The sequence below is a fragment of the Labrys sp. 22185 genome (genome assembly GCF_052045555.1).
In the GTDB taxonomy this organism is placed as follows: domain Bacteria; phylum Pseudomonadota; class Alphaproteobacteria; order Rhizobiales; family Labraceae; genus Labrys; species Labrys neptuniae.
The window spans coordinates 1-57671 of record NZ_JBQEPH010000017.1 but is presented as its reverse complement, the minus strand read 5'-3'; the positions used below and the strand labels follow the sequence as shown (position 1 = coordinate 57671).

Below are 57671 nucleotides of genomic sequence, written 5' to 3'. Positions count from 1 at the left end.
TGCGCTGATAGGGCCGGAGCCGGGTGACGTCCTCGCCGGCGATGCGCACCACGCCGGAATCGGGTCGTTCGAAACCGGCGATGATGCGCAGGATGGTGGTCTTGCCGCAGCCGCTCGGGCCGAGCAGGGCGACGGTCTCGCCACCGGCGATCGAGAAGGAAACGCCGTCGACCGCTGTCACGTCGCCAAAATGCTTGACGGCATTGATGAATTCCACGGAGTTCGCCATGTCTGGCTCCTGTTACCTGAACATTCCCTGCCCGATCAGCCGGTCGAAACCGACGAGGCGTTCGAGGATGATGATGAGGATGGCGGTGATGCCGACCAGCAGCACGGCGGCGGCCGCGATGGTGAGGTCGAAGGAAGCCCGCATATTGCTCACCAGCGCCACCGGCAGCGTGTAGGTGGTGGGGTCGGTAAGGAAGAGGCTGACGGCGACGTCGTCCATCGAGATCGCGAAGGTGAAGACGGCGCCGGTGACGATGCCGGTGCGGATCAAGGGCAGGGTGACGCTCCAGAAGGCCTGCTTCTCCGTGGCTCCCAGGATCAGGGCAGCCTCGGTCAGGCGCTTGTCGCGGCCGACCAGGCTCGCCAAAGTGGCGCGCAGGGCGTAGGGCAGCGTGATGATGACGTGCCCGGCCAGCAGTCGCGGAAAACCGCTGATCACGCCGATCTTGGAGAGGAACAGCAGGAGGGCGAAACCCGTCACCACGGCCGGCACGATCAGCGGCGACAGGAAGGCCCCCATGATCACGCCCTTGCCGCGGAACTCGCCACGGTCGAGCCCGACCGCCGCCGCGGTGCCGATCACCACGTTGATGACGGTCGCCAGCACAGCGATCTCGAGGCTGGTGGTCAGGCCCGCCACGACATAATCCTGCGAGAACAGCTTTTCGAACCAGTGCAGCGACAGGCCTGGCGGCGGCAGCGGCCCGAGATAGTCGCGGGCGTCGAAGGCGAGCAGCCCCGCCACCAGCAGCGGCACGACCAGGAAGACCAGGCCGAGCCCGATCACGATGTTGGTGCCGGTGATGGCGAGGCGATCGCCCCACACTTTGGCATTGCCGTCGGCGGTCATACGCTTTTCCTCCGGCCATGCTGCACGAGCGAGACCAGATAGACGACGATCAGGGTCAGGATCAGCATGGTGATCGAGACGGCGGCGCCGCTGGGATAGTTGGAGACGTCGCTGAAGCGGTTGTAGATCACGTTGGAGATGAAGAGCACCCGCCCCTTGCCGAGCACCATCGGAATGACGAAAGCGCTGATCGAGAAGGTCAGCGAGACCAGGAAGGACGACACCAGCGCCGGCAGGCTGCGCCGCAGGGTGATGTCGAGATGGGCGCGCCAGGCCGGCGCCCCCAGGGACTGGGCGGCATCGATCAGGCGCGGGTCGAGATTCTGCACCGTGCCCATCAACGTCAGCACGCTGATCGGGATCACCGCATGCAACAGCCCTGCCCCGACCAGGGTCTCGATATACCAGCGGCTGGTGGGCGCGATGCCGAGCAGGGTCAGCAGAGGCCTGATAATGCCGACCGAGCCGAAGGTCAGCTCCAGCGCATAGGTGCGCACCAGCATGGAGAGCAGCACCAGCGTGATCATCAGGCCGATGCAGGCAACCCGCCCGCGCGGCGAGAAGCGGCGCACGATGCCATAGGCGATCGGGAAGGCGATGATGAGGCCGACGAGCGAGGCAGCGACGCTGATGCGGAAGGTCTCCACCAGCACACCCGCGAAGGACGGGCTGGCCAGCTCGCGATAATTGTCGAGTACGAAGGGCGAATCCGCCGCCGAACCGATGCGTCCCGGCACGAATTGACGGAAGCTTTCCAAAGCGAGGTCGATCAGCGGTGCGACGAAGATCAGGGCAAAGACTGCGAGCGCCGGCACGAGCAGCAGTATCGCGCCACGATTGGGCGATGACGTCGTGGGGCTGGCCGTCGAAAGGGCTGGGGCCGACAAGGCGAAATCCTCCTGCAGACGGAGCGGGCAATCCGGAGGTAAGGGCTGGCTTCATGGTCGCGACGCCAGCCACCCCTTCGCCCCGTCCTTACGGGGAGAAGGTAGGGATGAGGGGCAGCGTGACCTTAGTGATTAAGCGCTTTGCGAAGCCCCTCACCTCTATCCTCTCCCCGTAAGGACGGGGCGAGGGGGGGCACACGCGTCGCACTCTTTCGTTAAGTCCGTCATCTCGCGCGACCCGCAAGGCTGTTGCCTACTAGGCCGGAGATCGATTCCGATGCGCCCACTCGAAGTTACTTCACAGCAGCGGGGCGATGTCGGCTTCCCAGCGCTTGGCCCAGGCGTCCTGGTTGGAGAGCACGACATTGTAGTCGGGCACATGGACGAACTCGTCCATTTCGGCCGGGGTGAAGATCAGGTGCTTGAGATTGTCGGGCTTTTCGGCCTTGGCGTTGAGCGGCGCTTCGCCGGCGACCTTGGCGTAGAGCGTGTTCATCGCCGGGCTGATGGCGAAATTGATGAAGTCCAGCGTCGCCTTGAGGTTGGGCCGGTTCTTCAGCACGGCAAAGCCGCTCTGATAGAGGAAGGTCGCCATGCCCTTCTGCTTGGTCAGGCGGGTCACCGGGAAGTTCTTGGCGACGGCCGCCCAGCTCGGCTCGGCGAAGAAGCCGACCGAGGTCTCGCCTGCGGTGAAGGAATTGGTGAAATCGACGTCGGTCACGGCGATGCGGCCGATATTGCCGGATTTGGCCAGGTCGGCCATCAGCTTCCAGCCCGGTTCCATGTTCTTCTCGTCGCCGCCGCCATGCAGGGCCAGCGCCACGATCTGCAGCATCATGCTCTGGGTCGGGCCCGGCCAGCAGATGGCGCCCTTCAGCTTGGGATCGAACAGGTCGTCGATCTTGGTGACCGGCATCGGCACGGTGTCGGTGCGATAGCCGAAATACATGCCGCCGACGGCGCGCGGCACCGCCATGATGCCACCCTTGTCATTCTTGATGATCATCTTGGCGGGGATGTCGGCGAGATTGGGAATGTCGGCCGGGTTGACGGTCTCCAGCCAGTCTTCCTTGATCATCGAGTTGAAGGAGCCTTCCCAGCCGGCGACATAGTCGAAATCGGTGCGCGGCCAGATCGCCTTGATCTTGGGCAGGATGGCGGCGGCGCCGCCCTGGTGCAGCACCCAGTCGATCTCGGCAGCGCTTTGCTGGGCGGCGATTTCCTTCATCGCCTTGACGACGTCGCCGCCCCATTCGACGGCGGTCAGCTTGGTGCCGGCGGCCCGGGCCGGTGCGGCCTGCCCCAGCAAGACGGGCAGGCTCAGCGAGCCCATGAGAGCGAGCAGGTTCCTGCGCGACAGTTCAATCATGATGTTCCCCTCGGTAGCGATCACCATGCCCTCGTCGTGGATCGACTGTTATGGACAGGTTCAGGCGAGGCCAAGGGGGCCCGAAAAAGGCAGCCTGCGGTAGCCGGATAATTCGCGTGAGGGTATAAGCGTTGCTGAATGCCCCCGGACATGCGGATTGTCTCATATAGACGATACGGAGTGTCTGTTTGTCATCCCCGGCGAGGCCACAGGCCACGGGAAGGGGATCCAGCGGCCAACGGTTTCAATACCTTAGAGCGTTTTCCAGAAAAGTTGACAGACTTTTCGATTAAGAAAACGCGTAAAAACAAAAAGATAGAGCTTTTTTGCGATTCAACGAAAAGCAAAAACGCTCTAGCCCCTGGATCCCCTTCTCCTCGCTTCGCTCGGCCGGGGATGACAAAACATTCGCCCAGATCGATATCAGGCTTGTGCGAACTCGACTTCTCGTGGCGATCTTATCGAGCTCGGGTCGCCTATTGAAAACAGCTCAGGCGTGGCCGAGCTCGACCTGGCGCAGCACGAAATCGGCCAGGAAACGCGATTCCTCGCGCGCACCGCTGCGGACATAGAGACCGATGTCGACCCGGGCCGAGCCCGGCATGTCGATGGTCTTGTCGAGGGCACGGCAGCCCTCGGGAATGGTGGCCGCAATCATCGGGCCGATGCCGATGCCCACGCGCACCGCCGTCGCCATCGCCACCAAAGTCGAGGCCTCGCAGACGATGCGCCAGTTGCGGTTGCGCATGGCCAGCGTCGCCATGGCCGGCCCCCGCCAGGGACAGCTTTCCACGAACATGATCACGGGCAGCGGCGTGTCCGGCGTGAACTCGATGTCGGACCGTCCGACCCAGTGCAGATATTCGTTCCAGACATGCATCGGCTTACGGCTGCAGCGGCTGGTATCGCAGACAGCGATGTCGAGTTCGTCATTCTCCAGCATGGCGGCCAGCCGCGCATTGGATTCGACCAGGATGTCGATGTCGACCCGGGCATTCTTGTCACGGAAATCGCGGAGAATCTCGATCAGCCGGGTGGCGGCGAAATCCTCGACCACGCCGAGGCGGATGCGTCCCTCGATCTGCCGTCCGTTCAGGCGCTTGCCGACCTCGTCGGTCAAGGTGAGGATCTCGCGGGCATAGGGCACCAGGAGCAGCCCGTCCGCGGTCAGCGTCAGCCCCTTGGGGCTGCGCTCGAACAGATCCGATCCGACCAAGGCCTCGAGCTTGCGGATCTGCATGCTGACCGCGGCCTGCGTGCGATGCAGCGACAGTGCCGCGCCGTTCACCGTCCCCACTTCGGCGACGGAGAGAAAGGCGCGAAGCAGGTAGGGATCGAGGTTCAGCATGCGGAGTGCGGCGAAGAGCCGGCAAGCCGGATGGGCGGGACGCATGACGGCGGCACGTACGCCGCGGGGCGCCGGATAAGGTGGTCCATGCTTTCGATCCCCTGGTCTGGCGTCCCCGCCTGTGCCGGCCGGCCCTTTCAAGGCCCAGGACGCTTGTGGGCATTGTTCCATACCGATCGAAAATCACAAGGGCCTATGGCGACCGGTTGCCTCCCTCGGCTCTCACGCCTTTGCCGCCACCACCTCCACCTCGACCTTGAACTCTTCCCGCGTGAAGCCCGAGACGATCATCAGGGTGGAGGCGGGCGGCGGATCGGCCACCACCGCATCACGGGCCTTCATATAACCTGCCATGTGCTCGCGACCGGTGACATAGGCATTGATCCTGACGATATCGGCGAGCGCCATGCCGGTCTCGACCAGGATCGTCTCGATCGCCTTGAAGATCAGCCTGGCCTGTGCTTCGGCCCCCTCCGGAATCGACTCGTCCGGGCCGATGCCGAGCTGACCGGAACAAAATAGCATGCGGGCGCCGGCCGGCACCTCCATGGCGTGGCTGTAGCGGGCGAAGGGAGCCCGCAGCGAGGACGGTGTGACGGCGCGAAGCATGGCGGGTCCTTCGAAAATCTGGCCGGCGCAAAATTAATCGTGATCACGACTTGTGCAAGCGTGAATTGGCGCTAACAATCGTGCACCGGCGTTGCGGCAATCCGATACCAGTAACTCCCAGGACGAAACCGAACAGAGGCGACAGGAATGAAGAGCATGCTCAGGACCGCCGTGCTTGCAGCGACAGCCGTGGTTTTTGCCGGCCTGAACGGCGCCTGTGCCGAGGAACTGGTGAAGGTACGCTTCGGCACCAACTGGCTGGCCCAGGGCGAGCATGGCGGCTACTATCAGGCAGTAGCCGACGGCACCTACAAGAAGTTCGGCCTTGACGTCGAGATCGTGCAGGGCGGCCCGACCGCCAACAACGCCACCGCCCTGGTCGCAGGCAAGAACGATTTCTACATGGGCGGCAACCTGGTCGAGGTCTTTTCAGCCGCCAAGGAGGGTGTTCCCCTCGTCGCGGTGGCCGCGACCTTCCAGAAGGACCCGCAGATCCTGATGACGCATCCCGGCGTCGGCCTCGACAGCTGGGAAGACCTGAAGAAGGCCAAGACCATCTTCATAGGCCCCGATTTCCAGGCCACCGGCTATGCTTGGATGAAGGCGGCCTTCGGCTTCACCGACGAGGCCGTCAAGCCCTACGACTTCAATCCCGGCCCCTTCATCGCCGACAAGGGTTCGGTCCAGCAGGGCTATGTGGCGTCCGAGCCCCTCCAGGTGGAAAAGGGCGGCGGCTTCAAGCCCAATGTCTTCCTGATCGCGGACCAGGGCTGGAACACCTATTCGACCCTGATCGTCACCCGCCAGGACATCATCGATGCCAAGCCTGACGTGGTGCAGAAATTCGTCGATGCCTCGGCGATCGGCTGGGCCACCTATCTCTACGGCGACAACAAGCTCGGCAATGCGGCGATCCAGAAGGACAATCCCGACATGACCGACGAGAACCTCGCCTTCGCCGTCAAGCAGATCAAGGCCTATGGCATCGTCATGTCGGGTGACGCCGAGAAAAGCGGCATCGGCGCCATGACCGACGAGCATATGAAGTCCTTCTTCGACAAGATGGTCGCCGTCGGCCTCTACAAGCCCGATTTCGACTACAAGAAGGCCTACACGCTGAAATTCGTGAACAAGAATGTCGGCTCCGACCTGATCAAGAAGTGACGATGTTGGGTCGAGTGTTAGCGGCAGAGTTCCGCCACGCCTCCCGGTCGGGGTGGCGCTGCCCCGGCAATAAAGGGCCATCTCGCCGAGGCGACAGGCCAAGCCAATGTACCGGAGGTCCATCTTGAACCCTCCGGCCCGCCCGACCGTCGTCTCGCTGCGCGACGTGGGCAAGACCTTCTCCTCGGGCACGACCGCGCTCCAGCATCTCGACCTCGACATTCGCCAGGGTGAGATCCTCTCTCTGCTGGGACCTTCGGGCTGCGGCAAGTCGACGGCGCTGCGCATCATCGCCGGGCTGGGCGAGGCCTCGAGCGGCAGCGTGGTCTGGGCGGATGGCGGAGCGGACCATTCCCGCGACGTCGGTTTCGTCTTCCAGGAACCGACGCTGATGCCCTGGGCCAGCGTCTTCGACAATGTCTGGCTGCCCGCGCGCCTCAAGGGCGTATCGCGAAAGGCCGTCCGGGATCCGGTCATGCAGGCCCTCGAAAGCGTCGGCTTGGCCGCCTTCGCCGATGCCTATCCGCGCGAACTCTCCGGCGGCATGCGCATGCGCGTCTCGATCGCCCGCGCCATGGTGACCCGCCCCAGGCTCCTCCTCATGGACGAACCCTTCGCTGCGCTGGACGAGATCACACGCCAGAAACTCAACGACGACCTGATGCGCCTGCAAGGCGAACTCGGCTGGACGGTGGTGTTCGTCACCCATTCGGTGTTCGAAAGCGTCTATATTTCCGATCGCATCGTGGTGATGGCGGCCCGGCCGGGACGGGCCTTCGCCGAACTCACCATCGATGCGGAACGCCCGCGCGGCGCGGCCTTCCGCACCACGCCCATCTATGTCGACTATTGCCGCCAGGCCTCCGCCGCGCTGACCTCGGCCATCGGCAAGGCCGCCGAGACCGTCGACGGGCATTGATCGCGAGAGATTTGGATCAGGAGGGCAGGAACAGGATGAGCGCGATCAGTTCAGCGGGCGATGCCGCCGCCCCTTCCGCAGCATCCCGCCGGGGCCCGCCAGCCCTGCTGAAATGGCTGCTGCCGCTCGCCTTTCTGGTGGTGGTGCTGGGGGCCTGGGAATATTGCGTGGCGGCCGGCCTCACGCCGATGAAGGTGGTGCCCGCTCCCAGCGAGATCTGGGCGGCCTTTTTCCGCGAATGGGAAACACTGGGGCCGGCCTGGCTCTTCACCCTGGAAGTAACGCTGAAAGGCTTCGTACTCGCGGTGGTGGGCGGGGTGTGCCTGGCCATCCTGTTCTCGCTGTCGCGGCTGGTCGAATATACGCTCTATCCCTATGCGATCATTCTGCAGGTCACGCCGGTCCTGGCCCTGGCGCCACTCTTGCTGGTGATCTTCTCGCAGGCCACCGTGCTCTTGATCTGCGTGTGGCTCGTCGCCTTCTTCCCGGTGCTCGCCAACACGCTGATCGGCCTGCGCTCGACCGACCATAATCTGCTCAATCTGTTCGAGCTCTACCGCGCTTCGTCCTGGCAGAAGCTATGGCTGCTGCGGCTGCGCGGCGCCCTGCCCTATTTCCTCGGCGGCGTACGCATTGCCGGCGGCCTGTCGCTGATCGGCGCCGTGGTGTCGGAGCTTGCCACCGGCGCGGGCGGCGCCCGCGGCGGGCTTGGCTATATCATCTATCTCGCGCCGCGCTATTTTGCCTATCCGCGTGCCTATGCCGCGCTGGTGCTGCTGTCGCTGAGCGGCATCGTCATCTTCCTCGCCCTGTCCTATCTGTCGCATCTCCTGCTGCACAAATGGCATGAGAGCGCGCTGAAGCGGGAAAACTGATCGTGCCCAAATCCGTTCAATCAGCCGCCAAGATCCCACCCGCCGTCCGCTGGGCGGTCGAGGCCAGCGTGCCGGCCTGCCTGGTACCACAGCGGCTTGCCGGCATCGACCAAGACGGTCTGGCGCGCGTCTGCCTGACCGTCGCCGACGGCCGCATCGAGGCGATCGAGGCCGTGACGGGCCCCACCGACGCGCTCTCGACCGGCATGGTGTTCCCGAGCTTCGTGGAACTGCACACCCATCTCGACAAGGGCCATATCTGGCCGCGTCGCCGCAATCCCGACGGCACCTTCTTCGGGGCGCTCGACAACGTCACCCTGGATCGCGAAGCCAATTGGTCGGCCGCCGACGTCGCCGCCCGCATGGATTTCTCGCTGCGCTGCGCCTATGCGCATGGCACGTCGGCCATCCGCACCCATCTCGATTCGATCGGCAAGCAGATCGGCATTTCCTGGCCGGTCCTTACCGACATGCGAGAAAAATGGGCCGGCCGTATCGAGCTGCAGGCGGTGGCGCTGTTCTCCATCGAGCACGTGGCCGATCGTGCGCATATGTCGGACATCATCGCAGCCCTGCGCGCACATGACGGCATCCTGGGCGGCGTCACCTATATGCTGCCGGAGCTTGACCAGGGCCTGGACACGCTGTTCCGTCTCGCCGCCGATAATGGCTTCGACCTCGATTTCCACGTCGACGAGACCCAGGACCCCACCGCCCGTTCCCTGCGCCACGTCGCCGAGGCAGCCCTGCGCCATCGCTTCGCCGGCCAGGTCACGGTCGGCCATTGCTGTTCCCTCGCCCGGCAGGAGGAGGACGAGATCAAGGCCACCATCGACAAGGTGGCCGAAGCCGGCATCGCCGTGGTGTCGCTGCCGATGTGCAATCTCTATCTTCAGGATCGTGTTCCCGGCCGCACCCCGCGCTCGCGCGGCGTGACGCTGCTGCACGAATTGAAGGCTGCGGGCGTTGATGTCGCAGTCTCCTCCGACAACACCCGCGACCCCTTCTATGCCTATGGCGATCTCGATGCCCTCGAGGTGTTCCGCGAGGCGACCCGTGTGGCCCATCTCGACCATCCCTTCGGCGACTGGCCCAAGGCCATCACGGCGACGCCGGCCTCGGTGATGGGCATCGATGCCGGCCGGCTGCGCGTCGGGGGCCCGGCCGATTTCGTGCTGTTCAAGGCAAGGACCTGGACGGAACTGCTGTCCCGCCCGCAGGCCGATCGCATCGTGGTGCGCGATGGCCGCGCCATCGACACCACTTTGCCGGACTATGAAGAGCTGGACGCGGTGCTGGGGGGCGGGTCTTCAGACCCGCCTGCTTCCCACCACCCCTGATCGCTCGAATCGGCGGGTCTGAAGACCCGCCCCCGAAAATCTCCGCCAGGTTCGATCGCATGACCGACATCGCCGCCCTCAAGGCCCGCCTGCCCGACATCCGCATCGAGGATCACCCGACTTTGGTGCGGCAGAAGAGCCGCGACTTCTTCTGGTATTCGCCGGTGCTCAAGCGCGAGCTCGACCACATCACCGGCGATTGCATCATCTTCGCCAAATCGGCGGCCGACGTCGCTGCCGCACTCGCCGCCTGCTACGAACTCGACATTCCCGTCACGCCCCGCGGCACCGGCACCGGCAATTATGGCCAGGCCATGCCGCTTTCACGCGGGGCCGTGCTCGATCTGTCCTTCATGGACAAGATCATCTCGATCGAGCCCGGCGTGCTGGTCGCCGAGGCCGGCGCCGTGATGGCCGAGATCGACAAGAAGACGCAGGCCCATTCCGGCCAGGAACTGCGCCTGCACCCCTCTACCGCCAAGACGGCCACCATCGGCGGCTTCGTCGCCGGCGGCTCGGGCGGCGTCGGCTCGATCACCTGGGGCGGGCTGCGTGACTGGGGCAACGTCACCCGCCTCAAGGTGGTGACGATGGAAGCCAGCCCGCGCATCCTCGACCTCACCGGCGAGGACCTGCACAAGGTCAGCCATGCCTACGGCACCAACGGCATCATCACCGAAGTCGAGATGCCGCTGACCACCGCCTTCAAATGGATCGACGTCATCGTCGGCTTCGATACGCTTGCCGAGGCAGCCGCCTTCGCCAATGAGACGGGCGAGGCCGACGGCATCCTCAAGAAACAGCTCGCCGTGGTCGCTGCGCCGGCAGCCCACGACTATTTCAACCGGCACCGGCGCTGGATCCCGCGCGACAAGCACATCGTCTGCGCCATGATCGCCCCGCAGAACTACGATGCCTTCCTCACCATCACCCGTCGGCGCAAGGGCGCCGAACTCTTGTTCTCGACATCTGACATGAGCGAGGCCGACCGCAAGGGCCTGCCCGACATCTACGAGCTCGGCTGGAACCACACCACGCTGCGCGCCCTCAAGATCGACCCTACCATCACCTATCTGCAGACGCTCTATCCCTTCCCCAATCAGCTCGATCTCGTCTCCAGGATCCATGCCCTCTTCGGCGACGAAGTGGTGGCCCATCTCGAATTCGTGCGCTTCGACGGCAAGATCACCTGTTTCGGGCTGCCGCTCGTCAAGTTCACCACCGAGGAGCGCCTCGACGAGATCATCCGCATCCATGAGGACATGGGCGCTCCGGTGTTCAATCCGCACCGCTATACGCTGGAGGAAGGCGGCATGAAGCAAACTGACGAGGTGCAGCTCGCCTTCAAGCGCGAAGCCGATCCCAAGGGCTTGCTCAATCCCGGCAAGATGATCGCCTGGGACGATCCCGAGTATGATTACACCAAGAACCGGACCTATCTGTTCCGGGGCATGCAAATGGAGGCCTGACGATGTGTGGAGCACACAACAGCGACAACACCAATCTGGCGACAGGAACGCTGCAGGTCGACGACGATCGGGTGCGCATCACTCGCTACGATTTCCAACCCGGCCAGGAAACCGGCTGGCATCGGCATGAATATCCCTATGCCGTGGTGCCGCTGGTCGACGGCACGCTACGCATCGTCGACGCGCAGGGCGAGAAGCTGGTGCCGCTCGCAGCCGGCATCTCCTATTCGCGCCCGGCCGGCGTCGAGCACAATGTCTTCAATGGCGGCCAGTCCCACATGGCCTTCGTCGAGGTCGAGATGAAGGGCTGATGCGGGTCCTCGTCCTCTTCTCCCACCCTTGCGAGGAATCCTTCGGCGCGGCACTGCATGCCTGCGTCGTGGAGACCTTGCGCAAGGCCGGCCACGAGGTCGACGATTGCGACCTCTATGCCGAGGGCTTCCAGCCCGTGCTGACGGCCGCCGAACGGCGCGCCTATCACGACCTGGGGCGAAACCGTGACGGCGTGGCGGCTTACGTCGAACGCCTGCAGCGGGCGCAGGCGCTGGTGATCGTCACGCCGATCTGGAACTATGGCTTTCCGGCGATCCTCAAAGGTTTCTTCGACCGGGTCTTCCTGCCGGGCGTGTCCTTCACCCTGGTCGACGGCAAGGTCCAGGGCAATTTGCACAACATCACCAAGGTGGTTGCCATCACCACCTATGGCGGATCGCACCTAAAAGCCTTGCTGATGAGCGACCCGCCGCGCCGCGTGGTCACGCGCTTGCTGCGGGCAGTGGTGAAACCCTTCGCGCGCTTTCACTACCTCGCTCATTACTCGATGAATCTGTCGACCGACAGCTCGCGCGCCACCTTCCTGGCCAAGGTGGAGAAGACGCTAAGCAGGTTTTGAATTCTTCGCTAATTTTCTCTGCTTAATGAATACCGCAAATTTACTGAATAAATAATACATTCTTCCACTACGCTCGACCAATGCAATATCGTGTGGGTTGTTGGGATTGTAAAGAATATTTACCCAATCGCCAACTTTATAAGAATTACTACAAGTACCAAATTTAGTGTTTTCTTTAAAAATAACATTGTTTACTTCATATTCAAAAAGATATTTATAAATTGGACCATCAGCATCTCCAATTATATTGGCCTCACGCACGGTTGATGAAGTGACCTTCCAATCAATTGTGCGGAATACAATGTAAAAATTCGCAACCCACATGGCCAGTAAGGCCAGACCAAGCGCCGCAAACAGAATGAGTCCGTCCATGGTTACATCCCGATGCTCCCCCCCTCGATTAGGGGAACGAAGGTCTGAGCATGTTCTGAACTATAGTTGCAGATGTCGGATCGCTCAAGCCGGCCAGATATTGAAAGGTCGCCCCACCACCTGAATCCGCGGCGCCCCGTTGCCCAGCAAATCCGGCCGCACAGCGTCATTTGAACTAAGGCCTACGAAATCCTCGACATTTTCTGTAAGAAACTGTATCTGAAGCCGGCTACAGCAAATCATCAGCCGGCGGATCATTGCCATGCGACATCCGGCCTCCAAGACACTTGGTTATCAGTTGATCCACGTGGCCCGGCTGCATCGGGCCCGCACCGCCAAGCTCCTCGAAGGGCTCGGCCTGTTTCCCGGCCAGGAACAGGTGCTCGAAGCCCTTGCCGGGCGGGAAGCCCTCTCGATGAGCGAATTGGCGGACATCCTGCGCGTCAGGCCGCCTACGGCCTCCAAGACGATCGCACGCCTGTCGGCCGCCGGCCTGATCGAGCGCAAGGCGACGGACGGCGACGGGCGCGTCGTGCGCGTGGGCCTGAGCGCGGACGGCAAGGAAAAGGCCGCCGCCATCGCAGCCCTGGCGCTCGACATCGAGGCGGAAGCCACCAGCCATCTCGACAACAAGGACCGCAAGCGCCTGCGCAAGCTGCTCAAGCGGGTCGAGAAGGGCTTCAAGCACGCTCTCGGTGGCGAGATCGACGCCGATGACGACGACGAGGGCGATGCCGACGAGGCGTGAAGGGAAGTTTGTGGCGCGACAAGCCTTCTCCCCTTGCGGGAGAAGGTGGCGCGAAGCGCCGGATGAGGGGTCTCGTGACCCATCCGGCTCGTCTCCGCAGTGGTGGCCATGACACCGAAATCAGTTAGGTCGAGAAACCCCTCATCCGCCCCTTCGGGGCACCTTCTCCCGCAAGGGGAGAAGGTTTGGAACCTCCCTCACCGCGCCATGATGGCCTCGACTAACTCCTTGCCTCGGAATTGGTAACCGTCATTGTCGACGGCCGTCCAGCCGCCCTTGCCGTCGTCGACGATACGGCTGCGCATGCCGCCGGCCTTGGCGATGATGTCGTAGTCCTGCCCTGAATCGGCGGGATAGGCGAAGGTCATGACGAGATCGGTGGTTCCGACATTGACCGAGCGATGGATCCAGTAGGGCGGCACATAGCATAGGCTGCGCGGCCCGATCTCGATGGTGCGGATCTCTCCGGCCGGCGATTCCAGCAGCATGATGCCATGCCCGCTCTCGCCGTAATACATTTCCGGACGATTGGGATTGGCGTGGATGTGGCCGCGCGTGAGGAAATATTCCCGCCCCACCTTGCCGGGAATCATGCGGGTGACCCCGATGATCATGTCCCCGGCATCCGCCGAGGGTTTGTAATCCGTCACCTCATAGACGACCTTGTCGCCGAGTTCGGCCAGGACCGCCTGGTAGGCCGCTTCGTCTTCATAGAGACCGGCAAGGTCGGCCATCGTCTTGGTGTAGCGGTTGGTCGCCCCCCGCAATTCCCCCTTCTCGACATCGACGACGCACAGGCCCGGCTCGCGCATGGACATATCAACCTACCTTTCTTTCGACTGCGGCAATCTAGGAAGCTCGCCTTTTGTAGCATCACTACATTTTTATCAGTGCCCCGACAACCCCAGATGCATTATTTTAACCTATTTCAAGCTAATTTCCGCAATATTGCGTTGCAATATTTCACGAATGTGATTTTGTTTCAATTTTTTAAAATTTCACTCGCTTGACCCCTATCAAAAAATGTACTTATGCTACAGAACTGGGCCCGAAAAAATGCCCTGACAGACGACGTGGAGGAGAGAGCCAATGAAGAAGACGCTTTTGGGCGGCAGCCTGGCCGCAGCATTGCTGGCCGGCACGATGGGCATGGCGAGCGCCGCCGACTGCAAGATCGGCGTGGCGATGTACACGCTGAGCGCCCCTTATTTCGCCGCCCAGCAGGCCGCCGCCATCGACCAGGGCAAGAAGGCGGGTTGCGAGGTTACCACCTCCGACGGCCAGAACGACATGGGCAAGCAGATTTCCGACGTCGAGGACATGGTCGCCAAGGGCGTCAACCTCCTGATTCTCAACCCGCGCGATCCCGAAGGCCTCGTCGGCGCCGCCAATGCCGCCAGCGCGGCCGGCGTGAAGGTGGTGGTGATGGATTCCTCCATCAACACCAAGGCCAACATCGTCACCCAGGTGCGCTCCTCCAACGACCAGAACGGCTTCCTGGTCGGCCAGTGGCTGGCCAAGAAGATGCAGGGCAAGCCTGTGAAGATCATCCTGCTCTCAGGCTCGCAGGGCAATGAAGTCGGCCGTGACCGCCGCCTTGGCGTCTTCCGCGGCCTCGTCGAAGGCCAGCTCGTCAATGACGGCAAGGCCAGCTTCGAAGTGCTCGGCCAGGGCTGGGGCAACTGGGCGACCGAAGACGGCCTCAAGGCCGCCGAGGACCTGCTGCAGGCCCATCCCGACGTCACCGTGCTGCTGGCCGAGAACGACTCGATGGCGCTGGGCGGCATGAAGGCCCTACAGGCCGCCGGCAAGAACGACGTGCTGGTGCTCGCTGCCGCCGATGGCCAGAAGGAAGCGCTCGCCCTCATCAAGGAAGGCAAATATGGCGCGACCGGCCTCAACGATCCCGATCTGGTGGCCCGTACCGCTGTCGATATCGGCCTGAAGGCCCTCAAGGGCGAGCTCGGCGCCGACACGCCCAAGCTCCAGCTCACCACGCCCGCGGTGATCACCCAAGAGAACGTCGACAAGTTCTACAAGAAGGACGCGGTGTTCTAAGCGGCCGCTTCGAGTCATGCCCCTTCTCCCCTTGCGGGAGAAGGTCCCGGCAGAGGGGTGAAACGCAGACACGGCAAGGTCGTGCGTCTCCCCTCATCCGGCGCTTCGCGCCACCTTCTCCCGCAAGGGGAGAAGGCAATAGTCGCCCTGCGATATCCAAACCAGCGAGGTCTTGATGTCCGAACTCGCCAGGCTCACCGCCATCACCAAATCCTTCGGCGGCGTGCACGCCCTCAAGGGCGTCGACTTCGACGTTCAGAGCGGCGAAGTCCATGCCTTGCTCGGCGAAAACGGGGCCGGCAAGTCGACGCTGATGCGCGTGCTGGGCGGCGAGCTCCAGCCCAGCAGCGGCGAGGTGAAGATCGCCGGCCGCCATGTCGATTTCCGCGATCCGCGCATGGCCAAGGCCCTCGGCATCGCCGTGATCCACCAGGAACTGGCGCTGGCGCCCGATCTGTCGGTGGCGGAGAACATCTTCCTGGGCGAACTGCCCGGCGTCTTCGCCGGGCCTGGGCTGAGGAAACGCGCCGGCGAACTGATCAAGCGGCTGGGTTTCGACATCGATCCGGGCGAGCGCGTCGGCAATCTCGCCGTCGCCCATCAACAGGTGGTCGAGATCGCCAAGGCGCTGTCGCGCGAGGTCAAGATCATCATTTTCGACGAGCCGACCGCCGTGCTGTCGGACCGGGACGCCGCACGCCTGCACAAGGTCATCGCCGACCTGCGCGCCCATGGTGTCGGCGTCGTCTACATCTCCCATCGCCTCGAAGAGGTGATGCGGATTTCCGACCGCATGACGGTGATGAAGGACGGCCAGCTCGTCGGCACCGTCGCTGCCAAGGACGTGAGCATCGACGACATCATCCGCATGATGGTCGGCCGGCCGCTCTCCGCCCTCTTCCCCGAGCGGGGGGAGCGCAAGATCGGCGAGGAAGTGATCAGCGTCTCCGCCCTGCATGCCGGCCGCAAGGTCCGTAATGTCAGCCTGGCGGTGCGTGCCGGTGAAATCGTCGGCCTCGGTGGTCTGGTCGGCTCCGGACGCACCGAGGTCGCCCGCCTGATCTTCGGGGCCGACAAACCCGATAGCGGCGCCATCAAGCTCAAGGGCAAGCCGGTGCATTTCCGCTCGCCCCGCGATGCCGTCGCGGCCGGCGTCGGGCTGGTCCCCGAGGACCGCAAGCATCAGGGCGTCATCCTCGACAAACCCATAAGGGTGAACGCCACCATGGCGCGGATGTCGTCGATCACCACGGCCCTCGGCTTCCTGCGCCGGGGCCTGGAACGGCGCACCGTCGGCGAACTCGGCCAGAGCCTGCGCCTCAAGGCCGCCAGCGTCGACGCGCCCGTATCGAGCCTGTCGGGCGGCAACCAGCAGAAGGTAGTGCTGGCCAAGTGGTTTCATGCCGACGGCGATCTCATCATCCTCGACGAGCCGACCCGCGGCGTCGATGTCGGCGCGAAGACCGAGATCTACACGCTGGTCAATCGCCTGGCGGAGGCCGGCAAGGCCGTGCTGGTGATCTCCTCCGAGCACCAGGAACTCTTCGGCCTGTGCGATCGCGTGCTGGTGATGCGCGAGGGCGAGATCCGCGGCGAACTCAGGCCGGACGGCTACAGCGAGGAAAACCTGCTTTCCCTGGCCATGAGCGAGGGTGGGCAGCCCGGCAAACCAATTCAAGCTGGAACGGTATAGGACAATGACAGCTCTCAGCGAGAACCGCGGCGACGGCAAGCGCGGCTATGATCTCGGCGCCCTGGTGCAGCGTTTCGCGACCCTCGGCATCTTCCTGGTCCTGGTCATCGTCGCCTCCGTGTGGACCGACAGCTTCCTGACCAAGAACAACATCCTGAACGTGCTCCGGCAGGTCGCTTCCGGCGCAGGCATCATGTCGGTGGGTATGCTTTTCGTCATCCTCACCCGCGGCATCGACCTCTCGGTCGGCTCGGTGCTGGCGCTGGGCTGTGTGCTCACAGCCTATTTCATCGCCAAGCTCGGCTATGGCGTCGGTGTCAGCATCGCCTTGGTGATCCTGTGCGGGGCCGCCTGCGGCCTCGCCGTCGGCTTCTTCGTCGCCTATATGCGCCTGCCCTCCTTCGTGATGTCTCTGGCCATGATGGCGATCGCCCGCTCGCTCTCCTTCATGATCTCGGAAGGGCGGCCGATCTCGATCGGTGACGGCGGCCAGGCCCTGGCCGATTTCGGTGCCGGCTACTGGCTCGGCATTCCCCAGCCCGTCATCCTGATGTTCGCGGTCTTCATCGTCGGCGGCATCGTGCTGTCCTTCACGCGCTTCGGCCGCATCATCACCGCCATCGGCTCCAACGAGGAGGCCGTGCGGCTCTCCGGCATCGCGGTGCCGCGCTACGTTCTCTCCGTCTACGTGATCTCCGGGGCGCTGGCCGGGCTCGCCGGCGTGATTTCCGCCAGCCGCACCACCATCGGCTCGGCGCAGGTCGGCGTCGGCATGGAACTCAACGTCATCGCGGCGGTGGTGATCGGCGGCGCCAGCCTGATGGGCGGGCGCGGCGACGTGGTCAACACGCTGCTGGGCACGCTCGTCATGGGCATCATCGCCAACATCATGAACCTCGCGGGCGTGCCCGGCTACAGCCAGCAGCTCTATACCGGCCTGATCATCGTGGTGGCGATGCTGCTGCAATACGCCACCGGCACCTTGAAGCGATAGAACACGACCCGACGCGCTGCCGACTCCGTTGACAGCGCGTCTCTTTTTGTCTAGTTTTTCACATATATGATCATATTTCACAAATGTGAATATCGGTCATTCACCGCCGCCAGGCGGTGCGACACAGGGAATTCCTTCAAATGGCCGCAACTCAGGGATGGCACAGCGCACAGGGCCGGGCCTTCGGTGGTCCGCTTAAATACATTCAGCGCGCCGGCGAGATCGACCGCCTCGCCGATCATCTTCGTCCGCTCGGCAGCAAGGCCTTCCTGCTCGTCGATGGCTTCGTGTTCGAGAAACTCGGCCCCTCGATCCTCGCTTCGCTGGAGGGCAGCGGCCTCGGCCTGACCATGGAGAAGTTCAACGGCGAATGCTGCCGCGAGGAGATCGACCGGGTGACGGCCCAGGTCGCCGAGGCCAAGGCGGATGTCGTCGTCGGCATCGGCGGCGGCAAGACGGCCGACACCGCCAAGCTGGCCGCGATCGCCAACCAGGCCCGCATCGCCATCGTGCCGACCATCGCCTCCACGGATGCGCCGACCAGCGCCATCGCGGTGACCTACACGCCGCAGGGCGTGTTCAAGGAATCCTTCATGCTGCCGCGCAATCCGGACGTGGTGGTGGTCGACAGCGCCCTGATCGCCAAGGCGCCGGTACGCTTCCTGGTCGCCGGCATCGGCGATGCGCTCTCCACCTGGTTCGAGGCTCGCTCCAACCTGGAATCGCGCTCCGACAACTTCATCGCTGGCGGCTATCCCGCCCCGCTTGCCGGCATCGCGATCGCCAAAGCCTGCCATGAGGTGCTGATGCGCGATGCGCTGGCGGCCAAGCTCGCGGTCGAGAAGGGCGCGCTGACGCCGGCCGTCGAGAACATCATCGAGGCCAATACGCTGCTCAGCGGCCTGGGTTTCGAGAATTGCGCGGTTTCCGCCGCCCACGGCATCCATGACGGCCTGACGGTGCTGGAGGAAAGCCACGGCTTTTTCCACGGCGAGAAGGTCGCCTTCGGCGTGCTCTGCCTGCTGATGCTGGAAGGGCGCCCGCTCGCCGAGATCGAGGAAACCGCTCGCTTCTGCCAGTCGCTGGGCCTGCCCACCACCCTTGCCGACCTCAGGCTCGGCAAAGCCACCGCTGAAGACATCGAGCGCGTCGCCAAGGCGGCCCTGAAGGAAGGCTCGATCACCTGGCGGGTTGCCGTGCCCCTGTCGGTGGAGATCGTCCGCGACGCCATCATCGCCCTGGACGCTTTCACCTCCTCGCTCTTCGGCGCGGAGCGGCGCACCGTCTGACGGCCCCTCCTCTCCTTACCCGATACACCTTTTCCTCTATTCAAGGACTTTGACCATGCGCGCAGCCGTCATGTATTCGCCGGGTGACATTCGCCTCGAGGACGTTCCGAAGCCGGTTGCCGCGACGGGGGAGGTATTGCTACGGGTTGCCGCCGTCGGCGTCTGCGGCTCGGACCTGCCCCGCATGCTGACCAAGGGCGCCCATCGCATGCCGATCATCTGCGGGCATGAATTCTCCGGCCACATCGCGGAGATCGGTGCTGGCGTGACCGGTTTCGAGAAGGGCGAGCTCGTCGGCGTCGCCCCGCTGATCCCCTGCCGGGTCTGCGATCAATGCGCGACCGGCAATTTCTCGCGCTGCCGCAACTATGACTATTTCGGCAGCCGGCGCGACGGCGCCTATACCGAATTCGTCTCGGTGCCGGTGGGCAATCTGCTCAAGGCTCCGGCCGATGCCGATCCCCGCGCCATCGCCATGACCGACCCGGCCTCGATCGCCCTCCATGCCGTCTGGAAGGCGCCGCCCACCGTCGGCCAGCGCGGCGGCGTCATCGGCTGCGGCCCGATCGGCTTGTTCGCCATCCAGTGGATGAAGCTGATGGGCTGCACGGAAGTCGTCGCCGTCGACGTCTCCGAGCAGAAGCTCGAACAGGCGCGCGAGGCCGGCGCGACCCACACCCAACTGATCACCGATCCGCTGCCATCGGGGCTGAATTGCGATCTCATCGTCGAGGCCGCCGGCCACCCGTCCTCGATCAACTTCGCCGCCAAGCTGGCCGGCCCCGGCGGCCATGTCGTGTTCATCGGCATTCCCGTCGGCGAGGTCGCGCTGGAGAACCAGACCTTCCAGCACTTCCTGCGCCAGGAAGTGTCGCTGCACGGGGCCTGGAACTCCTTCGGCGCCCCCTTCCCCGGCAAGCAATGGACCGTCTCCCTCGACGCCCTCGCCACCGGCAAGCTCAAATGGGAGTTCATGATCACCCATGAGCTCACGCTCGAGGAACTGCCCGGCATGTTCGAGAGCTTCAAGCGCAAGAACGAGTTCTTCTCCAAGGTGATGTTCAGGCCGTAGACTGGGATCGCGGACAACCTGTCCGCTCTTCCTTGTTTGAAGAGCCTGTCGTTTGCGGCGACTGCCCGCGGCAAAGAACCAAGAGCGGACAAGATGTCCGCGCTCCCAGGAGAGCCTTATGCCACGTCTTCTCGGCCTGGATTTCGGCACCGGCGGCATCAGGGTCGGCGTGTTCGACCTCGACAGCCGCACGATGCTCGGTGAGCGGGAGGTCCAGTACCCCACCCGCCACCCCAATCCAGGTTGGGCGGAACAATCGCCGACCGACTGGTGGGACGCACTCGGCCAGGCCAGCCGCGGGTTGATGCGCGACCTCGGATCCCCCTTCATCGATGGTGTCTGCGCCGCTACCACGGCCTCGACCGTGGTCGCATGCAAGCAGGACGGGACACCGCTCCGGCCCTCCCTCTTGTGGATGGACTGCCGGGCCGCCGAAGAAGCGGCCCGAACCGCCCGCTCGCAGCACCCCGTGCTGGCCTATGCCGGCGGCAGCGATGCGGCGGAATGGCTGGTGCCCAAGGCGATGTGGCTCTCGCGCCACGAGCCAGAGGTCTATGCCGGGGCCGAGATCATTTGCGAGTGCCTCGACTACATCAATTTCAAGCTGACGGGCCTGTGGGTCGGCTCGCGCATGAACGCGACCTGCAAGTGGAATTACGATTCCGTCAAACGCCGCTTCCCTGATGAGCTCTATGCCGAGTTCGGCATTCCCGACCTCGCTGCCAAATTGCCTGGTGACATCAAGGCAGTGGGCGCGCCCATCGCCCCCGTCAGCGCCGCTGCGGCCGAGCATCTCGGCCTCGTCAACCGGCCCGTCCTCGCCCAGGGCGGCATCGATGCCCATACCGGCATCGCGGGCGCCGGCACGCTGCGGCCGGGCGAACATCTTTTGATCGGGGGAACCTCGATCGTCCATCTCTTCCAGCTCGCAACCGAAGCCCCGGTCACCGGCTTCTGGGGCCCCTATCCCCACGCCCTGGTCGACGATTACTGGCTGGTGGAGGCCGGCCAGGTTTCGGCCGGCTCGGTGATGTCCTGGTATGCGCGCGACATGTTCGGGCTCGACCCGCAGCAACGCGCTGCCCTGGTGCAGGAAGCGAGCGCCCTGCCGGTCGGCGGCACCGGCCTGCTGACGCTCGATTATTTCATGGGCAATCGCACGCCCTATCGCGATCCCCTGCTGCGCGGCGCGGTGCTCGGCCTCGCCCTCAGCCATACCCGCGCGGATCTCTATCGCTCCGCCGTCGAAGCGGTGGCGCTGGGTTCGGCCAACGTGTTCCGCCGCATCCAGGACCTCGGCATTCCCTGCAACCGCATCGTCTCTTCGGGTGGCTATGCCAAGAATCCGCTGTGGTTGCGGGCCACGGTCGATGCCATGGGCATGCCCGTCGAACTCCTCGGCCAGACCAATCTCACCCTCGTCGGCACCGCCGCCTCAGCCGCCACCGGCGCCGGCCTGTTCGACGACCTCTTCGCCGCGGCGGACGCAGTGGCCCAGCCGGTCACGCTGGTCGAGCCCGACCTCGCCGCCCATGCCCGCTATGGTGAATTGCTGCAGGATTATCTTGAAGCGACCGAGCTTCTTGCGCCACTCTCGCGCAGGCTGGCATCAAGACAGCTTGAGGGACCGCGTTGATGAGTGTCGGCAATCTCGACCAAGACGTCCAGTTCAGGACGATGTCCGGCGAGCAGCGCGAACTCCTGATGATCCAGGTCGCCAAGCGCTATTACGAGCTCGACATGACCATGGGCGACCTTGCCAAGGAGCTCAACCTCACGCGCTGGCAGGCCAGCCGCCTGCTGACCGAGGCACGCGAGGCCGGCATCGTGCGCATCGAGATCGTGCCGCGGGCGCCGCGCTCGCCCGATATCGAGTCGAGGCTCCAGCGGCGCTGGAACCTGAAGGAGGCCGTCGTCGTCCCCAACAATGGCGAGGAGGACGAGGGGCTCCTGCTCGATGCCGTGGCGCAGGCCGCCGCACGCATGCTCGCCGGCCTCGGCAAGGTGCCGCTGATCGGCGTGTCCTGGGGCCGCACCATGAGCGCGGTGGCCCATCGCCTGCCGCCCTTCTGGAACGAAGGCGTGGAAGTCGTGCTGCTCAACGGCGCCATGAATATCCGCTCGCCCTCGGTGCGTACCAACAACACGGCCGAGCTCTTCGCCCGTTCGGCCAATGGCACGGCGACCTTGCTGCCGGTGCCGGCCATTCTCGGCCATGCCGCCACCCGCATCGCCCTGGAGCAGGACCCCACCATCGCCAGCGTCTTGGAGCTTGCCCGCCAGGCCCCGGTGATCTGCTTCGGCATGGGCACGATCAGCTCCGATTCCGTCCTGGTGCAATCGGGCTTCGTCACCGAGGCGGAGACCGCCGCTCTGAAGGCCAAGGGTGCCGTCGGCGACATTCTCAGCCGCTATATCGACGCTCATGGCAATATCGTCGATGCGGACATCGACGCCCGAACCATCGGTCTGGACCTGCGTTATTGCCGGGAACGCAAATTCTCGATCGGCGTCGCTGCCGGCAAGTCCAAACAGCCTGTAACCCTTGCCTGCCTCCGGGCCGGCTATGTCAATGTGCTCGTCACCGACGAAGAGACGGCACGCTTCCTCCTCGATGAAAGCCACCATGGATAAGACCGAAAAAGGCACGCCGGCTGCCTCCAAAAAGCCCGCCCAGGTCTCCTCGGGTCAAACAGTCCCTGCCCTCAGCGTGGTGCCTGTCAGCTCCGCCCTCACCGTGTCAGGCCAGGGCGCCCATGCCCGCAATCCCGGCACCGCCCTCAAGCCGGAATGGTTCGACGCGATCGAGGTCAACCTCAGCGCCACCGAACGCCGGGCCGCGACCCTCGGCGGGCGCCGCACGGTGAAGAAGGAATATCAGGCTGCCTGGCTGGTGAAGGCGGTACAGTGCATCGACCTCACCACACTGGCTGGCGACGATACGCCCGGACGCGTGCATCGCCTCGCGCTGAAGGCGCGCCGCCCCATCCGCGAGGACATCGTGGCCGCTCTCGGCCTCGCCGACACCCCGCCCACGGTGGGCGCGGTCTGCGTCTATCCCACCATGGTCGGCCCCGCCGTCAAGGCGCTCGCAGGCTCCGGCATCCCCGTCGCCTCGGTGGCGACCGGCTTTCCCGCCGGCCTCACCCCGCTGCCTCAGCGCCTCGCCGAGATCCGCTATGCCGTCGATCAGGGCGCCCAGGAGATCGACATCGTCATCAACCGCGCCCAGGTGCTGACGCAGGACTGGAACGGCCTCTATGACGAGATCCGCGCCATGCGCGAGGCCTGCGGCGAAGCCCATTTGAAAGCCATTCTCGCCACCGGCGACCTCAAGACCCTGCGCAACGTCTACAAGGCCTCGATGGTCGCGATGATGGCTGGTTCCGACTTCATCAAGACCTCCACCGGCAAGGAAGATGTCAACGCCACCCTGCCCGTCAGCCTCACCATGCTCCGCGCCCTGCGCGATTATGGCGAGTTCACCGGCGAGGCGGTCGGCTTCAAGCCGGCGGGCGGCCTGAGGACCGCCAAGGACGCCCTCGCCTGGCTGGCCCTGATGAAGGAAGAGCTCGGCCGCCCCTGGCTGGAACCCAATCTCTTCCGCATCGGAGCCTCTTCGATGCTCGCCGACATCGAGCGCCAGCTCGAACACTTCGTGACCGGGCGCTATTCGGCGCTGACCCACCACGCTTTGGCTTGAGGACAAGACCGTGCCTACCGTAAAGGAAATTCTGCAAACCATGGACTATGGTCCTGCGCCCGAAGCCGACAATCACGTCACGGCCTGGCTTGCGAGCCACGAGAAGGGCTTTAAGCACTTCATCGGCGGCGCCTTCGTCGCCTCCAAGGGCAAGGACACCTTCGAGGTCGTCAATCCCGCCCGCGACACCCTGCTCGCCAAGGTCGCCGCCGGCACGGCCGAGGATGTCGATGCCGCCGTCAAGGCCGCCCGGAAGGCGTTTCCCGCCTGGTCGGCGCTGCCGGGCCACGAGCGCGCCCGCTATCTCTATGCCATCGCCCGCCACATCCAGAAGCGCGAGCGCTTCCTCTCGGTGCTGGAGACGCTGGACAACGGCAAGCCGATCCGCGAGAGCCGCGACATCGACATTCCCCTGGTCGCGCGGCATTTCTACCACCATGCCGGCTGGGCCGAGCTGGTCGAGACCGAATTCGCCGGCTACGGCCCGGTCGGCGTCTGCGGGCAGATCATTCCGTGGAACTTCCCGCTGCTGATGCTGGCCTGGAAGATCGCGCCGGCCCTGGCCGCCGGCAACACGGTGGTGCTCAAGCCCGCCGAGTTCACCCCACTGACGGCGCTGGCCTTCGCCGAGATCTGCCGCGAAGCCGGTCTGCCGGATGGCGTGGTCAACATCGTCACCGGCGACGGCGCCACGGGGGCGGCCCTCGTCGCCCATCCCGACGTCGACAAGATCGCCTTCACCGGCTCCACCGAAGTCGGCCGCCTGATCCGCCAGGGCACGGCGGGCTCAGGCAAGAAGCTCTCGCTCGAGCTCGGCGGCAAGTCGCCCTTCATCGTCTATGAGGATGCCGATCTCGACGGCGCCGTGGAAGGCGTGGTCGATGCCATCTGGTTCAACCAGGGCCAGGTCTGCTGCGCCGGCTCGCGCCTGCTGATCCAGGAAGGCATCGCCGAGCGCTTCCTCGGCAAGCTGCGCCGCCGCATGGAGACGCTGCGCGTCGGCGATCCCCTCGACAAGTCCGTCGACATGGGCGCCATCGTCGCGCCGGTGCAGCTCCAGCGCATCCAGGATCTCGTCAAGAAAGGCGAGCAGGAGGGCGGCACCCTCTGGCAGGCCGATTGCGCGCTGCCGGCCAAGGGCAGCTTCTTCCCGCCTTCGATCTTCGTCGATGTGGAGCCCTCCTCGACGGTTTCGGAGGTCGAGATCTTCGGTCCGGTCGCGGTTGCCATGACCTTCCGCACGCCCGACGAGGCGATCCAGCTCGCCAACCACACCCGCTATGGCCTCGCCGCCTCGATCTGGTCGGAGAACATCAACCGCGCCCTCGACACCGCCGCCCGCATGAAGGCCGGCGTGGTCTGGGTCAACTCCACCAATCTGTTCGACGCCGCAGCCGGCTTCGGCGGCTATCGCGAGAGTGGCTTCGGCCGTGAGGGCGGCCGCGAAGGCCTCTACGAATATCTCAAGCCCGACTGGGAGAAGTCCCTGCCGGCTGCGGAGGACAGCAAAGCGGCCGCGCTCGGCATGGCTCCGGCCGAAGCACCTGCCGGCACCGGCCTGCCCAGCATCGACCGCACTGCCAAATTGTTCGTCGGCGGCAAGCAGGCCCGCCCGGATTCCGGCTATAGCTACACGGTCAAGAGCACGGCCGGCGCCACGCTCGGCCAGGCAGGCCTCGGCAATCGCAAGGACATCCGCAACGCGGTTGAAGCGGCGACCAAGGCAGGCGGCTGGGGCGCCGCCACGGCGCATAACCGCGCCCAGGTGCTCTATTATATTGCCGAGAACCTGTCGGCCCGCGCCGCCGAGTTCGAGCAGCGCCTGGTGAGCTACGGCCACAGCGCCAAGGCAGCCAAGGCGGAAGTGGAGAAGGCTGTCAGGCGCATCTTCTACTATGCCGCCCAGGCCGACAAATATGACGGCCGCGTGCATTCCACCCGCTCGCGCAACGTGACACTGGCGATGAACGAGCCCTTCGGCGTGGTCGGCATCCTCTGCCCGGACGAGGCGCCGCTGCTCGGCTTCGTCTCGCTGGTGCTGCCGGCAATCGCCATGGGCAACCGCGTCGTCGCGGTACCCTCGCCGGCCTTCCCGCTGGCGGCGACCGACTTCTACCAGATCCTGGAAACCTCGGACGTGCCGGCCGGCGTCGTCAACATCGTCACCGGCGCGCGCGACGAACTCGCCAAGACCCTGGCCGAGCACGACGACGTCGACGCCCTCTGGTATCACGGCTCCAGAAGCGGCGCCGCGGCCGCCGAGAAGGCCTCCGCCGGCAACCTCAAGGCGACCTGGACCAACCAGGGCCGGGCCATCGACTGGTTGAAGGATGCGCAGGCCCAGGGCGCCGACTATCTGCGCCATGCCACCCAGGTGAAGAACATCTGGGTGCCCTACGGCGAATAGGGTCGGCACCATTACAAGCAATCCCGCTTGTAATGGCACGTCCCATCGAAGTCGCGCAGCCCCTCACCTCTATCCTCTCCCCGTAAGAACGGGGGCGAGGGGGCGCAGGCGTCGCGATTCATCCTCGGGCCGTTCATCTCGCCCGGGGGTTGAGCGAGATGAGACGTTTTCAGTATAAAATGTACCGTCAAGGTCCCCTCGCCCCGTTCTTACGGGGAGAGGATAGAGGTGAGGGGCTGCGCGACCTCGGCGACAAGGAGTGATCCATTCCCTATTGGCTTTTCCGGAGAACGCCCGAGCACTCTTATGGCCGACCGGCGGCGGCCTCGCCCGGCTGCTTGGGCTTGTAGGCGCCCTTGGTGATCACCTCCTCGCCAACCTCGACCAGGTGATGCCCGACGGTGCGCAGCAAATGCAGGGCGACGGTGATGTCGCTTTCGACGATGTCGAGGAATTCGCGCGTGCCGATGCGCAGGCCGGTCAGATCGGCCGTCGCGATCATCGACACCATGCGCGTCTGGCCGAGGATGACGGCAAGATCACCGATCAGCCGCCCGGGCAGGATGGTATCGATCAACTCCTCCTCGCCCAGCGAGTTGAGCCAGCGCAGTTCGGCAGCGCCGGAGGCGACGACATAGGCGCCATCGGGCACCTCGCCGGTGCGGAAGACATAGTCGCCGGCTTTCGTCGACATCCAGCGCGAGGCATAGGCGAGCAGCTCGATCTGGCTGCGCTTGAGGCCGCGGAAGCTCTCCACCGCCGAGAGCACCTCGACCTTGGCCTGCAGGTCGCCCGAGATCGAGGCGTGATAGGCCGGCGCCGGCGGGCGGCTGGCCCCGTTGATCAGGCGGCCGTCACGGATGGTGACAACCAGGTCGAAGTCATCGCTCTGGGTGATCTGGGGCTCCAGTACGATGATGGTGCTGTCAGGCAGCAGGGCCCGCAGCCTGAGCCAGATGGCACGACGGTCAGCCTCCGAAGCGCTCGCCATGGCATGATCGAGCAGGACGAGATCGGGCCGGCGGATCAGGGCCCGGCCGAGGCCGATGCGCTCGCGCACCGCCGGCGAGAGGTTGGTGCCGGCGATCGCGGTACGCACCTCTCCCACCAGCAGGCGCAGGGCGCCGGCGAGGCCTTGCGCCTCCACCACGTCCATCAGCACGTGATGGATCTGCCGGCGGGTCGCCTCCGACGGCGCCACGGACAGGCCGAACACCAGGTTCTCCAGCACGGTCAGGTCGTAATTATAGGCGCCCGCCTCGATCGGCGAAAAAGTGCCGCCTGCCAGCTCCCTCAGGCGCGCACCATGACGGGCACGCGCCGATACGATGGCGGACGCAAACCCGGCGGGAAAATCGGTGCCGAGATCACTCGGCGCGATGTTGAAGAGCAATGACAGCAGCGTGGCACGCTCGGCGGCGCTCATGCCGGCGACGTCGTGGGCTTGCTCCTTGGAGGCGACCGACCGCAAGCGCTCGAACAGCTCGGGGCCGATTGTGGTGAAGCGGCGCAGCAGCGGATGGCGAGGCCCGACTTCGCCAAAGGCCCTGACCAGCGTCGAGGCAAGGTCGATCGAGAAGGCCAGCAATTGCTCGGCAATGTCGAGCCCGGCGATCTCGGCAAGAAGGCGTTCCCCCGGATGGCTCGATTCGGTCTCGCCGTGATGGTGGACGGCATAGAGCAGATTCTCGCCGATGGTCAGGCCGGGATTGATGGTGCCAGGGTCGAACCGATCGATCTGCCCGGCCAATCCATCCGCCTCCAGCCGTCGCGCCACCTGATCCCTGAGGGCGAGGACGCGACCGGCGAGATCGCCATGCTGGCCAGGAACCAGATAGCCGTCGAGAGCGCGGTCGAGCAGCATTTCCGAGCGGCCGATCACCTCGATGACGGCGAGCCACCAGGCGTCGACCTCGCTTTCGTCCTTGAAACCGACGAGCCCGCCGTCATTCCAGGCAATGTCGAGCCGGTCGGGGCTGTTGGCGGTCTCCAAGGCTTCGGCTAGAGCCTTGGCCTCCTCGCCCGACGGTTCGCCCGACGGCGCGGGTTCCAGATAGAGGGGCATCCTGGTGTTCTGGGCGATGGTGCCACGGAAGAGGTAGGGCGTGCTGGTGGCGACGCCGATACGGGCTGCCAGGACGGTCGGACTGACGCCGGCAAGGTCCACGCCGGATATGGTCACCTGCCCGGCACTCGGCGCCGAGGTGCCCGAGAAGAGGTCGCACAGGGCCCGGCGCACCAGCATGTCCGCACTCTGAATGGCGACGAGCGCCCCGCCGGGAATGGTGAGATCGACCTGATCGAGCAGAGGCACGCCGCCAAGGCCCGGCACGGTGACGTCACGCAGATGAATGGCGCCGTTCAGGCGCGGCACATCGGCATCGGCCACCGCCGGGGCCGGAACCTCCGGCACTTCGAATTGCTCCAGAAGGGCGTCATAACGCGAGGATGCTTCCTGGGCCTGGTTCCAATAGGTCAGCAATTCGCGCCAGGGATCGGCGATGTCGCGGGAAGCGGCAAGCGCCGCGATCAGGGCGCCGACGCTGAGCTGTCCATGGATGACCAGATAGCCGCCGATCAGGAAGAACAGGAAGGGGGTGAGCTGCGTGATCGAGTTGTTGACGAATTTGATCAGGAATTTGCGCTCGAAAATGCGCAGCCGGATCGCATAGAGCTCGCCCAGCTGCCGGCTGAACTCGGCGAGGCGATAGCGCAAACCGCCACTCTGCCGGAGATCGGCGACACCGGCGACGCTTTCCCCGATGCGTTCCGACAGGGCTCGTACCCGGCTGACGCGCTGATGATGCAGCCTGTTCACATAGCGCTGCATGCGCGGGATCAGATAGGCCTGCACCGGGATGAGGCCGATGCCGGCAACGCCGAGCCAGATATTCTGGAGAAAGAGGAAGGCGACGATGGTCAGGATCTGGCCTGCCTGGAACACCGGCTGGGCGAAGGCATCGCCCATCACGCCGCTCAAGGGCTCGGCCTCGGCGGTAACCATCGAGACGACCTCGCCCTGCGAGACGGTATCGAAGCGTTGCAGGGGAAAGCGCAGCACCTGGGCGATCAGCTTGTAGCGCAGCCGCCGGATCAGCCTCTCACCGATGACACCCCGGTAGATGCCGAGCTGCATCTTGATGACGCCATTGGCCAAAGTGCAGACCAGAAAGGCCAGGCACAGCACCATGAGAAGCGTGGTCTGGTCGAGATGCAGGCCCAGGTGGTTGAGCGGCGTGACATGCCCCTGAAGCGCGCCGTTCAGGATATATTTCGGCAATTCCAGCGACAGATAGAGCACCGGAAAGGAAGCCACGGTCGCAGCCAGCAATAAAAGCTGATGTCGCCTGCTGTACCGCCAGACGAACGAAAACAGCCCGGATCTGTCCGGATCGCCATTGCTGGACAAAAGTCGCCTCCCGCCCGTTGCGAGATCCCCACATCTTCATGTGTGACTACAACCCACAATAGCAAGCCACCGGCAGGCGAAAACCGCTCCCTTGCCTATATCGGCGCACGAGAAAGGCCTTTTTCTTGGCCTTCACCACATGTGCAGCGATGTCGTGCCCTGCGTCGTACCGTGCCAGGAGGCCGTCTCGATATTGAAGACGAGCGCACTGACGACCTGCCTGGCGACGTTCTGGTGGAAGGCCACGACGCTTTCGGCCTTGAGGAAGAAGGACTGCGTCAGCAGGCGGCGGCCCGATCGGGCATCGGACAAGGTCACGACGACATTGAGATGCGGCTCGCCAGCCACGACCTGGCCCTCGACCAGGTAGTCGACACCGGCGACCGTCTTGGGCGACGGTTTGCGCCGTGCCGGCGGCTGCACCACGATCACGCGCGAATTGGCGATCGCGCCCCGGATTTCCTGCACAATGGTCTCGAAGGCAGGCTTCATCCCGCCATCCACGCCACGCAGGCTGAACGGCATCACCGCGACCTTGGGCTCCGCCGCGCCGGCATCGAGATCGATGTCATCGGTGCCCCGCTCCGGTGCCTCCGGCGCATCAGCAAAGCCTTCGGGCGGCATGTAGATGTAGCCCCGCCCCGGCACGGTGTGGATGATACGGTGCTGCTCGTCTCCGACGCTCTGGCGCGCATCGCGAATGCAGCGCAGCAGGGCCCCTTCGGTAACCACGGCATGCGGCCAGACCGCGGCGAACAATTCGTCCTTGCGGACGACCCTTCCGGCATTGCGAGCAAGATAACTCAGCAATTTGAAGGTTTTGGAGCGCACCGGCACGCGCGCGCCGGCCTTGCGCAATGTACCTCGGCTGAGATCCAGAACGGATTCGCCGAGCCTGTAAGTCAGCTCCTGATCCATGTCTCTACTCTCTCGGCAGTGGGGGTTGGGCGAGGTTTGTCCCCGCTCCGTCTGTGGTGCCGCCGAAAAAGTGCAGGAGGATTTGCAGGAAACCTCCGGCTGTCTCAGCCGCAGCTCCAGTTTCGCTATTCCTGCCAGGGAAACATCATCAAAACAGATGAGGCGCAGCCGGATTTCTTGCGTCACGGTGCCCATCGAAAGCAAAGTGTCTATCAACATGACTGCACACGGGAGCGCTGCCCCTCACCCTAACTCTCTCCCCGCAAGAAGCGGGGCGAGGGAGGCGCAAACGTCACGAATGATCGTCGGAGATTTCATCTCGCCCAACCGCTGGGCGAGATGAGACACTTTCGGCTTGAAATACAAGGCTGAAGTCCCCTCGCCCCGTCCTTACGGGGAGAGGGTTAGGGTGAGGGGCAACGCAACCGGAAAGATGAGGTGAGGAAGCACCTATCAACCCCGCCGGGATCACGCCATGCGAGGCAGTGGCGCCAGTCCGGCCAGCAGGGCGACCACCTCGGCCTGGCGGCTGCAACCGGTCTTCTCCAGGACGCCGCGCACCTGCGTGCGCACGGTGTTCGGCGTCACGCCGCTATGCTGGGCGATGTGCTCCACGCTGTCGCCTGTCGCGAGGCTGCGCGCGACCCGGGCCTCCGCCGGCGTGAGGTCGAAAAGGGACTGCACCAGCTCGACCGGCGGTGCCTGCGGCGCGGTCACTGGCGTCAGGATCAGGGCCGCCGCGCTGCTCACGAAAATGTCGCGCGCGCTCAGGCGGATCGGCACGATATGGGCGACCATCGCCTCGGGCTCCCCCCGCACCGGGAAGGACCGCACGCTCGCACCATGCGGCTGGTCGATGGTGACGATGGCATCGCGCAGGAGCTTGTCGGCCGCCCGATCGACGAAGGAGACGCCGTCGAAGGCGCGCCAATGCACGAAGGCGCCGAGATCCTCGATCAGGCTGTTGGCGGCCAGCACCTTGCCCATCCGGTCGAGTACCAGCGCCGGCAGGCCGAGAGCAGCCAGCGTCTGGCTGGCGGCACGGGCCCGCTCGAGTTGCAGGCGTGCGGTCATCAGGGCACTGCGGGCCAGATGGGGGCGCAATATATCGAAACGATCGACCAAGGCCCGCTCGGCCGGCCCCTGGGCGAGCCAGCGCGTGAACAGGAGCAGCAGCATTTCCCGGGTCGGCAGCTCCACCGTGGTCACGATCATCGAGCCGATGCCCGAGGGGCGCCAGAAATCACGATAGAGCGGCTCCTGCTCGAGCTCGATCTCGGTCATGATGTCCCGCTCGGTGATGAAACCGGCCCGCGAGGATGCCAACACCCGGCTCAGCCCATGGCCGCGCTGGGCGAAGCCGCCGGCCAGAGCGGCCTTGGCCCTCTCCCGGGCGTCGGGCGAGGCCGTGAGCATGGTGGCGTCCTTGCCGAAGACATAGAGGCTGCCGCCTGCGCCCGCCGTCATGCGCGAAAGCGTGTCCAGCGTGTCCGGCCATTGTTCCGGCACGAAGGCACATTCGTAGATCCGATCGACCAGTTGCTGATCCATGACGGCTTCCTCTCGAAAGCAACGCCTGCATTATTCCAGATCACGCCGTCAATTCACCAAGAAAATATCGATTTCTCTCCCTCAATCCGCAAGTTTCAACTCGAAAAACACCTGATCACGTAGGACTATACCATCGATCATGATGCCGTCGGGGTAACCCGTCTCCGGCCGGAAGGCATCCGGCACGATCCGGGTCATGCGAAAGCCCCGGCGCTGGTAGAAGCGCAGATTGGCGATATCGGCCGTTGCCGTCGAAACGACCAGCGAGCGAGCGCGTCGTTCGCGGCTGAAGGCGATCGCCGCCTCGACCAGTTCGCGTCCGATCCCCGCACCGCGGTGCCCAGCCAGCACCGCCAGGCTCTTGAGCTCGAGCACGTCTGGCTCATCGGTGGCGACGATCTGGGCGTGGCCGATGATGATGCCTTCCCGGCGGGCCACCAGCACATCGCCCAGCCCGATATAGGAGGCGATCTGAACCGGTGAATCATCGGCGAGGGCGAACATCGCCAGCAGGGCGTCGCGCGGGCCGTCATATCGTTCTATCGGCATCGGCACATCCGCGGGCAGAGAACCGGTATCATCGCGCGGGCCCGCGCAGCCAGTCGGGCACCTCACCGAAGCCCTCGACCAGGTGGTCGACGATGGCCCGCAGCTTGCGCGGCATCGGCTTGACCGGCGGCCAGACCGCGGCGATCGGCAAAGGCTGCGGCGGGTTGCCGGGCAGCAGGGCGACGAGGCGACCATCGGCCAGGGCCTCATGGGCAATGAACATCGGCAGCAGGGCCAGCCCAAGGCCGGCAATGGCCATGTCGCGCATCACCTCGCCATTGTTGGCGGCAATGCGGCCGCGCATCGGCACGCCGACGACACCGCCCGAGCCATCGGCCAATTGCCAGACCTGCGTCGCCTGCAGGTTGCGATAGCCGATAGCGGCATGATTGGGCAGGTCGGCGAGATCCTTCGGCGCGCCCCGGCGCTCCAGATAGTCGGGGCTGGCGCAGACGACGCGCGGATCGTCGCAGAGTTTGCGGGCGATCAGGCCGGAATCCGACATCTGGCCGATGCGCACGGCAAGGTCGAAGCCGCCGCGCACCAGATCGACGAAGCGATCCTCATAGTCGACCACCAGTTCCAGATCGGGGTGCCGCAGGGCGAAGGCAGCCAGCAAGGGGCTGAGATGGCGGATGCCGAAGCTCATCGGCGCCGAGATGGCGAGCGAACCGCGCAGGCCCGCCATGCCCCAGGCCACGCTCTCGACGGCGTTGGTCATCTCAGCGAGGGCCGGCCTTAGCCGTACCGCCAGTTCGCCCGCCGTCTCGTTGGGCAGGATGCGCCCGGCATGGCGCTGGAACAACGGCGCGCCCAGGGCCAGCTCGAGATCGGCGATGCGCTTGCTGACCACCGATTTCGACAGGTTCGCCCGCGCCGCCGCGCCGGACACGGTGCCGGTCTCCATCACATCCAGGAAGGTCTTGATCTCGTCGATGGTCCATTTCATGGCGAGCGTCTCGGTCGGTGCACCCCAGGTACTCTGCCTACCCCGTGAGCGCTCTCATTCCAAGCCTTGCCGTTCGAAATCTTCGAACGCGGCGTGTGCAAGGATCGCGCTACCCGGCCCGACCGTTCGCGCCGATATTCCGGGCAACGCAACACGAAGGAGACTGCCATGCAGCTCACCGGCATTCATCATCTCACCGCGATCACCGCGAACGCACCCGGCAACAAGCGCTTCTACACCGACACGCTTGGCCTGAGGCTGGTCAAGAAAACCGTCAACCAGGACGACACCAGCGCCTATCATCTCTTCTATGCCGACGGCGAGGCCACGCCCGGCAGCGACCTCACCTTCTTCGACTGGCCGGTGGCACCCGAACGCCGCGGCACCCATTCGATCAGCCGCACGGGCCTGCGCGTCTCCGGCGAGGACAGCCTGAATTATTGGGCGGCCCGCCTGAAGGATCTGGGCGTAACCGCCGGCGACGTCGGCCTGATCGACGGTCGCGCCAGCCTTGAATTCGAGGATCCGGAGGGCCAGCGTTTCCGGCTGGTGGACGATGGCGGCAACGGCGCCCTGCACCCCTGGAGCCGCAGCCCCGTACCGACTGAACACCAGATCAGGGGCCTTGGCCCGATCACCATCTCGGTGCCGAAGAAGGAGCCCACGGATGCCGTCCTCACCCGCGTGCTCAACATGAAGGAGGAGCGCGACTATGCTTCGCCCGACGGCGAGGGCCGAGTGCATGTCTACCGCATGGGCGAAGGCGGTGCCGCTGCCGAGTTGCATGTCGCCGTGCAGCCGGGGCTCGGCACTGCCCGCCAGGGCGCCGGCGCCGTGCATCACGTCGCCTTCCGCACCCCGGACGTCGCGGGAATCCATGCCTGGACCGAACGGCTCGGCCAGTTCGGCATTCCGAGCTCGGGCGAAGTGGAACGCTACTACTTCCGCTCGCTCTACTTCCGCGAGCCCGGCGGCAATCTCTTCGAGATCGCCACCGATGGCCCCGGTTTCGCCGTCGACGAGCCGCTGGAGAGCCTGGGCGAGCGCCTGTCGCTGCCGCCTTTCCTCGAAGGCCGCCGCGCCGCCATCGAAGCCGGTCTGCAGCCCCTGTAGTATCGGCCACAAACATAGTCCAACCAACGCAAGGCCAGCGCCGGGTATCCCCCGGCGCTGTTTTTGTTGGAGACAAGCCTTGAAACCGCACCGCGGCAGAAGCGCACAATCGTTCAAGATCGCAACCGCGGCAGGCCCCATAAGTCGCATCATTGGAGAACGGAGCAAGGCACCATGGAAATCACGCCCAAAGCGATCAACTTCGCCGAGAAGATCTCAAAGATCGGCGATCTCTGGCAGCCCCGCGTCGTCGCCGAGATGAACGACTATCAGTTCAAGCTGGTGCGCATCGAGGGGGACTTCATCTGGCACGACCATCCTGAAACGGATGAGACCTTCATCGTCCTCAGCGGCCGCCTGCGCATCGATTTCCGCCATGGTTCGGTCGTCATCGGCCCAGGCGAGATGGCCGTGGTGCCCAAGGGCCTGGAGCATAAGCCCTATGCGGAAAGCGAGGTCCATCTCCTGCTGATCGAACCGCGCGGCACCCTCAACACCGGCCATGAAGGTGGCGAGCGTACGGCCCGGAACGACGTCTGGGCCTGAGGCGGCACCGGGCGCTCTTCCTCAACTCTCGATCACGAGGTCAAGCAACTCGCCATCGAGCGAAAACTTGGCTGCGAACAATTCATTGTCGTTGCGGGCCGGCAGGATCGCATAGTCGAGGGTCAGTGCCGCGCCGCCGCTTTTCTCGGGCGAAAGTGAAAAACATCCACGCTTGAGAACGAGAGCCGCGGCAAAGGCCTGCGGCGAGACGGCACTCGGATCCGTTGCATCGGGAAAGATCTGATCGAGAGCCCGGCGCAGGGTCGGGGTACCATAGGTGAAACGCTCCTCCAGCCATTCCATGCGCATTGCGTCGGGAAAGCCCGACCGCACGCCGGCATCCAGCCCGTCCAATTTCTCGACCAAGGATACGAACGGATCCAGATGCTCCGGCTCGAAGGCAGCCATGGTTTTCTTGGTCATGAAGAGATCGAACGGAATCTTGCGCCCCGCAACGGTCGACGTTGTCAGTCGCGAAAAATCCGACAGCTTGCGTCGCCCGAAATAGGGATGGCGATATCCCGCCTCCCATCGAGACGGTGCGATTGAATCCGGCAGGTCGCGCATCGCCTGTTCGACCTGGTACTCGATCCCCGAGAAATTTCCGGTGGCATCGAAAAGAGCGGCGAAAACCGGCGGCCACCAGGGAATGCCGGCAAACTCCCAGGCTGCTTGGTCAAGCGCGCGATATTGCAGGGCGAAGGGCCGCTGATCATAGGGATAAGGCGTGAGTGAGGATGGAAGCAACTCGTCGTCACCGCCCATCATGGCACAGACGAGTTCGAACGCTCCTGCCGTGAGTGGCCAGGAGCGAAAATGTTGGCGAACGCGCCGGTCATTCTCTTCCAGATTGCGGCAGAAGGCTTCGAAGGCCGGCAGGCGTGGCAGGAGCGCCTCGTAGTGCTCACGCGTCGGATGGCACACATACCCCGCCCGATAGACGACGTCGGAGCGATTGTCAGGCGGATGGAAGATGAGATCCCACCCATCCGCCGTGACCTGTCCGAAATAGGCGTGCGTGGCGATTGTCTCGGGAGACTGCATGACGACCTCGAGGTTCGACCCTCGCAGGGTGCCGCAACTGCACTCGGGAGGCAATGAGGCCAGATCCGATCATCCCGGCTTGAGCCGTTCCGTTTAGATCTTTCGCCAAGGAGAAAAGCCGTAGAGCTACGCCGTCGCCGGCGGATCCTCGCCCGGCGCCAGCGTCATCACGTCGGCCCAGTCAGGGTGCTTGCGATATTGCGCCCGCACATAGGGGCAAAGCGGCAGGATGCGGAAGCCGTTACGGCGCGCGTCCTCCACCATATAGGCCACCAGAGCAGCGGCAGCGCCGGTGCCGCGCATCGTCTCGGGGGCACCGGTATGATCGGCACTGATCAAGCCGGCTCCGTGCCTGGTGAAGACGATCTCGGCCTCCCCTTCCACACCGTCGATGCGCGCGACATAACGCCCACGCGGTTCGGCCAGTTCGTCGCGACGAATGTCGATGTCAGCCATTGCGGCCTCCCTCAGTGATTTCGAACCATTGACGTGCCGCCGACCGGTCGGCGGATGACAATTCATGGCCGGCGTCGATGCTGCGGGTGGTGACGTCGGCGCCCTGGTCCCGCAGCCAGGCCTCAAGCCGGGGCGCTTCCTGCGCGAAGGGGTCCCGTGCCCCGGTCAACATCAGGGCCGATGTCCCGGCAAGATCGGCCTGCGGCAAGGCCTCGAGCACCGGCATCGCCCGCAGCAGAATGGCGCGCGTGATGATGCCGGGATGCAGCCCCATTACGGCGGCGATGAAATTGGCGCCGTTGGAATAGCCCAGAAAGGTCAGGCGGCCGGCGTCGAGGCCATAGCCTGCCACGGCCCCCTCGATGAAAGCCGCGAAGGCCTTCGCCTCGAAGGCGATGTCGGCCTGATCGAACTTCGTCATTCCCATGCGCCGGAACCAGCGCAGCACGCCTTCCTCATGGCTACGCCCACGCATGCCCAGCAAGGTCGCATGGGGCGCGATCTGTCGGGCGAGCGGCATCAGATCGGCCTCGTTCCCGCCGGTTCCGTGCAACAGGACCAATGTGCTGCCGTCGGGCTGGTCCGGCGTATGGAACCGATGCACGAACGGCAGATCCCGATGCGGCAGGCGCGGCTCTCCGGGCAGGGAGAACTGCGGCAGCATGGCCTTCAGCTCCTCCGCCCGCCCGGCATCGCCAGGCGGTACGAACAGGCGCTCGCCGAGACGGTCGGCTTCCTCGTCGATGGCAAAACCCGGACCATCCGTCGCCACTTCGATCAAGGCGCCGCCTGGCTCCCGTACATAGAGCGAGGTGAAGTAGTTGCGATCATGGAAATTGGTTGGCGACGAATTGAGACGCGACAGCGCAGCCTCGTGCTTGCGCACCTCAGCCACATCCACCGCGCGAAAGGCGACATGATCGGCCGTGCCGGTACCGGGAACACCCGGCACATAGCCCGAGGCATCGCGGACATCGACGGCATCCGTATCCGACAGCAGGCGCTGGACACTGCCCTCGCGCGGCCCGGGCCGGTAGCCGAAACGCGCGATGAAGGCCGCCGTTTCCTCTGGCTGGTCCGTCAGCAGGGTCACCGCACGCAAGCGCCGCGGCGCGGTCGCTTCGTTGCCCCAGGACGCGGCTGATGGCAGGTCGGCACCGACCAGCTTGACGATGACGCCGTCGGGATCCTTGAGCCGCAGTACGGATTCGCCGAATTCCTGCGACGGCCCCGTCATCGGCACGCCATGGCTGAGGGCCCGCGTCATCCAGTCGCCGATGCTGGCCGACGGCACCGCAAAGGCGATCTCGGAAACCTGGCCATTGCCGACACGGCCGGGGGCACCGTCCTCCCAGACGAGGAAGGTGACGATGGAGCCGGGCGAGCCGAGACGATCGCCATAGAAGAGATGGAGTTGCTGGGCATCTTCGTAGCCGCCCGTACGCTTGACCAGGCGCAGGCCGAGGAAGCCGACATAGAAATCGACATTCGCCTGCACGTTGCGCGTCATCAAGGTGACGTGGTGGATCCCGCTCGCGGCCATTGCCGTCATATTGCTACCCGTCTCTCTCCTGTCGATGTTTTCCAAACTCGCATGATCGTCTGCGTTCGTCCAAGTCACTGACGTCGAAATCGGCGTTCTCGATTGTCGAACGGCAAAAGGGTTTTGAGCGACCAGTTCCCGACCTATGCTGAGCCATGGGCCGCCTGAGCAAAGTTTGAGATCTTGCGGCCGACAACGTCCGAAGCACCAAGTGGACTGGAGGATCGAATGAGCTGGAACCCCGCCCTGACACCCGGCTGCCCCGACGCGATCGGCATCGACGCGATCGAAACCTTGATCGTTCCGCGTTCGCGCGATCTCGGCGGCTTCGAAGTTCGCCGCGCCCTGCCCGCCCCCAAGCGCCAGATGGTCGGCCCCTTCATCTTCTTCGACCAGGCGGGGCCTGCCGAATTCCTGACCGGCCAGGGCGTCGACGTCCGTCCGCATCCCCATATCGGCCTGGGTACCGTCACCTATCTCTATCGCGGCGATTTCCACCATCGCGACAGCCTGGGCACCGACCAGGTCATCCACCCCGGCGCCCTGAACTGGATGGTGGCCGGGCGCGGGGTCACCCATTCGGAACGGACCTCGGCGCAAGCCCGCCGCGGTCCCAACAGTCTGTTCGGCATCCAGACCTGGATCGCCCTGCCGGAAACCCACGAGGACATGGCGCCGATGTTCGAGCATCACGGCAAGGAGGCCCTGCCGGTGATCGAAAGCGACGGCGTCAGCGTGAAGCTTATCCTCGGCAATGCCTATGGCGAGAAGGCGCCGGCGACGATGTTCTCGGAAACCTTCTACGGCGACGTCGTCCTCTCTCCCGGCGCAAGACTGCCCATGCCGGATAATCATGAGGATCGCGGCCTCTACATCACGCAAGGCTCCGTCTCCATTGCCGGCCAGGATTTCGAGGCCGGGCAGATGATGGTCTTCCGCCCCGGCGACGCCATCACGGTTGCGGCCGGCGACCGGGGCGCCCGCCTGATGATCCTGGGCGGCGCCACCCTTGGCGGACCACGTTATATCTGGTGGAACTTCGTCGCCTCCTCGAAGGAACGCATCGAGGAAGCCAAGGCGCAATGGCAGGCCCAGAACTGGGGCCAGGGCCTGTTCGATCTGCCACCGGACGATCGCGCCGAGCATATTCCTCTGCCCGACTGAGGCCAGTGGCACCGCTCATTCGCCTCAGTGATGAATCGCGACGAACCTTCTTCATAATATGGAGAAGGTTCGTCATATTTTGGGGATGACTTTGCGCAAGATTCCTCATACAACTTGGCCTTGCGCGTGACCTTGCCCATTGACTCAGTTTGTGGAAATGCGCAACAAAATGAAGGGCGCCCCCAAGACGTGGCTCGGGCGCCTCCCCCGTCGCCACGCGGGCAATAAGAAACAAGCCATTTCCAGGGAGAAACCAGATGTACAGGAAGATAGGAGCCGGCCTCGCCGCACTGACGGTCAGCGTCCTGCTCGCCACCACCTCCGCCTACGCCGATTTCTGGTCCGACGCCTCCAAGGACCTCCAGGGCGTCACCATCCACGGTATTTCGGAAAGCACGCCGCCCTCCAACTATGTAAAGAACGTGCTGGGCCCAGCCTTCACCAAGGCCACCGGCATCAAGGTGGAGTTCGAAGCCACCTCCTGGGACCAGATGTACGACAAGGCGATCAAGGACATGGAGGCCAAGACCGGCGTCTATGACTTCGTCTATATCGAGCAGGACATCATCTACAGCTATCTGGCCCGCAACTTCCTGGTCGACATCACCAAGACCCTCGCCGACAAGCCGGCGCTGAAGGCGCCCGACTACGATCCCGCGAAATTCACCAGCTTCGCCAACTACTTCAAGGACGACAAGGGCGACCTCTACGGCGTGCCGATGGAGGCCTTCATCAAGATCTACCTCTATCGCAAGGACCTGTTCGATGATCCGGCGGTGAAGGAAGCCTACAAGAAGAAGACCGGCAAGGACCTGGCTCCCGCCAAGACCCATGAGGACTACAAGGCCATCGCCGACTTCTTCACCGAATGGGGCAAGGACAAGGGCGAGGAATTGTGGGGCTCGACGGTGCAGGCCAATACCGGTCACCCCGCCTCCTGGTACGAATTCTTCGAAAGCGTCGCGCCGACCTTCGGCGTCTATAATTGGGGCATCGACGCTTCCAAGAACTATGCCGCCACCGTCGCCAATGGCGGCTCGATGAACAGCCCCGAGGCCAAGAAGGCCCTGGAATACTGGCTGAGTCTGCTGCCGGACGCGCCGCCCGAATCCACCGCCAGCACCTGGGACGAAGTCGCCGCCACCTTCGCAGCCGGACGCGCGGCCCAAGGCCTCGTCTATGGCGAGAACGCCGCCTGGATCGCCACCGATGCCTCCAAGTCCAAGGTGGTGGGCAAGGTCGGCGTGGCCTTGCCGCCGACCTCCCCCGGCGTGATCGAGGCCGCGGAAGCCGGCAAGGGCTATATCGGCTATTATGACGGCGGTGCCTTCGGCATCTCCTATGCCTCCAAGAACAAGGAGGCAGCCCTGCTCTTCCTGCAATATATCGCCCAGGAGAGCGTCCAGGCCGATTGGGCCGTCGCCGGTTCGCGCATCACCCACACCGCGACCTATGACGATCCCAAGGTGAAGGCGCAGGACGAGAAGACCAACGGCTACTATTCGCTGATGAAGAAGGACGGCAAGCTCTTTGCCGGTGCCCCGCCCTACCCCTTCCACGCCCAGGTGCGTGAAGCGACCGCCTCGATATTCTACAAGGCGATCACGGGCGACCTTTCCGCCTCCGACGCCCTCGACCAGATGGCGGCCACGACGGAAGCCGAACTCAAGAAGCTGGGCTATCGCAAGTAAGAACGTCGGCCTTTGTCATGCCCGGGCTTGACCCGGGCATCCAGGCGCCCTCGCCAGGTGCGTACTGGCCAGGTGGAGACTGGATTGCCGGGCCAAGCCCGGCAATGACAAAGGCCGCGTCGATCCAAAGCGGGTCGCCATTTGAACGAGACACTTCAAATCGCAAAGACACGTTGGATCAAAGAGTTGGAGCAAGTGAGCGTTCACGCCTGAACGCTCACTTGCTCGAGGTGCCGTAGCTTTCGAGATCGGCATCCCTCTTGCCTCGCGGGTGAAGGAACCCTCATGCGATCGTCGACAACCGGCTGGCTGCTGCTGGCACCCACCCTGTTCATCCTCGCTCTGTTCGGTGTCGTGCCGTTCATCTACGTGATGGTGGTCTCCTTCACGCAGTGGAACAGCTTCGCTGCCGATCCGACCATGCATTTCAACGGGCTCGACAATTTCCGGGCCTTGGTCTTCGATACCGACTTCCTCAAGTCGATCTGGGGCACGTTGAAATTCGGCTTCTTCGCCGTGGTCAGCGAGATCGTGCTCGGCTATTTCCTCGCCCAGCTCTTCATGCGCGACTTCCCGGGCAAGGGCTTCTTCCGTACCATCCATACTTTGCCGCTGGTGATCGCGCCGATCGCCGTGGGCGCGATCTGGCGTCTGCTGCTGACGCCCGGCCTCGGCCCGTTGCCGAGCTATCTTCGAAGCTGGTTCGGCTACGACCTCAACATCAGCCGCTTCTCCGACCAGGCCTTCACCGCCGTGGTGATCATGGATATCTGGCACTGGACGCCGCTGGTGACGCTGACCCTGCTCGCCGCCCTGTCGTCCCTGCCCAAGGATCCCTTCGAGCAGGCGCAGATCGACGGCGCCAGCCGCTTCCAGATCTTCTGGCACATCACTTTGCCGATGCTGAAGCCGGCCATTCTCGCCACCGTGTTCATCCGCCTGATGGATGCGTTGCGCACCTTCGACGAGATCTTCATGCTGACCTCCGGGGGCCCTGGCGATGCCACCCGCTTCGTCGGCCTCTATATCTTCCGCGTGGTGTTTCCCAAGAAGGACTACGGCTATGGCGGCGCCATGTCCGTGCTGGTGCTCTACCTCACCATCGTAATGTGCTGGCTGCTCTATTCGGCCCTGGTGGCCCGCCGCGACCTCAGGAGGCCCGAGTGATGCGCAAGCCCAATGTCTTCGTCAGCCTGTTGCTCTGGATCGTGCTCAGCCTGATCACGCTGGCGCCGATCTACTGGCTGTTCGTGGTCTCGGCCAAGAGCCGCGTCGAGCTCTTCGGCCGGCCGAGCTTCCTGTTGACTTCCTTCTTCCCGGACAACTACGCCAACGCCCTGACCGACCCGAACCTGCAGAAATACATGTTGAATTCGGTCATCGTCGCCACCTCCAATGCCTTTCTTGTGACCCTGCTCGGCTTCCTCGCCACCTATGCGCTGACGCGCTACAAGCTGGTCGGCAAGGAGAACGTCTTCTTCTGGACCATCACCAACCGCATGGCCCCGCCGGCGGTGTTCCTGCTGCCTTTGTTCCTGCTCTACACGCAGGTCTTCGTCGTCGGCGACTGGAAACTGTTCGATACGCGCATCGGCCTCGTCCTGCTCTATTGCGTGTTCAACCTGCCCTTCGCCGTGTGGACGCTGCGGCCGGTGCTCGATTCCATCCCGCAGGAACTCGACGAGGCCGCCACCATCGACGGTGCCTCGACCTTCCAGCTTCTCGCCAAGGTGATCTATCCGCTCGCCCGGCCGGGCCTCGCCGTCACCATGATCCTCACCTGGATCTTCGCCTGGAACGAATATCTCCTGGCCGCCACCCTCACCAGCGTGGAGGCCCGCACCATCACCACGCTGCTTGCAGAATATGTCTCTGTCACCGGCACCAATTGGGGCCAGCTTGCCGCCACCGCCATGCTGACGCTGATCCCCGCCCTGGTGATCCTCGGCGTGGTTCAGCGCCATATCGTCGCCGGCCTGACCTTCGGCGCCGTGAAGGGATGAGGCCATGAACCAGTTCGCCAATCTCGACAAGCAGGACGAAGAGCTCGAAAAGCCTCCCGTCGAAAAGACCGGCTTCCTGCCGATCCACACCAACGGCTTCGACCGCGGCTTCATCGCCGTGGTCCTCTTGATCGCCATCCATCTGTTCTGGATGCGCTTCGTCGAGCAGTCGCTCTCGATCTATGTTGCCACCGCGATCTCGCTGGTGCTCGGCTATGTGATCATCAAGAAGGGGTGATGCCGATGGCGGCCATGCTTGGCCCGACCGTCAGGATAATTCCCCCCTGCCGAGGCGCAAATTCAATGTTGAATCTTGCTCTTGCGCTTCGGCTTCCTCCCACTATTGTCATACAAAATACGATGACAAGATGAGGGAGCGGACAATGGCCAAGCGCATCATGTTCACCGGCGGCAGCGGCAAGGCCGGCCGCCATGTCGTGAAGGATCTCCTCGATCACGGCTATGAGGTGCTCAACATCGACACCAAGCCGCTGGACGATCCGCGCGTTCGCACGCTGATTGCCGACATCACCGATGCCGGCCAGGTCTTCAATGCGCTGTCGAGCTATATGGGCACGCACGAGTTCGACGCCTCGCTGCGTCCGCAGAAGGTCGACGCCGTCGTCCATTTCGCCGCCATTCCACGCATCATGATCGTGCCTGACAACGAGGTGTTCCGCGTCAATGCGCTCGGCACCTACAACGTCATCGAAGCGGCGACCAAACTCGGCATCCGTAAGGTCGTGATTGCCTCGAGCGAGACGACCTATGGCGTCGTCTTCGCCCATGAGCACCGCAATCCCGCCTATTTCCCGCTCGACGAGGACTATGACGTCGACCCGATGGACAGCTATGCCCTCTCCAAGGTCGTCAACGAGAAGACGGCCCGGGCCTTTGCCCTGCGCGAGGGCATCGACATCTACGCGCTGCGCATCGGCAACGTCATCATTCCCGAGGACTACACCGAGAACTTTCCCAAATGGTTCGCCGATCCCGGTTTTCGCAAGCGCATCGCCTGGAGCTACATCGATGCGCGCGACCTCGGCCAGATCACCCGGCTCGCCATCGAGAAGGAGGGCCTCGGCTTCCAGGTTTTCAATGCCGTCAACGACGAGACCTCGTCCAATCTGCCGACAGCCGAACTGCTCCGCCGCTTCTACCCCGAGGTGCCGGTCAAGGGCGCGCTCGGCGAATACGAGACGCTGCTGTCCAACAAGAAGGCCCGCGAGCTGCTGGGTTTCCGCGAAGAGCATCCCTGGCGGCGTTACGTGAAAGGCTAGAGGCTGTTATGGACCATGGATAGGGTTACAGTCGAAGTTCTGTTTTCCAGGCGATTTTCCAGCGTCTTTGCGGCAGTTGAATTACGACTGTCGTCCCTCGGGTAAGGATGGCCCAGCAGAAGCGGTCATCTGCCGCTGTGACCGCTGCAGGCCATACGGCCCGCATGAGCGGTCGTGTTTGACAGCATCGATTGTCCAGCCTACTTGTACGGACAGGATTACAAGAGGCGAAACCAGCTCGCCCTGAATGGACCAGCCGACCGCACAGGAAACGCCATGAGCTTCGACGAACGACCTGCCCCCTCCCAGCGCGACCTCGCCAACGCCATCCGCTTCCTGACCGTCGATACCATCGAGGCGGCCGGGACCGGTCACCCCGGCACCGCCATGGGCATGGCCGATATCGCCGAGGTGCTATGGAATCGCTTCCTCAAGCACAATCCGGCCGACCCGAGCTGGATCGACCGCGACCGTTTCGTGCAGTCGAACGGCCATGGCGCGATGCTGATCTATTCCCTGCTGCATCTGTCGGGCTACGATCTCTCGCTCGAGGAGCTCAAGGCCCATCGCAAGCCTGGATCCAGGACGCCGGGCCATCCCGAATACGGCATCACGCCCGGCGTGGAGACGACCACCGGGCCGCTCGGCCAGGGCTTCGCCAATGCCGTCGGCATGGCGCTCGCCGAGCGCAAGCTCGCGGCCGAATTCAACCGCGACGATTTTCCCGTCATCGACCATCACACCTACGTCTTTGTCGGCGATGGCTGCCTGATGGAAGGCGTGGCGCAGGAGGCCGCTTCGCTCGCCGGCGCACTCGGTCTCGGCCGGCTGATCGCCTTCTATGACGACAACGGCATCTCCATCGACGGCGACGTCAGGGCCTGGTTCGCCGACGACACACCCGCCCGCTTCCGGGCTCTGGGCTGGCACGTGGTCGCTGATGTCGACGGCCATGACGCCGGCGCGGTCGAGGCCGCGATCGAGGAAGCACGCGGGGTCCACGACAAGCCGAGCCTGATCTGCTGCCGCACCATCATCGGCTTCGGTGCGCCCACCAAGCAGGGCAAGGAAGAAGTTCATGGCGCCCCATTGGGCGCTGCCGAGGCTGCGGCAACCCGCGAAGCGCTGGGCTGGCCCTACCCGCCGCATGAAGTGCCCTCTCCCATCCGTACCGGTTGGGATGCGCGCAAGCGCGGAGCGGACAGGCAGGCAGCCTGGGGGGCCCTGTTCGCCCGCTACCGGGCGACCCATCCGGATCTTGCCGCGGAGTTGCAGCGCCGCATGGCCGGCGAAGCACCAGTCGCTTTTGCTTCCGCCGTGGCAGCCTATGCCGATGCCCTGCTGGCGGAACCGCCGGTCCGCCAGCCTCTGCGCAAGGCTTCCAGCAAGGTTCTCGCCCGCTTCACCGCGCTGCTGCCGGAACTGATCGGTGGCTCGGCTGACCTCAGCCAGTCCACTCTGGCCTGGACCGCGGCATCCAAATCGATCCTGCCGCGGGATTTCGCCGGCAATTTCATCCATTATGGCGTGCGAGAATTCGGCATGTCCGCCGTGATGAACGGCATGGCAGCCCATGGCGGCCTGATCCCCTTCGGCTCGACCTATCTCGTCTTCAGCGACTATGCCCGCAACGCCGTGCGCCTTGCGGCCTTGATGAAGCTGAAGGCGATCTTTCTCTATACGCATGATTCCATCGGGGTCGGCGAGGACGGCCCGACTCACCAGCCGGCCGAACAGCTCCTTGCCCTGCGCGCCATTCCCGGCCTGTCGCTCTGGCGCCCCGGCAGCGAGCTCGAAGCGCTGCTTGCCTGGGAAGACGCCGTGGGCCGCGAGGGTCCCAGCGTCATCGTCGCGGCCCGCCAGGACGGCTCAGCCATCACGCACAGCAGGGAACACCGGCAGGCGATCCGGCGCGGCGGCTATGTGCTCTCGGAACCGGCGCGGCGCCCCGATCTCGTCCTTGCCGGAACCGGCTCCGAGCTCGGACTCGTGGCCGAGGCGGCGGCGCTTCTCGCGGCCGAGGGCATCCCTGTACGGGTGGTATCGATCCCCAATGCCACTATTTTTGCCGGCCAGCCCACGGCCTATCGCGACGCCGTGCTGACGCCCGGCATTCCGACCCTGTTCGTCGAAGCTGCCTCGTCGATCTATTGGTATCAGTTCCTGCGCGGCCCCGGCGCGGTTGTCGGCATCGACGCCTTCGGGGAAAGCGCACCCGGCCCGCTGCTCTACCAGCATTTCGGCCTCACGGCCGAGGCCGTGGCGGCAAAAGCCAGGACGCTGCTGGCGGCGAGCGCCTGAGAAGGACGTCAGCGCGCCCGATGCAGTTCGATGGTCAGGCGCGTGCGATCGGGATGGTGCCAGGATTCGTAATATTCCACCGGCCTGCCTTCCTGGTCATAGGTCAGTTCGCGGTTGAAGAGCACATGCGACCCCGGATCGAGACCGAGATAACCGGCTATCTCGGCATCGGCCGTGCCGATCTCCACGGTGCGCTGCCCGCTGGAGACGATGACGCCGAAATCCCGCTCGAGGCATTCGTAGAGCGAGACCTGGTCGAGGCCGGGATAGGTCAGCAATCCCGGCACACGGCCATAGGGCAGATAGTTGCGCACCAGAAGCAGCACCTCGCCATCGGCATAGCGCAGGCGCTCGATCAGTACGGCCCTGGCATCACCGATGCGCTCGGCGATGGCCGCAGGGGCCTCGATCAGGCGCTGCGCCAGGATCTTCGTGCTCAGCTTGAAGCCGGCCCGCGCCAGATCCTCCCGCAGCGGGTCGAGGCGCTGGCTTAGATTGATCGGCACCCTGCGTTCGCGCACGAAAGCACCACGGCCGCGCTCGGTCTCGATCAATCCCTGCAGCGCCAGCGACTGCAGGGCCTGGCGCACGACGCTACGCGAGATGTCGTAACGGGCACACAGCTCATGTTCGGAAGGAAGTCTCTCACCCGCGGCGTAGAGGCCTTGCGAAATTCCGGCCCTCAAGGTTTCGGCGAGTTGAAAATAAAGGGGAACCGGCGTGGAACGATCGAGCATGAAGCGGCAAATCGGCGAGAAGGATGCGCGACCCTACCAGCTTTACCGCTCCAGCAACAGCGCATGCTTGGTCCTGCTTTCGCAGCACCTCAATCACGCGGCATCCGTCTCCTGGGCGAGCACGCCGCTCGCGCTGGCATTGCCGCGGATCGCATAGGCCAGGGGATCACGCCCCATTTCCACCGCCAGCGTCATGAAGGTTTCGGCATTGCAGGGCAGGTAGGAGGATTCGAGCCGCGCCAGCGTACTGAAGGTCACGCCCGTAAGTGCGCCGAACTGTCGATAGGTCAGCCCGCGCGCGGCGCGCGCATTCCGCAAATCGTCGCCAAATCGCTTCCAATCGATCTGGAGCGATGTGGAGTTCTTCTGGAAGGGACGGTTCGCTCTTTCCTGCATTTCTTCACTCACTTCACGCCTGGTGAGATCGCGCTACATTGCCTGGAACTCTTTCAGCAAACATTCTCAAATATTTCATCGCGACTTCTCCAGAACCGGGAAGACTCCGCAAAATGCACTGGACTTCAACTGCTATACGTAAGGCACTCCAATATACGTTACCATACCGGAATGCATTCAGCGTTACAGATCAAATTCGTAACATCACAATTTCTTGAGGACGTTGCCAAAACGCACAGCACAACTTCAAGACCGCAAGCACAATAGGCCAAGCGGGGCCCGGCTCACGCCGGGCCCCGCTCTCAGATCGTTTCGTTCGGATCAGAAGGTGCGCTTCAGGCGAACGCCGCCGCTCCAGACATTCTCCTTGCCGTCAGCACCACCAAAGGCTGTGTTGAAATCCTGGGTCTGGTGGGTGTAGGCCACCTCGCCAGCAACACTCAGGCCCTTCACGATCGTATAGGTCAGGTTGCCTGCAATCGTGTATTCCTTGACCTTGATGTCCACGCCCCCGGCAAGGACATTGGACAGAATGCCGTCGGCCTTGGTCTCGATGTAGCTGCCCACAAGATTGGCGTTCAGCACCGGCGTGATATTGCCGCCGAGTTCAGCCACGATCGACCAGCCCTTCACCCGGCCAAACGAAGCAACGTCAATGATGTTGCCCGGCGACGGGGGGCCCAAACGGCTCGGGTAGAGATCGGACTGTCCGATGATGCTTCCGAGCGAATTACTAACGCCGAGATAGTGCGTAGCGCCATCGGCGTACTGGCCTTCCACGATAAAGTGGCCGCCATCGATCGCCGGGATCTTGAACAGGGCGGTACCGCCAATGGCGTAGCCCCACTTGTTGTCGTGCGAGTAGCCGATGCCAACCGATTGTGCCGGGTTAAAGGGGTTGGTGATGGTTGCCCCCTCAGCCGTACGAAGCTGATGCACAGCACCTTGCACCGCGATTGATCCCCACGACTGATCCAGGCGAAGCTGGGCCACAACGTCGGGAATCTGCTGCCCCCCTTGGAACGGCAATGCAATGTTCGTCGTGGGCGTGACGGGAATGCTCACGCCATCCACGCGGTGATCTCGGCCGTCTTCAATCGACAGGGTCGCACTAAAGCCACCGCCAAACTTGGCCGTGTACGCCAATAAGTTTACGGTGCTCGACTGCGCATAATAAGGCGCCCAGATGGTGTCGCCATATTCGCTATCGTAAAAACCGAAGAACGAATGGGCATAGCCGGCTGTCAAACCACCGAACTGGATGAAAGCCTTGTCGATGCTGAAGGTGTTGGAATTGTACTTTCCGCCTCGACCCAGATTGCTAATCGGATGCGAGTCGGCATTGATCTGGAAATAGGAGCGTAGCAAGCCCCAATCCGTTTGGGTTTGCGCGTCGAACCAGATACGGGCCTGGGTGTTGAAAGCCGAGCGATCGTCGTCGCGATTGAAGTCACCAAAGTCGCCGCTACGCCCGAACGCACGATAGTCGGCGCGGATCTCGCCGCCGATCTTCAGGCAGGTATCGCTGCCGGGGATGTAGAAGAAGCCGGGACCGAAAGCCGAGCAGACCTTCACATATTCAACGGCTTCGCCCTTGGTCATGGGCAGGTCGGCAGCCTGGGCGGCGCCGATGGCGGCGATGCCTGCAGCAGCGCCGAGAAGTGCGGATTTAATCGTCATCAAAACCCCCTCCGGGACATTATTTTACTTGCACGAGGGGACTTCTTGTCATGACACCCCACTCGCAACAGCCGACCGAACTTGGCGCATGCTTGGAAAGCACTTGGCCGCCACGTGAATCGTCACAGTGAAGGTGCGATATTCTAGAAAGCGCCACAATAGAGTTTTTCTACCTTGGCACCGACAGAAAACATTTTGGCGAATATGTGTCACTCAAAAGACACATCCAGAGCATCGTAGCTTACGCCAAAGAATCGACTACCCTTAAGGGTATATCGAATTAATATACCAACAAAATATAAGTTTATTTCGGTGTTTTATAATTGGAACACATAAAATTAATACACGAAACCTCTATCTCTTAGCAAAAGACACCACAAGCCCGTCATTGCAGGCCAATCAGTTTCCATGTGGTAATATAAGACTTACCGATCCACCGCCCCCGCACATCGATGCCGGAATGAGTTCGGAAAAGTTCCTATCCGATATCCCGTTTTGCTTGCAGGTGGCATGCCATGCAACGAGACGAGAAATCTCTCCGCATCAGACACAAGCAAGCACCGCCGGACCGATGGTCCGGCGGTGCTTGCTTGTCTTGTCTATGGCTGAAGCTGACGGCCGTCAGGCCTTCTCTCGGGGCCAGGGCGTCTCGGACACCGGCGTCAGCGGCCCCTTGCCATCGCGCCAGGAGACGAGATTGTCGACCACCAGCTGGCCCATGGCCCGGCGGGTGTGAATGGTGGCCGAGCCGACATGCGGCAGCAGCACCGCATTGTCGAGCGCCACCAGCGCTTCGGGCACCTGCGGTTCGTCGGCGAAGACGTCGAGCCCCGCCGCGAGAATGGTGCGATTGCGCAGCGCCTCGATCAGGGCGCCCTCGTCGACGACAGAACCGCGGGCGACATTGATCAGCACGCCGTCGGGGCCGAGCGCCTTGAGCACCTCGGCATCGACCAGATGGCGCGTCTCCGCCCCGCCGGGGACGATGATCATCAGCGTATCCACCGCCTCCGCCAGCGCCTTCACGCTGGAGTGGTAGGCATAGGCGACATCCGCCTGGCGCCGGCGCCCGTAATAGGCGATCTTCAGGCCGAAGGCCTCGGCGCGGCGGGCGATGGCTTTGCCGATCCGCCCCAGGCCGACGATACCGAGCGTGCGCCCGCGCAGCGTCGCCGGCGTCAATGGATAGTTTTCGCTCAGCCATTTGCCCTGCCGCAGGAAGCGGTCGGCCTGCGGTACTTCGCGGATGGTCGCCAGCAACAAGGCCATGGCGAGATCGGCGACGTCCTCGTTGAGGACTTCGGGCGTGTTGGTGACGACGACGCCATGCCGTGCCGCCGCGGCGGCATCGACGGAATCATAGCCGACGCCGAAATTGGCGATGATTTCGAGCTTGGGTAAAGCGGCGATCAGCGCTTCGTCGACATGGGCATGGCCGCCAGCTGCGAGGAAGCGCACCCGGTCGGCGATCCTCGCCAGCACCGCGTCGGGATCATCCGCCAGCCAGAGCTTGTGCACGGTAAAGGCCTGATCCAAGGCCTCGACCGTTTGGGCAAGCATGGGCTTGGGCATCAGAAGATCGGGTGCGGACATGCCGAGGGAACTCTCAGGGAATGGAATGGATCGAAGGATAGCGCCAAGACCTAAAGCGTTTTGCGGTCTGGCGAAATCACCAAATCGCAAAATGCATTGGAACGAGAAGCTCCGGCAGGCAGGCAGATCCATGGCGTGGGATCTGATTTTCGAAGTCAGATCCCACGCCATGGACTATTGTTGCTGCATCGTTTTTACCGAAAATCGGCATTCACTTTTCGGTACGATGCTCCAGGAAAGCGCCTGCTCAGAGGGCCGGCAGCTTGCCGCCAAGCTCGTCCTCGATATGGGCCTGCACGATGGCGTCCATGTCGCGATCGGCGACGAAGCCGAGTTCGAGGGCACGCGCCGTGTCGAAGTCGCGCGGCCAACCCGCCACGATCTTCTCGATCACGGGATCGGGCTGATGCTTGATCAGCGCCACGGCCTTGTCACCGGCGGCCCGGCGCAGGGCCTCGATCTCCTCGGCCACCGTTGCGGAGAGGCCGGGCATGGAAAGATTGCGGCGCGCGCCCAGGCGGGCCGTGTCGATCGCCGCTGAATGGTGGAGGAAGCCGACCGCCGAGCGCGGGCTGGCAAACCAATGGCGCACATCGTCCGAGACCGGCAGGATGGCTTCCTGCCCATTCAGCGGCTCGCGCAGAATGCCCGAGAAGAAGCCCGAGGCTGCCTTGTTGGGCTTGCCGGGGCGCACCGCGATGGTCGGCAGGCGGATGCCGATGCCGTCGAAGAAGCCACGGCGGCTGTAATCGGCCAGCAGCAGCTCGCCGATCGCCTTCTGCGTGCCATAGGAGGTCAGGGGCGTGTTGAAAAACTCGTCGCCGATACGCTCCGGGAAGGGCGCGCCGAACACGGCAATGGAGGAGGAGAAGATCACGCGCGGATAATAGCCCTCGCCCGGCCGGGCATCGCCATGTGCCTGGCGGATCGCTTCGAACAGGCGCTGGGTGCCTTCCAGGTTGATGCGATAACCCTTGTCGAAATCGGCCTCCGCCTCACCCGAGACGATGGCGGCAAGATGGACGATCACATCGGGACGAGTGCCGATCAGACGCTCGACCGTGCCGGGCACCGGCAGATCGTCCTGGCTGGCGCTGCAGGCGAACGGCAGACCGGCGGGAACCTGGGGCAGCACGACGTCGCTGAGCAATGCTTCGCTGACGGACTTGCCGCCAAGCTTGCCATCGCGGCTCATGCTCTCCAGCAATTTGCGGCCCACCATGCCGGCCGCACCCAGGATCAGGACTTTCATCGCCTCGCCTCGTCATTTCCCCGCGACCGAAAACACCCAGCCGAAGCCTCGCGCATCGCACCGCATCTTTTGTCTCATGATGCCCGTTCCGGGCCCGAAGGACGGCTCGAATCCGCCGTTTCTCAGCCTAGCGATAAGGCCTTTGCCGAGGTGAGGCAAGTTCTTGTCTTACAAATTGAGCCAATTCTTGTCTTACAAATTAAACAAGGACAGGTGGCGCATGACAAAGGCCCTGTCATCGCTTCCGGGGCCTCGCCATCATTCGCGTTAGCGGGCACGATCAGGAACGCGGCCCGACCATCGCCGTCAGGGCCCCTTGCGGGTCGCGGCATTGGATCACCCACATCTCACCGGGCACTTCCATCGGCTCCATCAGGATCTTGCCGCCATTGTCTGTGACGCGCTTGGCCGTCTCGTCGATATTGTCGACCTGGATGTAGTAGACCCACATCGGCCCGCACATGTCCTTGGTGCGGGTCATCATGCCCCCATAATCGGTGCCGTTCTGGCCATAGAGCTGATAGACCCCCATCGGCCCCATATCGAGGCCCTGGTGCTTCTCCCAGCCGAACAGCCTGGAATAGAACTCGAAGGCGCCGGGCCCGTCGCCGGCATGCAGTTCCCGCCAGGCGATATGGCCCGGCGTGCCCAGGCCCGGCATTGCCGGCGGTTCCCCCTGCCCCTTGAACAGGCCGAATACGGCTCCATAGGGATCGGCGGCAATGGCAAAGCGGCCGACGCCGGGAATGTCATCCGGCGCACGATGAACCTGGCCTCCGAGCTTCACCACCTCGGCCGCGGAGACATCGACGTCGTCAGCGGCCACGAAGCCGGTCCAGTTCGGCGGCACATTGCGGGCGGCAGCATCGGGCGGAATGTCCATGAGGCCGGCCACGAGCGCGCCCTTGTTGGAAAACAGCGTGTAGCTGAGGCCCGGCATACCGGAATCGGCCGCATCCCAGCCCAGCACGGCGCTATAGAAGGCCGCCGCCGCCTTCACATCCGTAGTCATCAGTTCGTACCAGACAAAGCTTCCATGCGTGACGGACATGACGGACTCCCTTTGATGTCGGTTTTCGGATCAGATTGCGGATCAGATTTCTTGGCAGGGGACGATAGGCCGAGACCATGGCGGCCCGATCACAGCCCCTTGGCGATAGCCATCGAAACGGGTGTCAGCTGCAGCAGCCATGTGCAGCGGGCTTGTCCTCGTATTCGTCATGCCGCCGCACGAAATCCATGGTCGAAGCCTCGTTCCGTCCCTTGGGTGCGCGGTCGAGGATCATCAAGGTGCCGATCAGTTCCTCCGGACCGCGGGCATAGCTCGAATAGCTGTGAAACACCTCGCCCTGCTCGTCCTTGTAGAAGGCACTCAGCCCGGGCAATTCGTCATGGCCTTGGGCGCTCGGCTGGCTGGTGAAATTATAGACGATCTCCTCGCCCGCCAGGTCCTCCCGGCTGAAGGAGACGTGATAGTCGAAATTGAAATCACTGCCGAAGGCCGACGCCCAGGGAAAGCGCCAGCCCATGCGCGCCTTGTAGGCCTCGATCTTGGCAAGCGGCGCCCGCGAGACGGCGGTGAGCGTGACGTCGTGGTGGTTGAGATGGGCCACGGCGCCGTCGAGATGATCCGCCAGGAAGGAGCAGCCGGTGCAGCCGGCATCCCAGTCGGGGCCCAGCATGAAATGGTAGACGATCAGCTGGCTGCGGCCCTCGAACAACTCGGCGAGCGTACGCCGCCCCTGGGGCGTGTCGAAAAGATAGGCCTTGTCGACCTTGACCCAAGGCAGCGCCATGCGCTCGGCATTCAGCCGGTCGCGTGCCCGCGTCGCCTCCTTCTCCTTGATCAGCAGCGCCTTGCGCGCCGTCAGCCATTCTTCCCGAGACACGACCTGATGGGCCGGCATGTCGACCTCCCTGCAGAAGTTCTTGGATAGCGGATTCTGGATCGCTTGACTAAATAGGTTGATATCAACATTATTAGTGCATGTCAAAACACACCGATCATCGGCGCTTTTCATCCCAGCCGGGCCTCGATGAGGCAGATCCCCCGGACGCGGAGGGCACGCAGGAAACCCTCGTTCCCTTCGCGACGACCCTGCTCGTGCGCGATACTTGCCTGTGCCTGCACGTCCAGCGCGCGGCGCGGGCACTGGCTCGCCGCTTCGACGACGCCCTGCGTCCGGTCGGGCTGACAAACAGCCAGTTCTCGTTGCTAATGGCGCTCAACCGCCCTGCCCCGCCGCCGATGGGGCCGGTGGCGGCACTGCTGGCCATGGATCGCACCACCCTCACCGCCGCCCTCAAGCGGCTCGAGGCCCGCGGCCTCGTTCAGATATTGCGCGATCCGGCGGACCGGCGGTCCCGCCTGCTCGCGCTTACCGCGGCGGGGCGGTCGCTGCTGGCGCGGGCCGTGCCGATCTGGCAGGAGAGCCATGCCCTGCTGGATACGGCGCTGGCGGGCGGCCAGGCCATCCGCCTCAGGCAGGATCTCGCCGCTCTCTGCTAAGCCGCTGCCCCCGCACAGGCAAAGGCCCCGGTTTCCCGGGGCCTCGTGTCGACAGGGCGCGACGCCGTCCCCGTCAATTGAAGGTGTAGGACAGGCCGCCCATCACGCCGAAGTCCGGCTTGCGGCCGCCCGCCGAATAGGTGCCGGCGATATTGGCGCGCCACTTGGCGTCCTCCGAGGTCCAGCCCAGGCCGGCGGCGAGGCCGACCTGGCGGTGATAGACCGCCATACCCGCCGCGGCCGAGACCTTGCCGGGCCTGTCGTCGTAGCGCAGGGCCGAGGCCGCCATGGCCTGGGAGATACCCTGCCGGGCTTCCTTCAGGTTATTCGACACCTGGCTCTGCAGATTGGCGATGCTGCCGCCAATGCCGTCGAAGCGCTTGTCGAGGGCGGTAATGGCACTGCCGACATTGTTGTAACTGTTGCCGCCGACCGTGTAGCTCGGGTTACTGATGCTGCCATCGGCGTTAACGACCGAGTTTCCACCCAATGCAGCTGCCACGGAGCTGGCCGAATTGTAGAGCTGCGAGCCGTTGATCGCCTGTTTCGAAGCTTTGGACACCTCCCCGTTCGCAAGATTGTCGATGGTCACCGCAGTGGTCGCGCCGGTACCGCCCAACGTTATCTTAGTCTTGTTCGAGGGGTCGTCATACTTTACCGCAGCATTGGCAAGGTTGGTCGTATTCGTATCGAGCTGCGTCAACGCAGCCCCAACGTTACTATATGCTGTAGCGTTAGCTGCTGCGTTGCCTTGAGCATCAACGGCCTTAACGTTCTGCTGAAAGCCGGTAATACCTGTAGTGGGATCGTATTTCGCTCCACCACCCATAGTCGTTGCCGTCGTGGTACCCAGGGTATTCGCATTATTGCCGAGCTGGGTAACGTCGCCCGACACCGTTGCGATTTGCGTCTGTAATCCATTGGCAACGGAATAGAGTTGCGAACCGTTGATCGCATCCGTCGAGGTCGCCGTGATCTGGCCGGCCGCGACATTGGTTACCGTCCGTTCATTGCCGGCGGAACCGACGCTCACGGTGCTGCCGGGTGCCGTCCCCGCAAAGCCGCCATACGACTTGGTGCCGATCGTGGCGCTTGTCGTCTGCACCACCGTCGAGGTCACCGAACCGGCGCCGAGTGCAACATCGCCCTCATTGGCCGAGGCCTGGGCCCCGTTGCCGATTGCGGTGGAATTGGCCGTCGTCGCGCTCGCATTGGCGCCGACCGCCGTGGCGCCGTCAGCCGTGGCCTTGCTGCCGGAGCCCATGGCGGTGGAACCGTTGCCACTGGCCTCGGCATTCTTGCCGGTGGCGATCGACGCCTCGCCGCTGGCCTTGGCCTGCGTGCCGGTGGCAATCGAGTCGTTGCCGCTGGCCGCAGCACCATTGCCGGTCGCGACGGAGGACGTTCCCGTCGCTTGGGCACCGTTGCCGGCCGCGAAGGAATAGTCGCCGCTCGCCACCGAATTCGGGCCGATGCCGACGGCATTCTTCCCGCTGGCGACGCTGTCCGCATCCGTCGAATTGGCGTGGAAATATTTGATGCCACCGCCATTGATGGAGCCGCCGATCTTGTCAAGCACGCTCTGCACCGAGGTGAAGGTGCTGCCACCATAGTTGAGGCTGGTGATCACCGTGCCGCTGCTGGGATCGAAGCTCGAGCCGCCGCCAAGGCCGCTTGCCACCGAATTGCCCAGGCTGAACAGCTGCGAGCCGTTGACCGCATCGGTGGAGGTCGAGGACACGTCGCCCTTGGCAACATTGGTGATCTTCTTGCCGCCGGCATCGATGCCGGTGGTGGTCACGCTCGGCCCGCCGGTGATGGTGAGGCCGTTGGTGTCGAGCGTCGCATTGCCGGTCGTCACGCTGTTGGCGGTGAGGGTGGCAACCGTGATGGCGCTGGCGAGGTTGAAGGTGGCGTTCGAGCCGGACTGGCTGATGACGATGTTGCCGTCGGTGTTGTTGAGATCCACCGTGCCGCCGGGCGCCACATTGGCGGTCGTCGAACCGTTGTTGGTCGAGAGATTCCAGCCCTTGTTGGCCGTCTGCTGCACAGCGTAGAGCTGCGAGCCATTTACCGCATCGCTCGAGACTGCCGTCACCGCACCGTTGGCAAGGTTGGTCATCGTCACCGGGGTGCCGGCATTGCCGAGCGTGATCTTGTCCTTCACCGCGGGATCATCGTACTTCACCGCAGCATTGGCGAGGTTGGTGGTGTTGGTGTCGAGCTGCGTCAGCGCGCCGGCCACCGTGGTGTAGCCCGTGGTCGTGCCGACATTGCCCTTGCCGTCGATCGCCGTGACGGTCTGGCTGAAGCCCGACAGCGTGCCGGTCGCCGGGTCATAGGTCGTGCCGCCCCCCAGGGTCGACGCCGTCGAATTGCCGAGATTGCCGGCGGCATTGCTGACCGTCTGCAACTGGCCGACATTCACCGCGTCGGTGGCGTTGGTACCGGCTGCGACATTGGTAATCGCCTTGCTGCCGGCATCGATGCCCGTGGTGGTGACGCTCGGCCCGCCCGTGATGGTCAGGCCGTTCGTCGTCACCGCGGCGTTGCCCACGGTCAAGCCGGTGGCATCGAGCGTGTTGCCGCCCGCCGTGACGCTGTCCAGCGTGATGCTCTTGGCGAGGTCGAAGGTGGCGTTCGGGCCGTTATGGGCGACGACGATATTGCCGTCGGTGTTGCTCAGATCCACCGTGCCGCC

51 protein-coding genes (1 of these 51 running past the window's edge) are annotated in these 57671 nt (G+C 63.9%); 27 read left to right on the top strand and 24 right to left on the bottom strand.

Features of this window, described 5'->3' with window-relative positions; genetic code table 11:
• The 6 genes from ACTJKX_RS25990 to ACTJKX_RS25965 all read right to left on the bottom strand — a co-directional run.
• On the bottom strand, positions 1–229 hold the 5' end (the start) of the coding sequence (locus tag ACTJKX_RS25990; protein WP_311940066.1) for an ABC transporter ATP-binding protein. The gene continues 863 nt to the left of window position 1, outside the view; the window shows 229 of its 1092 coding nt (coding positions 1–229); it begins with the start codon at positions 227–229; the stop codon falls past the left edge of the window.
• Positions 230–241: 12 nt separating this feature from the next.
• Complete coding sequence (locus ACTJKX_RS25985) at positions 242–1078, bottom strand: ABC transporter permease (protein WP_149252045.1); 837 nt, start codon at positions 1076–1078, stop codon at positions 242–244.
• Positions 1075–1965 (bottom strand): ABC transporter permease, encoded by an 891-nt coding sequence (locus ACTJKX_RS25980; protein ID WP_394312975.1) that lies wholly within the window; start codon positions 1963–1965, stop codon positions 1075–1077. Before ACTJKX_RS25980 ends, ACTJKX_RS25985 begins: the two co-directional genes overlap by 4 nt.
• 298 nt (positions 1966–2263) lie before the next feature.
• Positions 2264–3298, bottom strand: coding sequence for an ABC transporter substrate-binding protein (locus ACTJKX_RS25975; protein ID WP_394313160.1), 1035 nt, complete (start codon positions 3296–3298; stop codon positions 2264–2266).
• Positions 3299–3824: 526 nt separating this feature from the next.
• Positions 3825–4682, bottom strand: coding sequence for a LysR substrate-binding domain-containing protein (locus tag ACTJKX_RS25970; protein ID WP_394313158.1), 858 nt, complete (start codon positions 4680–4682; stop codon positions 3825–3827).
• A gap of 222 nt (positions 4683–4904) precedes the next feature.
• A complete protein-coding gene (locus tag ACTJKX_RS25965) occupies positions 4905–5291 on the bottom strand; it encodes a RidA family protein (protein WP_394312974.1) in 387 nt (128 codons plus the stop codon).
• A 147-nt stretch (positions 5292–5438) separates the two neighbouring features.
• Here ACTJKX_RS25965 and ACTJKX_RS25960 point away from each other — a divergent pair, with 147 nt between their 5' ends.
• From ACTJKX_RS25960 to ACTJKX_RS25930, 7 genes are all read left to right on the top strand, one after another.
• The gene (locus ACTJKX_RS25960; protein WP_394312972.1) at positions 5439–6455 is read left to right on the top strand and encodes an ABC transporter substrate-binding protein; all 1017 of its coding nucleotides are present in this window, start codon (positions 5439–5441) and stop codon (positions 6453–6455) included.
• Positions 6456–6561: 106 nt separating this feature from the next.
• Positions 6562–7374 carry an ABC transporter ATP-binding protein gene (locus tag ACTJKX_RS25955; protein WP_376717724.1) on the top strand — a complete coding sequence of 271 codons (813 nt, stop codon included), beginning with the start codon at positions 6562–6564 and terminating at the stop codon, positions 7372–7374.
• 35 nt (positions 7375–7409) lie between these two features.
• Positions 7410–8249 carry an ABC transporter permease gene (locus ACTJKX_RS25950; protein WP_394312970.1) on the top strand — a complete coding sequence of 280 codons (840 nt, stop codon included), beginning with the start codon at positions 7410–7412 and terminating at the stop codon, positions 8247–8249.
• Positions 8250–8251: 2 nt separating this feature from the next.
• A complete protein-coding gene (locus ACTJKX_RS25945; RefSeq protein WP_440727006.1) occupies positions 8252–9589 on the top strand; it encodes a cytosine deaminase in 1338 nt (445 codons plus the stop codon).
• A gap of 59 nt (positions 9590–9648) precedes the next feature.
• Positions 9649–11058, top strand: a complete 1410-nt coding sequence (locus tag ACTJKX_RS25940) for an FAD-binding oxidoreductase (protein WP_440727005.1) — start codon at positions 9649–9651, stop codon at positions 11056–11058.
• 2 nt (positions 11059–11060) lie between these two features.
• The gene (locus tag ACTJKX_RS25935) at positions 11061–11369 is read left to right on the top strand and encodes a cupin domain-containing protein (protein WP_311940085.1); all 309 of its coding nucleotides are present in this window, start codon (positions 11061–11063) and stop codon (positions 11367–11369) included.
• Positions 11369–11950, top strand: a complete 582-nt coding sequence (locus ACTJKX_RS25930; RefSeq protein ID WP_440727004.1) for an NAD(P)H-dependent oxidoreductase — start codon at positions 11369–11371, stop codon at positions 11948–11950. The genes ACTJKX_RS25935 and ACTJKX_RS25930 overlap by 1 nt, the downstream gene beginning before the upstream one ends.
• Here ACTJKX_RS25930 and ACTJKX_RS25925 read toward each other — a convergent pair.
• On the bottom strand, positions 11936–12322 hold the full coding sequence (locus ACTJKX_RS25925) for a DUF3592 domain-containing protein (RefSeq protein ID WP_440727003.1): 387 nt from the start codon (positions 12320–12322) through the stop codon (positions 11936–11938). The two genes, ACTJKX_RS25930 and ACTJKX_RS25925, sit on opposite strands and share 15 nt — an antisense overlap.
• Positions 12323–12584: 262 nt before the next feature.
• Between ACTJKX_RS25925 and ACTJKX_RS25920 the strand changes: the two genes are divergently transcribed.
• A complete protein-coding gene (locus tag ACTJKX_RS25920) occupies positions 12585–13070 on the top strand; it encodes a MarR family winged helix-turn-helix transcriptional regulator (protein ID WP_068285379.1) in 486 nt (161 codons plus the stop codon).
• 197 nt (positions 13071–13267) lie between these two features.
• Here the strand turns inward: ACTJKX_RS25920 and ACTJKX_RS25915 are convergent, their stop codons facing one another.
• Positions 13268–13888 (bottom strand): glucose-6-phosphate isomerase, encoded by a 621-nt coding sequence (locus ACTJKX_RS25915; RefSeq protein WP_440727002.1) that lies wholly within the window; start codon positions 13886–13888, stop codon positions 13268–13270.
• Between the two features lie 271 nt (positions 13889–14159).
• Here ACTJKX_RS25915 and ACTJKX_RS25910 point away from each other — a divergent pair, with 271 nt between their 5' ends.
• The 9 genes from ACTJKX_RS25910 to ACTJKX_RS25870 all read left to right on the top strand — a co-directional run bounded on the left by ACTJKX_RS25910 (position 14160) and on the right by ACTJKX_RS25870 (position 26286).
• Positions 14160–15128 carry a substrate-binding domain-containing protein gene (locus ACTJKX_RS25910; RefSeq protein WP_209432877.1) on the top strand — a complete coding sequence of 323 codons (969 nt, stop codon included), beginning with the start codon at positions 14160–14162 and terminating at the stop codon, positions 15126–15128.
• A 175-nt stretch (positions 15129–15303) separates the two neighbouring features.
• Positions 15304–16821, top strand: coding sequence for a sugar ABC transporter ATP-binding protein (locus ACTJKX_RS25905; RefSeq protein ID WP_440727001.1), 1518 nt, complete (start codon positions 15304–15306; stop codon positions 16819–16821).
• 4 nt (positions 16822–16825) lie between these two features.
• Entirely contained in the window at positions 16826–17815 is a 990-nt protein-coding gene (locus ACTJKX_RS25900; RefSeq protein WP_311940095.1) for an ABC transporter permease, read from the top strand.
• Positions 17816–17955: 140 nt separating this feature from the next.
• Complete coding sequence (locus ACTJKX_RS25895; RefSeq protein WP_440727000.1) at positions 17956–19104, top strand: glycerol dehydrogenase; 1149 nt, start codon at positions 17956–17958, stop codon at positions 19102–19104.
• A gap of 55 nt (positions 19105–19159) precedes the next feature.
• Positions 19160–20176 carry a galactitol-1-phosphate 5-dehydrogenase gene (locus tag ACTJKX_RS25890; RefSeq protein ID WP_311940099.1) on the top strand — a complete coding sequence of 339 codons (1017 nt, stop codon included), beginning with the start codon at positions 19160–19162 and terminating at the stop codon, positions 20174–20176.
• 118 nt (positions 20177–20294) lie between these two features.
• Complete coding sequence (locus ACTJKX_RS25885; RefSeq protein WP_440726999.1) at positions 20295–21812, top strand: FGGY-family carbohydrate kinase; 1518 nt, start codon at positions 20295–20297, stop codon at positions 21810–21812.
• Positions 21812–22810: a sugar-binding transcriptional regulator gene (locus ACTJKX_RS25880; protein ID WP_440726998.1), complete on the top strand. Its 999-nt coding sequence runs from the start codon at positions 21812–21814 to the stop codon at positions 22808–22810. Before ACTJKX_RS25885 ends, ACTJKX_RS25880 begins: the two co-directional genes overlap by 1 nt.
• The gene (deoC, locus tag ACTJKX_RS25875) at positions 22803–23879 is read left to right on the top strand and encodes a deoxyribose-phosphate aldolase (RefSeq protein WP_394312958.1); all 1077 of its coding nucleotides are present in this window, start codon (positions 22803–22805) and stop codon (positions 23877–23879) included. Before ACTJKX_RS25880 ends, deoC begins: the two co-directional genes overlap by 8 nt.
• Before the next feature lie 10 nt (positions 23880–23889).
• On the top strand, positions 23890–26286 hold the full coding sequence (locus tag ACTJKX_RS25870) for an aldehyde dehydrogenase family protein (protein WP_440726997.1): 2397 nt from the start codon (positions 23890–23892) through the stop codon (positions 26284–26286).
• Between the two features lie 304 nt (positions 26287–26590).
• Here ACTJKX_RS25870 and ACTJKX_RS25865 read toward each other — a convergent pair whose 3' ends face one another.
• From ACTJKX_RS25865 to ACTJKX_RS25845, 5 genes are all read right to left on the bottom strand, one after another.
• Positions 26591–29602, bottom strand: coding sequence for an ABC transporter transmembrane domain-containing protein (locus ACTJKX_RS25865; protein ID WP_440726996.1), 3012 nt, complete (start codon positions 29600–29602; stop codon positions 26591–26593).
• A 225-nt stretch (positions 29603–29827) separates the two neighbouring features.
• Positions 29828–30613, bottom strand: a complete 786-nt coding sequence (locus tag ACTJKX_RS25860; RefSeq protein ID WP_311940110.1) for a winged helix-turn-helix domain-containing protein — start codon at positions 30611–30613, stop codon at positions 29828–29830.
• A gap of 468 nt (positions 30614–31081) precedes the next feature.
• Positions 31082–32164 carry a helix-turn-helix transcriptional regulator gene (locus ACTJKX_RS25855; RefSeq protein ID WP_311940111.1) on the bottom strand — a complete coding sequence of 361 codons (1083 nt, stop codon included), beginning with the start codon at positions 32162–32164 and terminating at the stop codon, positions 31082–31084.
• A gap of 81 nt (positions 32165–32245) precedes the next feature.
• Positions 32246–32713, bottom strand: coding sequence for a GNAT family N-acetyltransferase (locus ACTJKX_RS25850; RefSeq protein WP_440726995.1), 468 nt, complete (start codon positions 32711–32713; stop codon positions 32246–32248).
• Between the two features lie 28 nt (positions 32714–32741).
• Positions 32742–33662 (bottom strand): LysR family transcriptional regulator, encoded by a 921-nt coding sequence (locus tag ACTJKX_RS25845; protein ID WP_367625409.1) that lies wholly within the window; start codon positions 33660–33662, stop codon positions 32742–32744.
• A 168-nt stretch (positions 33663–33830) separates the two neighbouring features.
• On the opposite strand from ACTJKX_RS25845, the gene ACTJKX_RS25840 reads away from it, so the two are divergent.
• Complete coding sequence (locus ACTJKX_RS25840) at positions 33831–34775, top strand: ring-cleaving dioxygenase (protein ID WP_311940116.1); 945 nt, start codon at positions 33831–33833, stop codon at positions 34773–34775.
• Between the two features lie 174 nt (positions 34776–34949).
• Complete coding sequence (locus ACTJKX_RS25835; protein WP_440726994.1) at positions 34950–35321, top strand: cupin domain-containing protein; 372 nt, start codon at positions 34950–34952, stop codon at positions 35319–35321.
• 21 nt (positions 35322–35342) lie between these two features.
• On the opposite strand, the gene ACTJKX_RS25830 is transcribed toward ACTJKX_RS25835, so the two are convergent.
• From ACTJKX_RS25830 to ACTJKX_RS25820, 3 genes are all read right to left on the bottom strand, one after another.
• A complete protein-coding gene (locus ACTJKX_RS25830) occupies positions 35343–36365 on the bottom strand; it encodes a hypothetical protein (RefSeq protein ID WP_440726993.1) in 1023 nt (340 codons plus the stop codon).
• 126 nt (positions 36366–36491) lie between these two features.
• A complete protein-coding gene (locus ACTJKX_RS25825) occupies positions 36492–36821 on the bottom strand; it encodes a GNAT family N-acetyltransferase (protein WP_394312944.1) in 330 nt (109 codons plus the stop codon).
• On the bottom strand, positions 36814–38373 hold the full coding sequence (locus ACTJKX_RS25820; protein ID WP_440726992.1) for a VOC family protein: 1560 nt from the start codon (positions 38371–38373) through the stop codon (positions 36814–36816). Before ACTJKX_RS25820 ends, ACTJKX_RS25825 begins: the two co-directional genes overlap by 8 nt.
• A gap of 219 nt (positions 38374–38592) precedes the next feature.
• Between ACTJKX_RS25820 and ACTJKX_RS25815 the strand changes: the two genes are divergently transcribed.
• From ACTJKX_RS25815 to tkt, 7 genes are all read left to right on the top strand, one after another.
• On the top strand, positions 38593–39528 hold the full coding sequence (locus ACTJKX_RS25815) for a pirin family protein (protein ID WP_311940125.1): 936 nt from the start codon (positions 38593–38595) through the stop codon (positions 39526–39528).
• Positions 39529–39785: 257 nt separating this feature from the next.
• A complete protein-coding gene (locus tag ACTJKX_RS25810) occupies positions 39786–41219 on the top strand; it encodes an ABC transporter substrate-binding protein (RefSeq protein ID WP_068295730.1) in 1434 nt (477 codons plus the stop codon).
• A 285-nt stretch (positions 41220–41504) separates the two neighbouring features.
• Entirely contained in the window at positions 41505–42386 is an 882-nt protein-coding gene (locus ACTJKX_RS25805; RefSeq protein WP_311940129.1) for a carbohydrate ABC transporter permease, read from the top strand.
• A complete protein-coding gene (locus ACTJKX_RS25800) occupies positions 42386–43222 on the top strand; it encodes a carbohydrate ABC transporter permease (RefSeq protein ID WP_068295726.1) in 837 nt (278 codons plus the stop codon). Before ACTJKX_RS25805 ends, ACTJKX_RS25800 begins: the two co-directional genes overlap by 1 nt.
• A 4-nt stretch (positions 43223–43226) precedes the next feature.
• A complete protein-coding gene (locus ACTJKX_RS25795; RefSeq protein ID WP_311940131.1) occupies positions 43227–43460 on the top strand; it encodes a DUF2160 family membrane protein in 234 nt (77 codons plus the stop codon).
• A 145-nt stretch (positions 43461–43605) separates the two neighbouring features.
• Positions 43606–44502, top strand: coding sequence for an NAD-dependent epimerase/dehydratase family protein (locus tag ACTJKX_RS25790; RefSeq protein ID WP_440726991.1), 897 nt, complete (start codon positions 43606–43608; stop codon positions 44500–44502).
• A 276-nt stretch (positions 44503–44778) separates the two neighbouring features.
• Positions 44779–46803 (top strand): transketolase, encoded by a 2025-nt coding sequence (tkt, locus tag ACTJKX_RS25785; protein WP_440726990.1) that lies wholly within the window; start codon positions 44779–44781, stop codon positions 46801–46803.
• Between the two features lie 8 nt (positions 46804–46811).
• Here tkt and ACTJKX_RS25780 read toward each other — a convergent pair whose 3' ends face one another.
• From ACTJKX_RS25780 to ACTJKX_RS25750, 7 genes are all read right to left on the bottom strand, one after another.
• On the bottom strand, positions 46812–47540 hold the full coding sequence (locus ACTJKX_RS25780) for a GntR family transcriptional regulator (RefSeq protein WP_440726989.1): 729 nt from the start codon (positions 47538–47540) through the stop codon (positions 46812–46814).
• 93 nt (positions 47541–47633) lie between these two features.
• A complete protein-coding gene (locus ACTJKX_RS25775; protein WP_440726988.1) occupies positions 47634–47936 on the bottom strand; it encodes a helix-turn-helix domain-containing protein in 303 nt (100 codons plus the stop codon).
• 321 nt (positions 47937–48257) lie between these two features.
• Entirely contained in the window at positions 48258–49616 is a 1359-nt protein-coding gene (locus tag ACTJKX_RS25770) for a porin (RefSeq protein ID WP_440726987.1), read from the bottom strand.
• 621 nt (positions 49617–50237) lie between these two features.
• Positions 50238–51209, bottom strand: coding sequence for a 2-hydroxyacid dehydrogenase (locus ACTJKX_RS25765; protein WP_311944458.1), 972 nt, complete (start codon positions 51207–51209; stop codon positions 50238–50240).
• A gap of 247 nt (positions 51210–51456) precedes the next feature.
• Complete coding sequence (gene denD, locus ACTJKX_RS25760) at positions 51457–52461, bottom strand: D-erythronate dehydrogenase (RefSeq protein WP_367625401.1); 1005 nt, start codon at positions 52459–52461, stop codon at positions 51457–51459.
• Positions 52462–52741: 280 nt separating this feature from the next.
• Positions 52742–53512, bottom strand: coding sequence for a VOC family protein (locus ACTJKX_RS25755; RefSeq protein ID WP_440726986.1), 771 nt, complete (start codon positions 53510–53512; stop codon positions 52742–52744).
• Positions 53513–53636: 124 nt separating this feature from the next.
• Positions 53637–54368, bottom strand: a complete 732-nt coding sequence (locus ACTJKX_RS25750) for a DUF899 domain-containing protein (RefSeq protein ID WP_311944455.1) — start codon at positions 54366–54368, stop codon at positions 53637–53639.
• Between the two features lie 80 nt (positions 54369–54448).
• On the opposite strand from ACTJKX_RS25750, the gene ACTJKX_RS25745 reads away from it, so the two are divergent.
• Positions 54449–54970 carry a MarR family winged helix-turn-helix transcriptional regulator gene (locus tag ACTJKX_RS25745; RefSeq protein ID WP_415084584.1) on the top strand — a complete coding sequence of 174 codons (522 nt, stop codon included), beginning with the start codon at positions 54449–54451 and terminating at the stop codon, positions 54968–54970.
• Between the two features lie 73 nt (positions 54971–55043).
• Here ACTJKX_RS25745 and ACTJKX_RS25740 read toward each other — a convergent pair.
• Positions 55044–57671: beta strand repeat-containing protein (locus ACTJKX_RS25740; protein ID WP_440726985.1), on the bottom strand; the 2628-nt coding region annotated here is incomplete at its 5' end.

Coding starts and splice junctions, on each gene's coding strand:
- ACTJKX_RS25845 (WP_367625409.1), bottom strand. CDS start 33,662: ATGAAATGGACCATCGACGAGATCAAGACCTTCCTGGATGTGATGGAG.
- ACTJKX_RS25840 (WP_311940116.1), top strand. CDS start 33,831: ATGCAGCTCACCGGCATTCATCATCTCACCGCGATCACCGCGAACGCA.
- ACTJKX_RS25770 (WP_440726987.1), bottom strand. CDS start 49,616: ATGACGATTAAATCCGCACTTCTCGGCGCTGCTGCAGGCATCGCCGCC.
- ACTJKX_RS25965 (WP_394312974.1), bottom strand. CDS start 5,291: ATGCTTCGCGCCGTCACACCGTCCTCGCTGCGGGCTCCCTTCGCCCGC.
- ACTJKX_RS25860 (WP_311940110.1), bottom strand. CDS start 30,613: ATGGATCAGGAGCTGACTTACAGGCTCGGCGAATCCGTTCTGGATCTC.
- ACTJKX_RS25895 (WP_440727000.1), top strand. CDS start 17,956: ATGGCCGCAACTCAGGGATGGCACAGCGCACAGGGCCGGGCCTTCGGT.
- ACTJKX_RS25750 (WP_311944455.1), bottom strand. CDS start 54,368: ATGCCGGCCCATCAGGTCGTGTCTCGGGAAGAATGGCTGACGGCGCGC.
- ACTJKX_RS25810 (WP_068295730.1), top strand. CDS start 39,786: ATGTACAGGAAGATAGGAGCCGGCCTCGCCGCACTGACGGTCAGCGTC.
- ACTJKX_RS25885 (WP_440726999.1), top strand. CDS start 20,295: ATGCCACGTCTTCTCGGCCTGGATTTCGGCACCGGCGGCATCAGGGTC.
- ACTJKX_RS25880 (WP_440726998.1), top strand. CDS start 21,812: ATGAGTGTCGGCAATCTCGACCAAGACGTCCAGTTCAGGACGATGTCC.
- ACTJKX_RS25910 (WP_209432877.1), top strand. CDS start 14,160: ATGAAGAAGACGCTTTTGGGCGGCAGCCTGGCCGCAGCATTGCTGGCC.
- ACTJKX_RS25955 (WP_376717724.1), top strand. CDS start 6,562: ATGTACCGGAGGTCCATCTTGAACCCTCCGGCCCGCCCGACCGTCGTC.
- ACTJKX_RS25930 (WP_440727004.1), top strand. CDS start 11,369: ATGCGGGTCCTCGTCCTCTTCTCCCACCCTTGCGAGGAATCCTTCGGC.
- ACTJKX_RS25925 (WP_440727003.1), bottom strand. CDS start 12,322: ATGGACGGACTCATTCTGTTTGCGGCGCTTGGTCTGGCCTTACTGGCC.
- ACTJKX_RS25970 (WP_394313158.1), bottom strand. CDS start 4,682: ATGCTGAACCTCGATCCCTACCTGCTTCGCGCCTTTCTCTCCGTCGCC.
- ACTJKX_RS25755 (WP_440726986.1), bottom strand. CDS start 53,512: ATGTCCGTCACGCATGGAAGCTTTGTCTGGTACGAACTGATGACTACG.
- ACTJKX_RS25820 (WP_440726992.1), bottom strand. CDS start 38,373: ATGACGGCAATGGCCGCGAGCGGGATCCACCACGTCACCTTGATGACG.
- ACTJKX_RS25835 (WP_440726994.1), top strand. CDS start 34,950: ATGGAAATCACGCCCAAAGCGATCAACTTCGCCGAGAAGATCTCAAAG.
- ACTJKX_RS25940 (WP_440727005.1), top strand. CDS start 9,649: ATGACCGACATCGCCGCCCTCAAGGCCCGCCTGCCCGACATCCGCATC.
- ACTJKX_RS25950 (WP_394312970.1), top strand. CDS start 7,410: ATGAGCGCGATCAGTTCAGCGGGCGATGCCGCCGCCCCTTCCGCAGCA.
- ACTJKX_RS25890 (WP_311940099.1), top strand. CDS start 19,160: ATGCGCGCAGCCGTCATGTATTCGCCGGGTGACATTCGCCTCGAGGAC.
- ACTJKX_RS25795 (WP_311940131.1), top strand. CDS start 43,227: ATGAACCAGTTCGCCAATCTCGACAAGCAGGACGAAGAGCTCGAAAAG.
- ACTJKX_RS25900 (WP_311940095.1), top strand. CDS start 16,826: ATGACAGCTCTCAGCGAGAACCGCGGCGACGGCAAGCGCGGCTATGAT.
- ACTJKX_RS25985 (WP_149252045.1), bottom strand. CDS start 1,078: ATGACCGCCGACGGCAATGCCAAAGTGTGGGGCGATCGCCTCGCCATC.
- ACTJKX_RS25920 (WP_068285379.1), top strand. CDS start 12,585: ATGCGACATCCGGCCTCCAAGACACTTGGTTATCAGTTGATCCACGTG.
- ACTJKX_RS25830 (WP_440726993.1), bottom strand. CDS start 36,365: ATGCAGTCTCCCGAGACAATCGCCACGCACGCCTATTTCGGACAGGTC.
- tkt (WP_440726990.1), top strand. CDS start 44,779: ATGAGCTTCGACGAACGACCTGCCCCCTCCCAGCGCGACCTCGCCAAC.
- ACTJKX_RS25765 (WP_311944458.1), bottom strand. CDS start 51,209: ATGTCCGCACCCGATCTTCTGATGCCCAAGCCCATGCTTGCCCAAACG.
- ACTJKX_RS25935 (WP_311940085.1), top strand. CDS start 11,061: ATGTGTGGAGCACACAACAGCGACAACACCAATCTGGCGACAGGAACG.
- ACTJKX_RS25905 (WP_440727001.1), top strand. CDS start 15,304: ATGTCCGAACTCGCCAGGCTCACCGCCATCACCAAATCCTTCGGCGGC.
- ACTJKX_RS25800 (WP_068295726.1), top strand. CDS start 42,386: ATGCGCAAGCCCAATGTCTTCGTCAGCCTGTTGCTCTGGATCGTGCTC.
- denD (WP_367625401.1), bottom strand. CDS start 52,461: ATGAAAGTCCTGATCCTGGGTGCGGCCGGCATGGTGGGCCGCAAATTG.
- ACTJKX_RS25915 (WP_440727002.1), bottom strand. CDS start 13,888: ATGTCCATGCGCGAGCCGGGCCTGTGCGTCGTCGATGTCGAGAAGGGG.
- ACTJKX_RS25855 (WP_311940111.1), bottom strand. CDS start 32,164: ATGGATCAGCAACTGGTCGATCGGATCTACGAATGTGCCTTCGTGCCG.
- ACTJKX_RS25825 (WP_394312944.1), bottom strand. CDS start 36,821: ATGGCTGACATCGACATTCGTCGCGACGAACTGGCCGAACCGCGTGGG.
- ACTJKX_RS25775 (WP_440726988.1), bottom strand. CDS start 47,936: ATGCAGGAAAGAGCGAACCGTCCCTTCCAGAAGAACTCCACATCGCTC.
- ACTJKX_RS25745 (WP_415084584.1), top strand. CDS start 54,449: ATGTCAAAACACACCGATCATCGGCGCTTTTCATCCCAGCCGGGCCTC.
- ACTJKX_RS25960 (WP_394312972.1), top strand. CDS start 5,439: ATGAAGAGCATGCTCAGGACCGCCGTGCTTGCAGCGACAGCCGTGGTT.
- deoC (WP_394312958.1), top strand. CDS start 22,803: ATGGATAAGACCGAAAAAGGCACGCCGGCTGCCTCCAAAAAGCCCGCC.
- ACTJKX_RS25790 (WP_440726991.1), top strand. CDS start 43,606: ATGGCCAAGCGCATCATGTTCACCGGCGGCAGCGGCAAGGCCGGCCGC.
- ACTJKX_RS25805 (WP_311940129.1), top strand. CDS start 41,505: ATGCGATCGTCGACAACCGGCTGGCTGCTGCTGGCACCCACCCTGTTC.
- ACTJKX_RS25780 (WP_440726989.1), bottom strand. CDS start 47,540: ATGCTCGATCGTTCCACGCCGGTTCCCCTTTATTTTCAACTCGCCGAA.
- ACTJKX_RS25850 (WP_440726995.1), bottom strand. CDS start 32,713: ATGCCGATAGAACGATATGACGGCCCGCGCGACGCCCTGCTGGCGATG.
- ACTJKX_RS25975 (WP_394313160.1), bottom strand. CDS start 3,298: ATGGGCTCGCTGAGCCTGCCCGTCTTGCTGGGGCAGGCCGCACCGGCC.
- ACTJKX_RS25815 (WP_311940125.1), top strand. CDS start 38,593: ATGAGCTGGAACCCCGCCCTGACACCCGGCTGCCCCGACGCGATCGGC.